This window comes from Parafilimonas terrae (assembly GCF_900115755.1).
GTDB lineage: Bacteria > Bacteroidota > Bacteroidia > Chitinophagales > Chitinophagaceae > Parafilimonas > Parafilimonas terrae.
In genome coordinates this window covers 1-57,671 of record NZ_FOXQ01000011.1, presented here as the reverse complement: position 1 = coordinate 57,671, position 57,671 = coordinate 1, and the positions used below count along the sequence as shown (strand labels likewise).

Sequence of the window (57,671 nt, the reverse complement as noted above, 5' to 3'; positions counted from 1 at the left end):
ATTGATTATTGATTATTTACAATTTTTAATTTGCCTTAAGTAAACGGCATTGAATGTAGTTAGTTTAAGATTTATAAAACAGGTTGGTCAGCTCAATCCCCGTCATTTTCGTTTCATTTCAAATAAAAAATATGTTTATACCCAGCGATACTTTATTAAAGAAATATGCACAGGTAATGGTTTTATATGCATTAAACAACGGTGAAGGCATTAAAAAAGGTGATACCGTTTTTTTGGTGGGGCAGGAGTGCAGTAAACCACTTTACCTTGCTATTGCCAAAGAAATATATGCAGCCGGTGGTAACATCATTACCCATTATCAGCCTGATAATACCCGCGATCAAAGCATGGCCCGCCTGCTGCTTGAAACGGGCAGCGATGATCAAATTGGATTCTTCGCAAAGCCTTACTGGCAGGGCATTGTGGACGCAGTGGACCATATTCTTTTTATAATTGCAGAGCCCGATATTCATGCATTTGAAGGGTTGCCTTCTTCAAAAATAAGCCGCATGAACAGTGCAAGGGCGCCATATATGGCCATGCGTGAAAAGAAAGAACAGGCCGGTAAATTATCGTGGACACTTTGTTTATATGGCACGCAATCTATGGCCAACGAAGCCGGGCTTTCGCTGGAAGATTATTGGGAACAGATAATCGAAGCCTGTTATTTAAGAGATGATAACCCGGTGCAAAAATGGAAACAGGTGCAGCAGGAAATTGAAACTATAAAAGACAAATTAGATGCGTTGCCAATTGAAAAACTGTTTATAAAAGGTGAGTCCGTTGATTTAACCATAAAGATTGGCGATAACCGTAAATGGTTAAGCGGCGGCGGCAAAAACATTCCAAGCTTTGAAATATTTACTTCGCCCGACTGGCGCGGAACGGAAGGCTTTATAAGGTTTAACCAGCCACTATATTATTCGGGAAAACGTATTGCAGGCGTATCATTAAAATTTAAAAATGGCGTTGTTGTTGAATCTTCGGCCACAGAAAATGAAGATGCCTTAAAAGAAATGATTGCGCAGGAAAATGCTGATAAGGTGGGTGAATTTTCATTGACAGATAAACGTCATTCCCGTATTACAAAATTTATGGCCACCACATTGTTTGATGAAAATATGGGTGGCGATTATGGTAATACGCATATTGCATTAGGTAATGCTTATAAAGACACTTATCCCGGCGATATGATGAAGGTTTCAGAAGAAGAGTGGGCAGCTATGGGTTATAATTCATGTCCTAAAGTGCATACGGATATTATAAGTACGGATAACAGGACAGTAATTGCTTTATTAAAAAACGGAACTGAAAAAGTAATTTATAAAGACGGGGAATTTATGATTTAGTTTGAAAATGACAAACGAATCAGAGACTGCTGTGTATATCGATTATAACTACATCATTTAAATCAAGATTTATTATACCGGTAATTGCTTTTATTATTTGTAAAAAGAATATGCATAATTGTTATAAATGAATTGAAAACCGGTTAAAATAGTATAGTACTTTGTTACAATGCATTGATTGTTTTTGAGCTACTGTGCCGGTTGTAATACGGCTGCGATTATCATATCAAATCATAAAAAGATTTTTAAAGAATCATCTAATTATTGCCGATGAAAAGAATTTGCCTGTTTGTTTTTTTACTTGCGAATATGCAGTTGTATGCGCAGCAGCAAATGCATCTGAATGATAAAAATTACCTGGAGTATGAAGGCGTGAATGTAATGCTGGCACAGGATTTTTATCCCGAAGGCCACCAGGGTGGCGTTGGTGTTATACAAAACGGTTTGCGTGTTGCCACCAATGGCGATTTAAGGTTGGATGCCACGCCGGGCCAATGGTCGCCTATACCAAAAGTTGGCGAGCATACAATTGATAAGGCCACGCAAACCATCAGCGTGCGCATGCAATATCCCAACGAAGCCATGAACCGTAAAGGCTTTAATCCTATCATTTATCCCGATCTGAATTTTGGTTATACGGTGCGTGTAATGCCTGCCGGTAAATCATTTAAAATTATTGTTGACCTTGACAGCGCTTTGCCGGATGAATGGTGGAATAAAGTGGGTTTCAATTTTGAATTGTTTCCCGGCGCTTTGTTTGGCAAATCGTATTATATGGATAATGCATTTGGCATTTTTCCGCGGCAGGCAAACACGCAGAATTATATAGATGCAGCAGGTGAAACACAGGTAGCGCCTATGGCGGTTGGTAATAAACTTGTTATCGCACCTGAAACAGCAATGCAAACCATGACGATTGAAAATATCAATGATAATAAAATTGAATTGATTGATGGAAGAGGTAAGTATAACAACGGCTGGTTTGTGGTGCGTTCATTAGTTGCAAAAGGTAAAACGAAAGGCGCGATTGAATGGCTGGTTACGCCCAATGCAATTAAGGGATGGATGAGCAAACCGGTGGTGCAGGTTTCGCAGGTGGGTTATCATCCGGATCAGAAAAAAATTGCAGTGATTGAATTGGATGCAAAAGATAAAACAAAAGCAGGCGCATCGCTGCTGCGTATAAATGAAAGCGGCGGCTACACAACTGTACTGCAATCAATCCCAAAAGACTGGGGCAATTTTCTTCGTTATCATTATTTGCAATTTGATTTTTCACAAATAAAAAAGCCTGGTATGTATGCGGTGAAATATGCGAATGATACCACGCATGTTTTCCAGATTGATGATAGTGTATATGCTGAAAATGTGTGGCAGCCAACACTTGAATATTTTCTTCCGGTACAAATGTGCCATGTGCGTGTTAACGATAAATACCGCGTTTGGCACGGCTGGTGCCACCTGGATGATGCACGCATGGCGCCCATCGATTCCAATCATTTTGATGGTTATATACAAGGCCCTTCAACACTTACAAAATATAAAAGCGGCGAAACAGTGCCGGGTTTGAATGTTGGCGGCTGGCACGATGCCGGTGATTTTGACCTGCGTGTGGAATCGCAGGCTGAAACAGTTTATGGATTGACTTTGGCGTATGAAGCGTTTGACGTAAAATATGATAACACCACCGTTAACCAGCAAACGCATGTGGTGGAAATACAGCAGCCGGATGGCAAGCCTGATGTGTTGCAGCAAATTGAACATGGCTTATTATCAATTGTTGGCGGTTATGAAAGTATGGGCAGGTTTTATCGTGGCATTATTGAGCCCACCTTGCAGCAATATGTAATTCTTGGCGATGCGGCCAATATTACCGATAACAAATTTTATAACGATGTAAAAACAAGTGGTACGCCGCCTGCTGTTGGTTTGCCAAACGCGCCTGATGACCGGTGGGTTTTTACAGAAGAAAATCCGGGCAGGAGTTTGCATGCGGCCGCTGCGCTGGCTGCTGCCAATCGTGTAATGAAAGGGTATAATGATACATTGGCCGGTGATTGTTTGCGTATAGCAGAACAGGTTTGGAATGATACAAAAGAAAAGTTCCCGGCGCAAAGAATTGCATTGGCAACTGAATTATACATTACCACAAAAGATAAAAAATATGCTGATTTTTTGGTAGCGAATAAAGATGTTATTGCAAAGCAAATCAATAATTATGGATGGGTTGTTGGCCGTGTGCTGCCTGTGATTAATGACGCCTCTTTTACAAGCACAGTTACTGATGCAGTAAAGGTTTTGTTTGATACGATACAGGCGCAGGCAAAACAAACACCTTATGAAGTGCCGTATAAGCCCAATATATGGGGCGCCGGCTGGGATATTCAGCATTTTGGTTACAAGCAATATTTTTTACATGAAGCATTTCCCGGAATTGTTACGAAGGAGTATATGCTGTCTGCATTAAACTTTGTTTTGGGTTGCCATCCCGGCAGTAATACGGCTTCTTTTGCTTCGGGCATAGGCGCCAATTCAACAACGGTTGCGTATGGTTTTAACCGCGCCGACTGGTCGTATATTCCGGGTGGTATTGCATCGGGAACTGCATTGATACGGCCTGATTTTCCTGAACTCGCCGTATGGCCTTATTTCTGGCAGCAGGGCGAATATGTTTTGGGTGGCGGAACAACGGATTATTTATTGCTGGTGCTGGCAGCAAACAAGGTGTTATCTGAACGTTGACTTGGCAGGAAATCTTATATCAGTTGGAGTTTGGCTACTTTGGGATCAACGATAACGGTATCATGTTCAAAATCTAATTTAATACGCCATTTTTGCAAAGTTGCAGCGCCAATTATGGCTTCCTCGCTTAAGTTGGGAACTAATAAAAATTCATCGCTCAATAAAATGTCATGAATATAAAAGTCAAGAATAACTCTTTCTTTAATCTCAATATAATGCCCTTCGCTTGCTGTAGCTATTCTTCTAACTCTTCCAAGGCTTATCGGGTTTTCAACGTCTTTTATAAAATCAGGGTTAATGCAGGATAGGTTGGCGCCGCTGTCAAATAACGTGTATAAATTTTTTTCGCCTTTGGAGCCAATGAAAAGCAAGGGTAATTTTATAACTGACATGGTTGTGTTTTTAGTAAAGTTAATTATTGTTACTTGATTTAAAACTGAAACAAATGCTATTACGCTTATCCTTTATTGTTTTATTGTTACCGGTGTTATCTTCTGCTCAAACCACTAACCCCGATAGCATTGCAGCGCAAATGCAGTATGCGGCAAAACAGGGCTTACTGGATGAATATTATCCCCGTAATATTGACACTTTATACGGCGGCTATCTCAGCAGTTTTACATACGATTTTAAGCCCTCGGGCACGCAGGATAAAATGATTGTAACACAGGCGAGGCATATATGGTCAACCGCAAAAGCAGCTATGTTTTATAAAGACACAGCTTACATTTCAATGTCGCGCCACGGCTTTTATTTTCTGCGCGATAAAATGTGGGATGCAACCTATGGCGGTTTTTATAACCTCGTTGCAAGGGATGGTACGCCTAAAAGCAAGGTTAAGGAAGCCTACGGCAACGCCTTTGCCGTTTATGGCTTAAGCGCTTATTACGAATGTTCGCACGATACCGCTGCTTTAAATCTTGCCAAAGCTGGTTTTATGTGGCTTGAAAAGAATAGCCACGACCCTGTTTATAAAGGCTACTACCAGCATTTAAACAGGGATGGTTCGCATATAATTAGAACGGCTGATATACAAAGCGCATCCGACATTGGTTATAAAGACCAGAACAGTTCTATTCATTTGCTGGAAGCGCTTACGGAATTGTATAAAGTGTGGCCTGATAGTTTGGTGAGAATAAGATTGGAAGAAATGTTGAAACTCATAAGAGATAAAATAGTAACTGACAGAGGCAACCTGCAATTGTTTTTTACCTACGACTGGAAGCCGGTTTCGTTTCGCGATTCATCAGAACAATCTATACTGAAACATAAATACCTCGACCATGTTTCTTTTGGCCACGATGTTGAAACTGCTTACCTGTTGCAGGAAGCTTCAGAAGCTTTATATGGTAAGGCTGATGATAAAACACTTGCAATTGGCAAGAAAATGGTTGATCATGCATTAAACAATGGCTGGGATAATTCGCTTGGCGGTTTTTATGATGAAGGTTATTATTTTAAAGATAAACCCGGCTGCACCATTATTAATAAAAGCAAGAACTGGTGGGCGCAGGCGGAAGCTTTAAATACCCTGCAAATGTTTTCTTATATGTACCCGGATGATGCCATGCAGTACAAACAAAAGTTTTTTAAGGAATGGCAGTATGCACAAACTTACCTGGTAGATCATGAGCATGGTGATTGGTATGAAGAAGGATTGGATAATGAGCCAAAGCGCAAAACAGCATTGAAAGCGCATATATGGAAAGGTACTTATCATGTTTTTCGTGCGCTGATGAATTGTATTAACAGGGTTGAAAATGATGCGCAATAAACTGTTTTGTTTGATTTTTTTTGAGCCACAAAGAACACAAAGAAGCACGAGGTTGAAAGCTGCTGAAAAAAATATTTGAAACATGGAAAAAGAAGGCTGAAGATGCCATGAAAATATGCAGTTGCAGTGTTGCGACGCAACCGTGATGCCATACATTCAACTGCCGGCAACCTAATAAATCCCTTCAATTTTTTGCATGCCCTGAATTATCACTAAGTTTATGGTTGCTTAGCATGCTTGTATTAAGTATAACTTCTAATATATAACAAATGAAATTTGCATCAGTTTCCCGTTTTCTGTGCATGGCTTTTACGCTTGCACTCATTGCCTCTTGTAATAATACCAAAGAAGAAGCGCCTGTATTAAACGATGGCGGCCTTTCATTGCCCGCCGGCTTTTCATCCAACATAGTTGCCGATTCGCTTGGCCGTGCACGGCACCTTATTGTAACGCCGCAAAACGATATTTACGTAAGGCTGGCACAACCGGTAAATGGTGTGGGCACCTTATTGCTGCATGAGCAGGATGGAAAAGGAAAATTATTATATGGCTTTGGCGATTTTGGCGGCACTGGTGTGCAAATACATAACGGTTATTTATATACAGCTTCCAATACAGAAATTTTCCGTTATAAACTTGACGGGGATAATCATGTTGAAGACACAGCGAAGCCGGAGCGCATTGTAACGGGTTTGATTGACAGGCATCAGCATAATACAAAGTCTATTATGTTTGATGATAAAGGCAATATGTTTATACCCGTTGGCTGCCCGTCCAATTCATGCCAGGAAAATGACAGAACGCCCGGATCAATGGGCATGGCGGGCTGCCCGTTATTGGATTCTGCAGGCGGCGTTTGGATGTTCAGCGCCGATAAAAAAGACCAGCAATACGGCGATGGCGTTCGTTATGCAACCGGCCTGCGCAATGTGGTTGCCATAGCATGGAATAACCAGGCCAACAAAATATTTGTGATGCAGCATGGCCGCGACCAGCTCAGTACTTTATTTCCCAAATATTTTAATGACAAACAAAGCGCACAGTTACCTGCTGAATGTATGTATGCTTTGAACAACGGCGATAATGCGGGCTGGCCTTATATTTATTATGACCCTTTTAAAAAGAAAAAAATATTAATGCCGGAATATGGCGGTGATGGCGAAAAAACATTAGACAGCAATTTTATTGACCCTGTTGCCGCATACCCTGCACATCTTGCACCCAACGATTTATTGTTTTATACCGGCGATATGTTTCCTGAAAAATATAAGAATGGCGCCTTCATTGCTTTTCATGGTTCATGGAACCGTTCGCCGGAACCACAGGCAGGTTTCTTTGTAGTATTTCAGCCATTTAAAAACGGTATGCCTGATGGCGACTGGGAAGTATTTGCAGATGGCTTTTCCGGTGGTGCAGATAGCACGGCAAGCGGCCATGCACTGCATCGTCCGTGCGGGTTGGCGCAAGGCCCGGATGGCGCTTTATATGTTTGTGATGATAACAAAGGAACCATCTTCAGGATAACGTATAATAAGAATGATCTTGAGCGTGATAAGGATAAACCATCGCCCAATAATTTCAGGGATACACCTGTTACAGCCATGCGTGAAAATAAATAATGGCTTCGATTATAATTTGTAAATGCTTGTTGTGCCGCACAGGGAGAAAGGGAGTGAAAAGAGCTATTATTGCCCGGTTAGCTTCTTAGCTCTGTGCGGCAAATTTTATTACTACAACCTGTAGCAATATTTCTATCTGCGATAACCTGCGTTATCTGTGAGCGTTGTTATCAGCTCCATGCTTTACGTAAAAACCTTAACCAGTTGCCATGCATGATGTTTTCAATATCAGTGTTGGTATAGCCGCGGTTTAGTAACAAAGAAGGAATCTTATTTAAATCCGTAATCGTTTCAAGATCATAAGGGCATTGCTCTTTGCCAAAAGCGCCATCTAAATCAGATCCGATACCAACATGCAATGTATTGCCTGCCAACTGGCAAATATGATCCATATTATCAATCACTTTTTCCATATTGCAATGGGTTGATTGAGGTGTTGATACGCCCCGTTTCCAATCCGGTACCAGCATCCATGCATCAAATGCGCCGCCAATAACCGCGCCGCGTTCAATCAAAACTTTTATCTGTTCATCGCTGTATTGACGGTTATGGTTCACCAGCTTCCTGCAATTATTATGACTCGCCCATACATGCCCGTTAAATACATCCATTGCATCCCAAAATGCATCATCGCATAAATGCGTTGCATCCAAAATAATATTTAATCGCTCCATTTCTTTCAATAAAGCTTTTCCGTTTTCGTTTAAACCGCCTGTTGCATCAGTGCCGTTTGCATAACGTCCGGGGCCATAATGTGCCGGGCCAATAGCACGCAGGCCATAATTATAAGCACGCTCAACATAACTTATATCCACCAGTGAATCTGCACCTTCCAGGCTTAAGATATAACCAATGGGTTTTAGTGGTGCATCATCATTCAGCCATACATCCACATGCTTATTTAGTGCATCGATAGTTGTTATCATTTTCATTTCACCACAAGCTTCCATTTCTTTATACCATGCAAGCTGGGCCTGCGTTTGCGCCCAGGCCTGCTGCGGCGAATGCCAGCCGGGCAAAGGGTTTCCGGGCGTTACATACCTTGCAATTTGTGTAGCTGTTACCAAACCAATATTGCCTTTGCGCAATTCAGGAAAAGAAACGGTCCCTTTTGACCTGTCGGGCTTATCGTTTAAGCCGGCTTCGCTTTTGCGCAGTTCAAAAACAGTTTTGCGCAGGTCGCGGTTCCATTCCATGGCATTCATACTAAGGTCTAAATGAGCATCAATTGTAAACATTGGTTCTATATTTTTGACAGGTGATTGCTTTAAAAAAGATATTGTTTAAACAGTGAAGATAAAGGAGCAATCATAATGAATGTAATGGAACACCTTCTTTCCCACATAAAAAATTATTACACGCTTAGTGATGAAGCACAACAGGCATTGTTTGATTGCTTCACCAAAGTAACTGCCTTCAAAAATGAATTGCTTATAACTGAAGGCAGCATTTGCCGTGAGTTATATTTTTTGGAGCAGGGTGCATTGCGTGGCTTTTATAATGTTGATGGAAAAGAAATAACGCATTGGTTTGGTTTTGAAAATGATTTTGTAACATCGTTCCACAGCTTTATTACAGGCAAGCCTGCTGTTGAAAATATTCAACTGATTGAAAACAGCACATTGTGGTCTATTTCAAAAAATGCATTGACTGCTTTATTTAATCAATACCACGAAGTGGAAAGGCTGGTAAGGATTGTTTATGAAAGATATTACATCAGGCTGGAAGAAAGATATGTGAATGCGCAGTTTAAAACGGCAAAAGAGTTGTACGAAAATTTATTGAAACAATCGCCGCACATATTGGAGCGTGTGCCGCTTGGTTATGTGGCTTCTTATCTTGGTATAAGCCAGGAAACATTAAGCCGCATTCGCGGCAGGCTTTAACAAGTTATTTTTTTGTTTTTGATCTTTGTCAAAAATTAAATATGGCGCTGCAAATAGGTTTGTTCTATAAATATTTTTTATGGAACAAAAACAACCATCACAACCTTCAGCCGCATTTATCGGCGCATCCTGGTTAGCTTTTTTTACCGGCAGTATTGCATTCCTCATTGGCTTATGGAATGCAGGCATGGAACTCAATGAAAAGGGATATTATTTTACTGTATTGCTATTCGGTTTGTTCTCTGCCATATCTGTGCAAAAAGCTGTACGCGACCAGTTGGAAGATATTCCTGTAACCAACCTGTATTATGGCATTGCATGGTGCTGCTTAATTTTATCTGTAGTGTTACTTACGGTAGGCTTATGGAATGCAACACTGGAAAGAAGCGAAAAGGGTTTTTATGCCATGTCGTTTGTGTTAAGCATTTTCTCAGCAATAGCCATACAAAAAAATACAAGAGATATAAAGGCTGCCAGGAAAGAAACCGCTAACCCTTTTTAAAAACAGTTATACAGATCAATGCCTGGCATCAGGCATTGATCTTCCTGTCTCTTGCAACCACTTTCCATTCACCAACGGCTTCATTATTTTCAACAATAACAGCTTTTTCATATAAGGCAACAGTTGGGCAAATATGATAAGGAACACCATACAATACATCGCCCACTTTATATAAAGCTGCATCTTCAACCCTCAACACCAAATGTTCTTCACTCTGACCAAGCGGCTGTATGTTTTCCGCATTCAAAAAATATACACGTTTCTCTATTACATTTTCCGCTGCTACAGATTTATGGCCAAGGTCAACACAAATTGTATGTTCGTCAACAACAGAAATAACCCTTGATATTACAAGCGCTGCATATTCAAAAGGCTCATCGGGAAACTGGGTTTTATAACCGTAATCCCAGAACACAAACGTGCCGGGGCTGCATTCAACATCTTTTCGTTGTGCATGTACAGGGAATGTTGGCGAACCGCCTGCAACTATTTTTAATTTTATGTTGAAGAATGATGTTATTTTTTCTGAGAGTTCAACAGCCTGTTGAAAAGCAACATCTGTTTTTTGCTTCCGCGCATCAACATCTGTATCGCGAATGTGGCCATCATAAACGTGCAGGCCAATTATAGTAATGCCTTTTAATTCTGTACAGGTTTCAAAAAGGTCAAAAGCATTAGATGGTTTTATGCCCGTTCTATTTTGACCAACATTCAGGTCAATAAAAACATCAACCGTAATGTTGTTGTTTGTAAAAATATGCGAGATGTTTTCGGCATTGTCAGCATCATCAATTAAACAGGAAAATTTTGTTGCGGGGTATTGTTTAATAAGCAAGGCCAAACGTTTTGCCTTTACAGGCGTTGGCTGGTAAGCCAGCAATACATCGGGCGCTTGAATCATGCCCAGCATTTCGGCTTCGGCAATGGTGGCGCATTTGAATTTTGTGATGCCTGCATCCAGCATCATGCTGCACACTTCAGCCATTTTGTTTGTTTTTACATGTGGCCTCAGCAAGGCTGCTTCCCGCATGTTTAATACAGACTGAATATTTTGCCGCACACGTTCTTTATAAACGATCAATGCAGGTGAATCAACTGTTTCAATATTTTTTATAGTAAACCAGTTCATCTTTCCATATTTTCTGCAAACATCATAAATAAAAAATGCAAATAGGATATTAAACAAAAATTATGTTTTTGTTTTTTTAAGGAATTTAATAATTGCTTCATTCATTATTAACGGGCAGGTAAACTGCAGGAAATAAAGCATGAATAGCTTTGCTGTAATCTTTTAAATATAGCTGTTGAAAAAATATTAAAGAGTGGTGTGATTTTTCTCATAAGACAATTGGCATTGCATGTCTATGCAATGCTTGTATTTTTTTAACGGCTGGCTTTACAGTTTATTGAATGGTTACCGATTTATTCAAGGCATTATAACCTGTTGCTTCTTCCCAGGAATTTGTATTCGCCATGCGGATGGAATAAGCAGGGTTTAATGACAATGAAGCGTATGCATCGGGCAGGTTTAAAAACAAATCATAATTGCCGTGCGGCATATCGTTTTGTGTTATGATTTTTATTGTAAGCGAAGTTAAACCGCTGTACCATTTGCGAATATCGGTATCAATCGTATAAACAAATTCCTGTTTGGTTGATTGATTGCGCATAACAAGTTGCACCGGCCTTGCATTATATGGCGAAGCATAACCAACATTGTTTATATCCAGTGTGAATGCAAGCTGCATGCCTGCTTTAACAGGGCCTTTGGGAAAAACTCCATCTCTTAAAATAAGCCTGTAACCTAAATTCTTTTTAATGGCATCCATGCAACCTTCAGCTTCCCAGTCGTTGTTTACGTCGTTGTTATAAGCGCAGTTTAAAAAGCTGTAATGCATGTTTGCCATTTCTGTTTGCGCTTTGCCGCTGTTCTCACAATTGTTTTCAGGACTGTAAGTATCATCGCAGGTTTCACCGCCAACAACCGTATATTTTCCATCTGCCGCTGCATACAAATGCAATATGGAATAGGCGTCTGCACGCGACGATGATGAATTGCCATAATCATCATAAGTTCCATAATCGTTGGGCGATGAAAGAAAACAATCGTTATGAAAACCTATGCGTGCCATATCGCTTTCATCAAAAGCCTGCGCATCGGTTAATGCGGCGGATGAGGTAGGTGCATTAACTCCATAAACATAACGTTGTTTCATTTGCGGCGTGCGCACCTGTACCATTCGGCTTTGCGGTAATGCATCTAATAAAGCTTTTAATACTTCGTTCTTATCGCTCCAGTTCTTATCCAATAATTTCCCTTTTCCATTTGATGAAGGGTCGCCAAAATAATCGCTGTAATAATTCTCGCCCCATGTGCCTATAAACCCCATTTGCATGCAGGCAATAATGTCTGCATTATCCTGCAGCAATGGTTTTAGCTGCGCTATATGTGCGAGCACAATATTCTTTGGCGCATCACCGTATTTAGGACAAATAAAGCCTTCGGGGCAGGCGCCGCTGTTGCTCGTGATGGTATAGCAAAAGCGAACAATTAGTTTTACGCCTGCTTCACGGGCTGCTTTAAAATCGTTGCTGATGTTATCCAATACATCCTGCGTTAGGTTTTTGTGTGTAAACCCATCTAAAATAATATTTCTAAATACTAATGTGCTATATACTTTATAGTTGCCATCATCGGCCTGCTGCAGGCTGCGCCAGTTTTTCATCTCTTCGGCATCAAGCGGTTCATAATGGCTTGCATAGGTTTCTGTGGCACGATAAAAGCCGCGTTCAGGATTGGCAAAATCATCGCTGCTTTCATCATAATAAATAGTATCTGTTGCAGGCGGTGCATAGGTGATAGGATTTCCAATTTTATTGCATTGAACGAATGCAATAGCTGATATGATAACAGTAATGAACAAAAGATATTTTTTCATGAAAGATGGGAACATGTTATTAAAATGATGCAGCTATTTTTCTTCCGGCTTTATTCGCTCATGTCAAGAAAAAATGCATCTGTACTTTGATCAGGCGAATAACCAATGATGGCGCTCCAGTCATTTGCAGCAACCTGCACACCAATCCTCAAACCCTTACCGGTTAAGCCTTTTATCTTGCTCCTGCTAAGCCCAAATTCAAATTTTTGCACGCTTCCGCTTTGCACAACTGTTCCAAGTTTATAAAACTCATTAAGGTTTTGGTAAGTATAGTTTCCAAAATTCTGCTGGTCTGTTCCAATAAAATAATAGGGGTCAAGCCAGTCATCAAATATGGTTCCTTCAAGCAACACTTCATAACCGCCGTTTGGAATTTCACCGGTTAGCAAACCAGTGTTTATATTATTGTCGGCATCTATATACAGGTCATAAATATTGCCATCAGATTTTTTAGTATTCTGTTCAAAATAAACATATACATAGTTAGCATCATAATCAAATTTGGCTTTAATAAAATTGCCCGAATGAGCGCCGGCTGTTATAACATTAGTGGCAACCGTATCCCAGTCTGACAATGAATTATCATCGAGTTTAATGCTTGAAACTTTTGCTATATGTATTACGGTTGATGCCTCGCCGGTAACACCTGCAGATGTTGTAGCGTATAATGTTGGCACATATTTTCCTTTGCCCGGGTAAGTGTGTGTGGGGCTTTCATCTGTTGAAGTGGTGCCATCGCCAAAATCCCATTTATAACTCACGGCATCTTCAGATTTGTTGGTAAAAGAAACGGTTGCGCCATCAATACTTAAGCTGTAAAACACGAATGGCTGCGGATTATCTGAATCTTTTTTGCAGGAAGAAAAATTAACAGCAGCAATTAATGCAGCAATTAAAATGGTGAGATTAGTTTTTTTCATTTGTAATGATTTTATAAACCTGCTTTACTAATATTTTTTAATGTGGCTATCGGCCTTACGCCATGAAGGCGCCTGACCGCGTTACGGGTTTTGTGTGCACAATGAATTACTTTGTATTTCATCAATCGGAATGTAATAGATGATCCTGTTATCTGTTGGCTCTACGGTCATATTGCTATAGCCTGTTGGCGTTTTTGACAGGTCAATATCTGTTTCCTTTAAACCCGGCAAATGATAACCCCAATAGGTCCTGTTCATTGTTTTATTGTTGCGATATACATCAAAAGTGCGCTGGCCTTCAAATGCAAGCTCTATGCGCCTTTCATTCAATACCACGTCCAGTAAAGTCGTGCCATTAGGCACTTTGCCGTTGTACAAGCTGTTTTGCAAACCACGATTCTTCCGTATGGCATCCACATCATCCAATGCAGCTTTTGTGTTGCCGGTTTTTGCTTCGGCTTCTGCACGGTTTAAATACATTTCTGCAAGCCGGAACATAATAGGAGAGCTTAGAGTGGGGCTGCCATCCTGGAAAGAAAATTTGCTGATATAATAAGTCTCAATGCCATTCTTTTTTGCAATACCACCGTTGCCATCTTCAAGCGGTACAATATAATCCCAGCGCACATCTTCAGGATGTGCACCCATTAAATCCCTGATGGAAGAGCTTGCAAATTCTTCGCCCCATCCGCTGTTCCCGTCGCTGTAGATCATGGAAGCAATAGAGCCGAATTTGCCATAGTCTTCTTTATCTGTAAAGGCAATGCAGAAAATGGTTTCAGAAGCGCCTACTGCATTTGCAAACAATTGTGGAAATGTGCTTGCTGTTGTTAATGCAAACCTTCCTGAGTTAATTACTTTGGTTGCATAAGTTGCTGCGTTGGCATTATCATCCATGTATAAATACACTCTCGAAAGCAATGCCTCTGCCGCTTCTTTACTTGCATACTGCACACCCCGCGATGCATCCATTAAGTCTGCTGCCTTTAATGCATCTGCAACAACCTGTGCATACACTTCTTCAACGGTTGATCTTGCTTTTTCTGAAGGATCGCTGGTGGATGTTCTCAGAATAATGCCGGGTGATGATTTATCCTGCGTGTATGGCCTTGCAAATAATCTTACAAGATTGAAATGCGCAAAGGCTCTCAGGAAGTAACATTCGCCCAGTAATTGTTTTCTTACAGGATCATCTGTTGGTTCTTTTTCTACCGCCTCAATTACGGTATTGCAATCGCTGATGATCTTATAAGATATGTACCAGAAATAACGTGTATTGGTTTGTGTGGGAGAGTGGTCTAAACTGAAACTGTAAAACAAAGGGTCTTCTGTTACCTGTGAACAAACAATATCGTCGCTGGCAAAATCTGATAACTGGAAAAACTGGCGCAAATACATATTGTTGTCATCCGCCGTGCCGTTAAACATTACATGATCTTTAAACAAAGCGTAAGCACCATTAACCGCGTTGGTTAAGCCTTCCGTTGTTGATGTAAGTGTTTCTGTTGTAATGGAATCGCTGGGCGCCACATCTTTTATACAACTGCTGAAGGTGATGATGCATAACAATATTGCAGTTGCATAGATGCGGAACGAAACTGGCATTGTTATATTGAATAAACAGGATGATGATTTAGGCGCCTGGCCGCGTTGCTGCCATGAAAAACTGCTGCACAAGGGAGTCCCGATTAAATCGGGATAAATGACACAACCGTGCTTAATCATCGTATCAGCTGCCGGTAACATAAAATTTCTTTTTATTGATTTCATATACTTCATGGCTTAAAATTTTATGTTGATGTTTAATAAATACTGGTGATTGTTTGGGTATTTGAAATCGCTTACGCCGGGCGTTGTATAGATGTCTGACTGAATGGTTGTTTGCGGATCCTGCCCAAGAAATTTGGTGAAGGTATAAACATTGTCTGCCGTAACCGTAACCGCGATGTTCTGCAGGCCAAGCCTTGTGGCAAAGCTTTGCGGCAGGTTATAACCAAGCGAAATATTGCGTATGGAAAGATAGCTGCCATCCTGCAAATATCTTGTTGATGTTTCTGTTGAATTGGCGGCGTTTTGCGGGCTTGGATTGGTGGCGATATCGCCGGGCTTTGCCCAAATGCTGTAACCCGATGGCAGTACAATTTGATTATAGTAAGGCTCGTTGCCGTCGTTCATTACAAAGCGCAGATCGTTGCTGTAAACCTTGTTGCCATAAAGGAAATACAGGTTGGCACTTAAAGAGAAGTTTTTATAGGTGAATGTGTTGGTGAAACCGCCCTGGTATTTTGGTAATGCAGAGCCCACTTCCTGTAAAGTGGCTTCGGCGTAGCTTGACGTGGTTTCTTTTGCCGTAACATTGCCATCGGCATCTTTTGTAATCTTTTCCCATAAAGGCGCACCTGTTTGCGGATCAACGCCTTTCCATACAGGCATATAAAATTCATATAGATTACCGCCGTTTCGATAGGTTTGAGAGATGGCCCATGAACCTGTTTTTACAAAACCTGCAGGTAATTTTTGCAGCGTATTTGTATTAAAGCTGATGTTGAAATCCGTTGTCCATGAAAAGTTTTTGCTTTGGATATTGATAGTTGATAAGGCAATTTCCAAACCTTTGTTTTCGATCTCCCCAGAATTTTCCCATCGCGTTTCAAAGCCAACAGACAATGGCTGCGATACCTGCAACAACAAATTCTTTGTCTGGTTTTTATATACATCAACTGATAAGGAAATGCGTTTGAAGAAATCTATATCAACACCAATATTTGTTTGGTATTTGCTTTCCCATGTTAAGTTGGGGCTTGGCAATTGTGATGGTGTTGCCGCCGATTCATTATTGTATTGGCTGGTTAATGAATACAACCCGAGATAGCGGGAAGCGCCAATATCCTGCGTGCCTGTTACGCCATAGCCGCCACGTATTTTCAGGAGATCAATTATGTGATTGTTTTTTAAGAAATCTTCATTGCTTACCAACCAGCCGGCTGATATGGCCGGGAATGAGCCATAACGGTTATTTTTTTGAAAAGCAGTGGAACCATCAACACGGTAAGAGCCGGTTAAGAAATATTTGTTTTTATAACTGTAGTTAACCTGCGAGATATAAGATATTAATGCTGACTGGTCATAATATCCGTTCACGCTTAAATTGCTTGATACAACATTCAAAACCCTTAAATTAAATGGCAGGCCGCGGCCGGAAGCGCCGATTGTTTCTGTTTTACCGCCTTCAAATGCAACACCGGCAAGGCCGTTTAGCTGGTGATCACCAAACTTAAAATTGAATTTTAAAAGATCGTTTGAAATGCCACTGTAACTCAGGATGCTGCTTTCATCTAAATAACCTGTTCCGTGATATTGCCCGGCAACATCGCCTGAATAATAATTAGTGCTCTTGCTGTAGCTTGCGCCAATGCGGTTAGTGCTTGAAAAAGCCAGCCAGTTGGTTATTTGATAATTAAAGTTAAGATCATAATTCACATCAAAACCTTTGTATGGATGATCTGAATGATCGATGGTGTGTAAGGGGTTTACTTTATCCCTGCTCCACCATTTGAAAGAAGAGTTGCCATCTACATAAACAGGCTTGCCTGCGCTGTCGTAAGGATTATCCCAGGGCAGGTTTAGGAATGCATAATAAATATCATTGTAATCATAGCTTGTGCCTGTAATGCCGCTTATATTAATGGTATTGGTTAAAGATATTTTTGGATTGAAATGCAAGGTTGAAGAGGCTCTTAAATTAGCACGTTGAAATTTTGTGTTCTTGAATGTGCCATCTTCATTATAATAAGATGCGCCGAGATAATAATCGCTTTTTTCTGTTCTGCCTGAAATAGAGATGTAATAATTCTGCATGAACGCAGGATTAAAGATTGTCGTCATCCAGTTATGGTTTTGATCCTGTAATTCTCTTGGCCTTTCAGCATAAAATTTCAACAGGTCAATCTTATAAGAGTTGCCGGTATCAGTTGGAATATAATCCCGGTAAAACTCTTTTTGATAATTGTATAACTGTTCGCCATTCATCATATCAAGCTTACCAAAATCCGGCGTGCGAAAACCTGTTGTGGCCTTAAACTCAAAAGCCGTTTTATTTGTCTTGGCCCTTTTGGTGGTAACCACAATTACGCCTGCATTGGCCTGTGAGCCATACATGGCGGTTGCTGCAGCATCTTTTAAAACCGTGATGCTTTCCACATCATTGGGATCGAAATTGCCGCCGATTATTCCATCCACCACATATAAAGGCGATTGCGATGCATTGATAGATGAAACGCCACGCAGCCTTATTTCTGCATTGGCGCCGGGCACGCCTGAACTGTTCACTACCTGCAGGCCCGCCACTTTTCCCTGCAGCATGCTTCCCACATCGTTGGTAGTTACATCTTTTAATTTGCCGGCATCAACAACAGCAACTGAGCTTGTTAACTCACCTCTTTTCTTATCGCTGTAACCAACAACAATCACTTCATTCAAATTCTTATCTGTTTCAATAAGCTGTATGATAATATTATTATCTGCAGCATTCACAGCAACATTCTGCGAGGCAAAGCCAATAGAACTGACAGTTAATGATAATGCGCCGGAGGGTACCTCAATTCTAAAACTGCCGCTGTCATCTGCAATGAATGATTTACCATTTTTAATTGTGATGGACGCTTTGCTTACTGCATGCTGATCGGTTGCCGAAACAACTTTACCTTCCAACGGCCTTGTTTGGGCAGATGCAAACAAGGCAGTAAATAATAATGGCAACAATAATATTTTTTTCATGTAGAGTTGGTTTGTTTTAATTATCACATATAATTCTCACCGGTTAATTTTTAAGATGTTTGGTTCACGACAACTTATCTTGAATCTGTTTTATAATTAACAGCAGGTATAAAATTTATAATTCAATGCTAAGTGCTGTATATAACGTTAATGGTTTTATGTACAATCTTGTCGTATTAAAAAGATCTTTTAATTCCCGTAAACCGGGCTTTATTCCCGAATAATTCAATTTTTTTGCAAACAATACATTCGAAAGATTTATAACGAAACCAAAGATAACGAAAGAAATAAAAATAAAATAAAAAATATTAAAAGTTTTTTATAGTTATTTTTATAAAACAAAAACTATTATAGCTGATGATAAGATCGTCGAAACTCTGGCTGTTTTATGCGATAATTACTACGGTATTCTGGGGCGTTTGGGGCGCTTTTATTGAAATACCTGAAAAAGCAGGTTTCCCTGCAACATTAGGTTATGTGGTATGGAGCTTAACTATGATACCATGCGCATTGGTGGCATTAAACATTATAAAGTGGAAACCTGAAACGGATAAGCGTTCTGTTTTTTTAGGATTAATAGTAGGCCTGCTTGGCGCCGGTGGCCAGCTAATTTTATTTGAAGCCCTGCGCGAAGGCCCTGCCTATATAGTATTTCCATTAATATCATTGTTTCCTGTGCTTACTATTATTTTATCTGTTGTATTCTTAAAAGAGCATACCAATAAAAAACACTGGACAGGCATATCGCTTGCATTAATTGCTGCAGTTTTCCTGGCCAACCCCAAATTAACGGGCAGTGAAACTTCGGGCAATAGCTGGCTGTGGCTTTCTGTAATTGTTTTTATTATGTGGGGGTTGCAGGCTTATGTAATGAAGTTTAGCAACAATACCATGAAAGCGGAAAGCATATTTATGTACATGGCCATTGGCGCTTTATTACTATCGCCTTTTGCAATATGGATGACCGATTTTTCGCAACCCATCAACTGGGGTTTTAAAGGGCCTTACCTCGCATTTATAATACAGATATTAAATGCTATCGGGGCGCTTACTTTAGTATATGCGTTACGCTATGGAAAAGCAATCATTGTGGTGCCGCTTACGGGATTATCGCCTGTAATAACGATCATTATTTCTTTAATTATTTATGCTGTTTTCCCAGGAACAATTTTATTGATCGGTTTGATATTGGCTGCAGTGGCAATTGTGCTGCTGAGCGAGTGAGTGTTTGTTCTGTAGCCGTTTTAATAAAGATTGACTGTCAATTTTTTATTTATGGTGTCAATCTTATACCAATAGCTTTCAGTTGCTGGAGGAATGCATTCTTCTATTTTTAAGTTTCTTGCATATTTGCTTAAAGCCTTTTTACCAAGGCTAATTGTCAATTGATATTTATCTTGCCCGCTTTCTCCAATGAATGCAGTTGTTACAATTTGTCTATTATCATTAATATGTTTTTTGGAGATTTCTTTTTCCGATTGAGGCAATAATACGCCGTCACACCACAAACGTTTTATTAAATTATCTTGTGAATTAGCAAAAGCTTTCGTTAATACAAATTCAAGAAATTCGCAAAAATTTTGGTCTATCATTTATTCGATAATTTATCCCGCTACCAGCACCTCAATTCCTGCTTCTTCCAAACGTTTTTTGTCATCACTGGCAATACCATTATCGGTAACTACTTTCTTTATTTTATCAAGCCCGCAAATAAACGCCAGGCTTTTTCTTTTAAACTTGCTGCTGTCGGTAACAAGGATCACTTCTTTGGCAATTTCAATCATGATCCCGTTTAAATGCGCTTCATCAATGTTGGGCGTAAAAATGCCCTGCTTGGTATCAAAGCCATCAGTGCTTAAAAAAACTTTGTCAACAAAAAAATTGCGCAGGTTTTTTTCTGCCAACGGCCCAACCAGGCTCATGGCATTCTGCCTTAAATAGCCGCCCGGAATTATTACATTTACTGCCGGGTGCGCCGCCAGCAAATTGGCAATATTCAATGCATTGGTAACAACGTTTAAATGTTTTATGCCATCCAGGTGTTTTACAATTTCTGCAGTAGTGGTGCCGCTGTCAATTATTATGGTTTCTCCGTCATTAATTAAAGAAGAAGCCAGTTTGCCTATAGCTGCTTTTTCTGCTGCATGAATTTTATGTTTTTCAGTAATCCGCTGGTCTATCCCCACATGATTTTCCGTATGAATAGCGCCACCCCTTGCGCGAACCAATAAATTCTTTCTTTCCAGGTGCTCAAGGTCATTGCGAATGGTTACTTCGCTCACATTAAATTCCCTGCTCAATTGCGTTACCATTACTTCGCCGGTCTCCTTTATATGTTCCAATATTTTCTTTCGTCTCGATACGGTAAATCTCTCTTTCCTTTCGGCCATGGATGTAAAATTTCAGCTAATATATCAGAATATTTATTGAAAAACAATCTTAAGCACAATTTTATTATTTAAATAGAAAGATTATGAAGAAAATAGAAAGATTTTGAAAGATAAATTTATAATCATTACTTTTGTTTATAAACCTTAATTCATGCAATTGCTTAGTCTGGATGAAAGTTACTTAAAAGGAAAAGGCGCACATTTAACGGCTGCAGAAATTGCCGGCCAGCCTGATTTATGGCATGCTGTTGAACATTTATTTTTTGAGCACAGTGAATCGGTTCATGCATTTCTTTCCCATGCTTATAAAGAAGCAGATAATATTATTTTTACGGGTGCAGGCACAAGCGCTTTTATCGGCCTTTCGCTTGAAGGCGCATTTTTCAGGAATACAAAAATTCAAAGCAGGGCCATTGCTACCACCAATATCGTTTCAAGCCCGCAGGATTATTTTAATGCCAGTCAAACATCATTGATTATATCATTTGCCAGGAGTGGCAACAGCCCTGAAAGCAATGCCGCGCTTAAACTGGCCGATACATTTTCAAAAAAATGTTTTCATCTTATTATTACCTGCGATGAAAATGGTTCGCTGGCGCAATATGAAACAACAAATCCAAAATATGTTTTCGTATTGCCTGAAACGGCTAATGATAAAAGCCTTGCCATGACAGGCAGTTATTCAGGCATGTTGTTAACGGGCCTGATGATGGCGTATATCAATCATCCATCCATTATAAAAAATCAGGTGCAGTTATTAATAAAAGCAGCCGGGCATATTTTATCAGATGCATTAACTACGTTGCAAAAGACTGCTGTCAAAGATTTCAGGCGTGCCATGTTCCTGGGCTCAGGAAATTTGCTTGGCACGGCAACTGAAGCGGCGCTTAAACTGCAGGAATTGACTGATGGAAAAATAATTTGTAAAGAAGACAGTTATCTCGGCCTGCGGCACGGCCCGAAAGCTGTGATTGATAAGCAAACATTGGTAGTATATTTTTTCAGCAATAATGATTATGTAAAGCAATACGAGCACGATCTCGTTGGCGCTATGAAAAGCGGTAATAATGCTTTATATGAATTGGCTGTAACTGAAAAAAATGAAAGCGGGATTGAAGTAGGTGCACAAATAAATTTTGGTAACAGGCAGGAACGTATTGAAGAAGATTTTCTTCCTGTTTGTGCAATAGTACCTGCGCAAATACTGGCTTTTTATAAAAGCCTGGATGTTGGTTTATCGCCTGATAACCCATCGGTAAATGGCGCTATATCAAGGGTGGTGCAAGGCGTAACTATTTATTCTTTCGAAACAGGTATAACAATATAAATTATGAATAACCGCTGTTAATAAAATTGAATTTTCATTTTTAAATTTTCACTTAAAAAGTGCAGGATAAAAAATTTGATGTACTGGTTGCCGGCGAATTAAACATCGACCTTATTTTAAGCGGGCTTGCGCAGTTTCCTGAAACAGGCAAAGAAATTCTTGCGGATAAAATGGTTTATACGCTTGGAAGCAGCTCCGCCATCTTCGCTTCAAACCTAAGCGCACTGGGCGTTTCCGTAAATTATTGCGGCTGCACAGGTGATGATGATTTCGGGAAAAAGATAATTAAAGACCTTGAAGTAAAAGGTGTTGCCACAGATAATATTATTCGCAGCAATACATTACAAACTGGCGTTACAGTTGCTTTCAACTTTGAACAAAACCGCGCCATGGTTACCTATCCCGGCGCCATGAATGCGTTGAGTGAAAACGATATAACAGATGCCATGCTCCACGATGTGAGGCATCTTCATGTAAGTTCGGTTTTTATCCAGCCGGCATTAAAGCCCGGTCTTGTAAAGTTATTTAAACGTGCAAAAAATATTGGCTTAACTACTTCTCTTGATCCGCAATGGGACAGTTATGAAAAATGGGATTGCGACTGGAAAAATTTACTGCCAAATGTTGATGTGTTCATGCCTAATGCGGAAGAATTAAAAAATATAACCGGCAAAGAAAATATACAGGATGCGGTTGCTTCAATAAAAAGTTTTGCCAACATTATTGTTGTAAAAAACAGCATTGAAGGCGCCACGGTTTTTTATAAAAATGAAGTGATAGAACAACCTGCATTCATAAACGATGATTTTGCTGATGCCATTGGCGCCGGCGACAGTTTTGATGCAGGGTTTATAAGGCAATTCATTCGCGATAAATCATTAAAGGATTGCACAGAAATGGGCGCTGCTTGCGGCGCATTGAATACAACTGCTTTTGGCGGTACAGCAGCGTTCACCGATTTGCAGTCTGTAAAAAAATCAGCATTCAAAAAATTTAATTATACCATAGAATGACGATGAAAGAAAAGCTGGCTGCCTGTACCAAAGAAGGCAAAGCGTTGCTGGCAGTTAATTTTTACAATTTTGAAACATTAAAGGGATTGTTGCTGGCGGCAAAGCAAACCAACAGCTGTCTTATTTTACAATTAAGTGAAAGCTCTTTACAATATCTCGGCATTCAACCTGCTGTTGCAATGGCAAGGGTTATGTTGAAAGAATTTGGTGTGGAAGGCTGGGTGCATCTCGATCATGGAAGCAGTATTAAAATTGTTACAAAATGTCTTGATGCCGGTTTTGACAGTGTGATGATTGATGCCAGTGAAAAACCATTTGATGAAAATGTGCGCATTACAAAAGAGGCTGTAAAAATTGCTGAGCATTATAATGCAAATGTTGAAGCTGAACTGGGTTACATAGCTAAGCTCAATCAGTCACATACATTTGAACCAACGGGCGCTGATGACGCGAAACGTTTTGTAGAAGCAACAGGTATTAATGCATTAGCAGTTGCCATTGGAAATGCGCATGGCTTTTATAAAGAAATACCAAAGCTGCGCATTGACCGCTTAAAGGAAATCAGAGCTGCAGTGAATTGTGCATTGGTCTTGCACGGCAGCAGCGGTATTCCCGGCGAGCAGTTGCAGGAAGCTATTCGCAATGGCATCAGCAAGATCAATCTTGCGACAGAAACAAAAAACACATTTATGAAAAAGTTGCAATCGTTATTGGCTGAAAGCGATGAGATTGACCTGCGTAAAGTGTTTCCAAAAGCGATTGATGCAGTGAAGGATTTGATTGTCAGGAAACTTGATGTGGTCAATGTTTAAGCATTGGCGGATCAATGACTAAAATCTCTAAAGCAGTTTGCATTATGAAAAAATTACTGGTTGTTTTCACATTCATTTTTGTGCATTACTCTTTCGCACAAACGAAGGCTGATAATTTATTATTGAATAATTACAGGCCTGTATCTATTTACAAAACACCAACTGCCAATATACAGAAAGCTGCTTTTCCAATTATCGATATGCATTCACATGATTATGTGCAAACACAAAATGATGTTGATGACTGGGTTAAGCTGATGGATAAAATGAATATTCAGAAAACAATGGTGTTCACTTATGCAACCGGCAAAGGTTTTGACAGCGCCGTTGAAAAATACAGTAAGCATCCGGACAGGTTTGAGCTATGGTGCGGGTTTGATTATACAGGTTATGGCACTACCGGCTGGCAAAAACATGCAGTGCAGGAATTGGAAAGATGCTATAAAAAAGGAGCTAAAGGTGTGGGTGAATTGGGTGATAAAGGTGAAGGCGAATTGTATTCAAAACCAACGCCGGGAAAGGGTTTGCATATTGATGATCCGCAGATGAAGCCATTGCTTGAAAAATGTGCAGCGCTGCATATACCCATAAGCATTCATGTGGCGGAAGATGAATGGATGTATGAAACACCCGACAGCACGAATGATGGTTTAATGAATGCAGCCAAATGGCATGTAGATACGAATAAGCCAGGAAAGCTTGGCCATGATGCATTGATTAAATCGTTGGAAAATGCTGTGCGTGATAATCCTTCAACAATTTTTATTGCCTGCCATTTGGCAAACTCCTGTTCTAATTTACAAGTCTTGGGTGATATGCTGGATAAGTATCCAAACTTATATGCTGATATCGCAGCACGTTATGCGGAGATTGCGCCGGTGCCAAGGTATGCGGCTGCTTTTATTACAAAATACCAGGACAGGTTATTGTATGGCACAGATAATAGCCCTGAAGAACACATGTATTTAACTACTTTCAGGATTTTGGAAAGCGCTGATGAGCATTTTTATGAAACGGAAATGTTCAATTACCATTGGGCTTTATATGGATTGGATTTGCCTGAAGAAGTACTGGAAAAGTTATACAGAAAGAATGCGGAAAAGATCATGAACGAATACAGATAAACCTATAAGGTTTATAAACCTTATAGGTTTTGCCCAACCTTTAGTCTTGACAGCTTTTGTTTTGAACCATGAAGACACAAAGACACAAATAAAACCATTCAGGAATGAATAAACTATTAGTAACATTTTTAAATTGCTGCATCATTTGCATCGCATCAGCGCAAACTATTATCACCAATCAGAATTTAAAAATTGAAGTGAATGATGTTTTGCAAACAAAAGTGAATGCAACGTTCAATAATGCGAAACCATTAATCAATAGCTTTTCTTCATCAGAATATATTCAAACAAAATATTTCACAGCAAAAGAATTTCATCTTATAAAAAAAGAAAGAAATACCATTAACGATGCTGCAGGTAATGGCGTTGAATGGAAATTTTTCGGATCAGATAACATCAATCATATTGATAAGATACTTTCTATAAAAGTTTATAATAATTTTCCCGATGCGGCTTATTTCAATGTGCAATACATCAATAAAAGCAATAAAGAATTGCCTGTTATACAATGGGTGAATAACGAATACAATGTATTGCCGTCAAGCGATACAACAGCATTCTGGAGTTTCCAGGGCAGTTCGCATGCAGACCGGCGCGACTGGGTTCAAAAAGTTAATCGCGGTTTTTATGAAAAAAATTTTATGGGCATGAATGCTTCAGATTATGGCGGCGGCATTCCTGTTATTGATTTATGGAGAAGAGATGCAGGGATTGCAATTGGCAATACGGAAGCTGTTGCCAAACTTGTTTCATTGCCGATAGATTTTGATCAATATGCAGATGCTGCAAACATGAGTGTGCGGTATGATTATCCCGAACCGGAAATTTTAAAACCAAATGATACGCTGAACACTTTTGAAACTTTTATAAGCGTGCATCAAAAGGATTGTTTTGCTGCGTTGCGCAACTTTTCAAACTTCATGCAAACAAAAGGCATACGGGCTGCAACTGCTGAACCTGCTGCGTTTGAGCCAATCTGGTGCGCATGGGGTTATGAAAGGGATTTTACTTTAAAGGAGATTTTAAATACGCTGCCCAAAGTAAAAGAACTCGGGTTTAAATGGGTTGGGCTGGATGATGGTTATCAGCAGGCGGAAGGCGACTGGCATACAAATAAAGAACATTTTCCTGGCGGTGATGCAGAGATGAAAGCCTTTGTCGACAGCATTCATGCACAGGGAATGAAAGCTGTATTATGGTGGGCGCCCATGGCTGCAGATCCTGGCAGTAAAGTCTTGAAAACACATCCTGATATTTTGTTGCAGCAGGAAAACGGGGCGCCGCAATATATAACGTGGTGGGATGCTTATTATATGTCGCCAACCGATAAAGCAGTAATTGAAGAAACAAGGAACACTGTAAAAATGTTTATGCAGGATTGGGGTTTTGATGCACTGAAATTAGATGGCCAGTATATGAATGCATGCGCGCCCGATTATGGCGATCATAATATTGACTATCCTGAACAAAGCTTTGAAAAGCTGCCATTGCTGTTTAAGGTAATTTATGAAACGGCAAAAAGTATAAAACCAGATGCGGTGATTGAATTTTGCCCGTGCGGCGATGTGATGAATTTTTATCACATGCCTTATGCCAACCAGTTTGTAGCAAGCGATCCAACCAGTAGCTGGCAGGTGCGGTTAAAGAATAAAATATATAAGGCGTTGATGCCGCAGACGGCTTATTTTGGTGATCATGTTGAGCTTACAGATACCAAAGAAGATTTTGCTTCGCAAATTGGTATTGGCGCGGTGCCGGGAACAAAATTTGTTTATCCTGCAACCGGCGTAAAAAGTAAGGATGAAAATTTATTAACACCGGAAAAGGAAAAGCTGTTTGAAAAGTGGCTGAATATTTATAATGAAAAGATGTTAAGCAAAGGCATCTTTCGCGGAGAATTATATGATATTGGTTACGATGATCCTGAAACATATTGCATACAAAAAGGCGACACTATGTATTACAGTTTTTACAACGCAGATTTTAATGGCGAAGTTGAATTAAGAGGGTTAGCTGCAGGTAAAAAATACAGCGTTTATGATTATGTAAATAATAATAACCTTGGAATAATTAACGGCGATAATCCTAAGCTAAAAATTAGCTTTAAAAAGAATCTTTTGATTGAAGTGAAGGAAGCGAAGTAGTTTGGCCTTTCTCAACCTGTTATAATAATACCTGCAATCAAATATTGCAGGTATTATTATTAAAACACCGTTGATGTGTTATGTGTCGTTATTTAAAATTAAAAGATGGCTGAATCTTTATCATCAGGTAAGCCCAGTTATTATTGCTTTGCGCATTCGTTATATTTTTTACACCAGGCGATGTCAGCGATGCCGTGGAAAAAAAATGGCTGTAACCTGCCTCGAAGCCTATTATTTTAGTAAGTGCATAGTTGGCGGTGATGTCTGCTTCGGTTCCAAGATTGAGGCTCATTTTATCACCGTTGTTGTTATATACAGAACTGCTGCTGTTAAACTGGTGAACGCCCGCTGTAAACGAGCATGATGAAGATGCTGCATACTTTGCTTTCAGATAATAATCCATCAAGCCTTTATTGCCAAAACCACTGCCTGCATAAAAATAATCCATCAATCCCCAGAATTTATGCGGCGTTCCATAGAGCGGGTCAAAAGCATTGCTTTTATTGCCGCTTGAACCACCTGTAGTATAATCAATGCCGGGGCCAACGCTAAACTTTTTATTCACTTTATAAAACGCGTTGGCAGATAACAAGGCTGCTGATAATTTTTCTCCTGATGCATTTTCTCCAAACTGGTAGTATGCCGAAGCAGAGACGTTTATTTTATTAAAATTATTTATCGTATAAAACCCTGTTGTAAACCTTGTCCATGTACCATTATCCCAAACTTTTGAAGGCACATCATTTGTAATGTCGTTATGATATTTACTGAACTGGTCGCTAAAGAATAAAAACGAAATATTTCCCTGTTCATACTTTCTGCCGGCATAGAGGTATTCAAAACTTTTATACATACTGCCGCCGTTTGTATTGGCTGCATAGTTACCGGCAGGCGTTGGGTTATATTTTGTATCGCTTGCATTTTCTTTATTCTGGTTAAATGCAAAACCAGCGTGTATCATCCATTGGTTTGAATTGAATTGCAGCAAAGCCGCATCATGACGGCGTGCCGGCTGCGGCCAGTCGAGATTACCCATCAATCGCTCGTCATCATAAATTATTTCCTGCCTGCCTAATTTAAGGGCTATGCTGTATCTTTTATTAGACGTATCTGTAAGGCCAATTTCCGCCCAGGCCTCATGCAACATTAACCCGTTATTATCCTGCGTTGTAGTGCGGTTAATGGTCGAACCATCCTGCCCCCAAACCCTCACGTCCTGTATTGTTATACCTAATTTCAACCGGTAAGTGCTGAAGCCAGCAGATAATCTTGTGCGTTGTGAAGTAAACAGTGCCGGGTTTTCATCTTTTGGCAAAGGCGCTCCCAGGCCGTCGCGGTATTCTGTTCTTGTACGTAGTTGTGCCGATACGGTTAATTGCGCCGATGCGGTACTATAAAAGCAGGAAGCTGTTAACCCGAAAATTATGGTTTTAAATATTGGTTTCATATTGAATAATTGACAATAAATATCATCTGCATTTTTAGATAGAAAATGCACACTTGTTTTAGAATAAATTCCTATAAAATGTAGCCAGGCTGCTTTTTAGTTATGCAGCTTTTTGCAGCATCAGTTCCTGGTCTTCTGTTTGTTTTCCGTGTGTATAATAAACGGCCATGCCTGTAAATACAAGCCCGCCAACTATATTGCCGGCAGTTACAATAAGCTGGTTATACAGCCACCAGTCACTAATGGAAACTTTGGCGCCAAACATTATTCCTGCTGGTATTACAAACATGTTTACAACAGCGTGTTCATAACCTAAAGCGAAGAAGATAAAAATAGGCATGCCCGCACAAAGTATTTTGCCAATGGTTGATTTTGATGTAAGCCCCATCACCACACCCATGCAAACCATCCAGTTACAGAGAATAGCTTTTACAAATGCAGTTGCCAAGCCTGCTGTACCAATTTGTGCATAAGCAATGGTTTTCTTTTCGGCAACGGTAACCATCATTTGTTCTACTGCACCTGGCGCAGTGCTTGTTCCCATCTGCGTTGAAGCAGCCCAGTAAAAAAAAGCAAACAACAGGCTGCCGATAAGATTACCTGTAAAAACCCAAAGCAGGTTTTTAAGCATAGTGCCGGCGCTTATCTTCTTTTCAAGAAAAGCAAGCGGTACCAGTGCAAAACTGCCAGTTACCAGTTCAAGGCCAAGTGCGATAATAATTACAAAGCCAACCGGGAAAACTATAGCGCCGATGAGCGGAATTTTTGTTTGCGTTACTGCTGCAAATGCCAGCACAACAGAGATTGCCAGTAATGCACCTGAAAGCATGCTGCGGATAAGCAGGTCTTTTACCGGTAACGATGATTTGGTAACGGCGGCATTCATCATGGCGCCGGCTACTTCTTTGGGAGATACATAGTCCATAAGTTTTAATTTTTAATTATTAGCAATTGGTTTGAAGAAATGTTGTTTGATGTTGATGTTAATTGAAGAATGATTTTTATAATGATGCTTTTAATGCTACCGGTCTAACGTTCTTGCGTCTGGCGGCGTATCTGCAAGCGGAAACCTTAGCTGCGCAAGTGTTGAAACTCCTGAAAATCGTAACCTGCCAACTGCGAATAGCCTGTTACAAAAATTAAATAATGCCCTGCATCATTCTATTGTTTCACCTACGCCGATAAACACAATGCCGTGCTCCACTTTTACCGGGTAAGTTTTAATAGCGCATTCATCGCCGCTTAAACATTCGCCCGTGGCCAGCGAAAATGTTTTTTTGTGAAACGGGCAGGCTACTTTCGGTTCATCGCTTTTAGTGCCGATCATGCCGCGGCTTAAAGCCATTTGCTTTTTATGCGGGCATTCGTTTTGCGTGGCGTACCATTCATTGCGGCGGGTAAAATAGAATAGCGCTATCTGCGTGTCTTCATATTTTACACAAACGCCGCCGTTCTCTGCCACGTCTTCCACGCGGCAGGCAGCGAACCAGTTACTTTTTTTTACATTGGCTTCATGTAGCATCATGGTTGTTGTTTTTTTGGTTGATGGCAGGCAAATCGTAGAGTCCTTTTTATTTCTAATCAAGAGAACTTTTTACCAGTTGGCAGCTTTCTTCTGCTCCCTTAGCTGGTTAAACTGCACGGTTGGATCTTTTTCTCCTGGCGCATTTATAAAGTGATTGAAACGCTTTCTTATTTCAGGGTTGTTTATAGCAGTTTTCCATTCGCACTGGTAAGCATTCACCAGTTGCTGCATTTCCTGTTCCCATTGTTCAGCCATCCCAAGGCTGTCGTTCACTACCACATTGCGCAGGTAATCTATGCCGCCTTCCATTTTGTTAAGCCAGGTGGCGGTGCGGGTGAGAGGGTCGGCAGTGCGTATGTAAAACATCAAAAAACGGTCAATGTATTTAATGCAGGTTTCACTGTTTATATCAGTTGCCAGCAGCAGGGCATGTTGTGGTTTGCTGCCGCCGTTGCCACATACATATAAATTCCATCCTTTTTCGGTTGCGATAATGCCGAAATCCTTGCTTTGCGCTTCGGCGCATTCTCTTATGCAACCTGAAACGGCAGACTTTATTTTATGCGGCGCCCTTAGCCCACGGTAACGTTCTTCTACCTGTATAGCAAAGCTCACACTGTCTTGCAAGCCGAAACGGCACCAGGTTGTGCCCACACAACTTTTCACGGTACGCAAAGCTTTACCATAAGCATGGCCGCTTTCAAAGCCCGCTTCAATTAATTCACCCCAGATGAAAGGCAAGTCGCTGAGATGTGCACCAAACATGTCTATACGTTGGCCGCCTGTTATTTTGGTATATAAACCATATTTCTGCGCTACCTGGCCAATGACAATTAATTTTTCGGGGGTGATTTCACCGCCGGGGATGCGGGGCACTACAGAGTAGGTACCACCTTTCTGGATATTGGCAAGAAAACGGTCGTTGCTGTCCTGGGCGGTGTCATTGCCTTTTGCAAGCACCATTTCATTCCACAAACTGGCAATGATAGAAGAAACAGCAGGTTTACATATTTCACAGCCATCACCATTGCCAAGCTGATCTAAAACATCATTATAGGTTTTAAGCTCATGTATTTTTATAAGGTCGAAAAGCTCCTGGCGGCTATATTGAAAATGTTCGCACAATACATTGCGCACATATTTTCCATGCTGCTTCATGGTATGCACCATCAGGTCTTTAATCATAGGCAGGCAACCACCGCAGCCCGTACCGGCCTTCGTACATTTTTTAATTGCATCCACTGTTTCACAGCCACCTTCTGAAACCGATTGGCAAATAGTTAATTTGGAAACACTTTCACAACTGCATATCAAAGCATCATCGGGCAAAGCAACAATGCCGGCGCCATTATCTTTTTTAGCTTCCCTTGCCGGAAGTATCAAATCTTCAGGATGCGGCGGCAGAAAAATTTTGTTTTTGAAGGTTTGCAGAAGTAGGTTGTATTGAGAGGCATCGCCCACGAGAATACCGCCTAATAAATATTTACCATCGGCTGATACATTTATCCTTTTATAAATACCTTTTACAGTGTCCTGTAAAACAATATTGCGCACGTCATCACCGCTGGCAAAAGGGTCTCCAAAACTGGCAACATCGGTGCCCACCAGTTTTAATTTGGTGCTCATATCAAAACCGGTAAATTGTTTCCTAGCGGATGATTGGGCTTTGTCAACCATTGCGCATATTTCCTGTGCTGCTACCTCTGCCATTTCATAGCCGGGGGCCACCAGGCCGTAGATCATTTCATTATATAAAGCACATTCACCAATAGCATATATAGATTCATCAGAAGTTTGCATGGAATTATTTACTACAATGCCTCCATTCATGCCGGTTTCCAGGCCACATTCAAGTGCCAGCTCGCCGCGGGGCTTAATACCTGCTGAAATAACCAGCATATCTGTTTTAAGAGAGGAGCCATCAGCAAACTGCATTTCTGTAATTGCTTTTTTGCCTATGATCTTGGTTGTATTGGTATCGGTATGAATAGTAAGGCCGAGGCTTGTTAGAGTAGTCATCAGCATTTGGGAGCCGGTTTCATCTAACTGGCGGGGCATTAGCCGCCGGGCAAATTCTATAACATGTGTATCTGCAATTCCCAGGTCGAGTAGCGCTTTGGCGGCTTCCAGGCCTAATAGCCCACCACCTATAACGGCCCCTGTTTTGGCTTTTGCTGCATAAGCCTGTATAAGATGAAGGTCTTCAATAGTACGGTAAAGGAAAACGCCTTCTTTTTCAACACCTTCAATGCGCGGCACGAAAGCGGAAGACCCTGTGGCCAGCACCAGGATATCATAGTGTATCACAAAACCTTTAAAGGTATGCACCAGTTTGGCCGTGCGGTTAATGGCCTGTACGGGGTCGCCGAGGTGCAGGTTGATGCCATTTTCTTTATACCATCCGGCAGGCGCCAGGGTAAGGTCATCAACGGTTTTGCCTTCAAAAAAACGGCTGAGGTGTACACGGTCATAAGCAGCATATTGCTCTTCACCAAAAACAGTTATTTCGAGGCCTGGCAGTTTTTTACTTATCAGCTTTTCACAGAATTTGTGGCCAACCATTCCATTACCAATTATAAGTATTCTCATACAGTATAATTTTTATTAATATTTATAATTGGCAAACAATCGTGTTATTTAAATAATAAAATTGAATTAATCAATCATATTATTATTTAAATAATATTGTGAAAGTAATATGTTTTTCAATATAATTTTTAATTTAGTGCTATAAAATATTATATATTTTTTAAAATAATATTAATATGAGTAAACTTATATTGATTGGTGCAGGTCCGGGCGATCCTGAACTTATCACTTTAAAAGCCATAAAAATTTTACAGCGGGCCGACGTGATATTGTATGATGCACTGGCTAATGAAGCACTGCTGGAATACGCACTTAATGCAGCTGAAAAAATATTTGTGGGCAAGCGATATGGTTGCCATGTATTGAGTCAGCAGGAGATAAACCATCTTATTATAGAGTATGGTACAAAATACAATAATATAGTACGGCTTAAGGGCGGTGACCCATTTGTATTTGGCCGGGCGCAGGAAGAAATTGACGCTGCTGTTGAAGCAGGTATGGAAGTGGAAATGGTGCCCGGCATATCCAGCGCACTGGCGGCGCCGGCCTCCGAAATGATACCGCTTACCTGCCGCGGTATAAGTGAAAGCTTTTGGGTGGTTACCGGCACTACGCGCAGCGGTGAATTATCAAACGATATAAAACTTGCAGCGCAGTCAACGGCCACAGTTATTATATTAATGGCGATGAGCAAACTGGAAGCCATAATGGAAATATTTACCGGGTATGGTAAAGGTGAAACCGCTGTTGCCATTATTCAAAATGGCACTACACCTCAATCAAAAATGGTTACGGGAAAAGTGAGGGATATTTATTTCAGGGCACAACATGCAGCGCTCGAAAACCCGGCTGTAATTATAATTGGAGAAGTGGTGAATTTAAAATCAAAATTATTTTCTGCAATTCCTGATTTGATAAATATAAGTGCGCCCATGTAAGCGATGTTAGAAACGTAAGAAAACATTACTACAAATTGCTGACATCCGCTTACATGCCTTACATGGTTAGAAGAAGGGCCAGGTAATTTCCCAAAAACTCATTTAACTGCAATTTTATATTGGATCTACATCCTGCCCACAAAAACATACTTCCTGTTTATCTTTATCCGCATGAAAAAACATAAAGGTAATTTTGATGCAGCCGATTCTTTTCTTTATCAAAAATGCCTTAAAGAATGGCGGCCTGCATTAGATGCTAACCGTGAAATTATTCATTATAAAAAAGGAGAAATCTTATTTAAAGAAGGCGATAAAGTTGAAGGTGTTTATTTTATGCTGGAAGGTGTGATAAAAGTGCATAAACATTGGGGCAAAGATAAAGAGCTTATACTGCGGTTTGCGCATAATTATGATATCGTTGGCCACCGCGGGCTTTCAACAAATAATATTTCTTATCCCATTACGGCAACTGCTTTAACGAATTGCACCATCTGCTTTTTGAGCCTCGATTTTTTTGTCGCAACGCTTAAAGTGAACACACAATTTATGTATGATTTTATGATGTTTATGGCAGATGAATTACAGCTTTCAGAACAGCGCATGCGCGACCTGGCACACTTGTCCGTAAAAGGCCGTGCAGCCAAAGCTTTATTAGAGCTTCAGGATAAGTTTGGTGTAAACACTGAAGGTTATATTGCTTTTACTATTTCCCGCCAGGATATTTCAGCATTTATAGGCACCGCTTACGAATCGGTGTATAAATTAATGACAGAGTTTACAGAAACCGGGTTGATTAAAACAAATGGTAAAGACATTGCAATAATTAATGAAGAAGGTTTAAAGACGCTCACCCGTTAATTTAAGCACAAAGAATTACCTCTTTACAAGTTTGCCATTTACGGCCTGCATCAGTTTTTCTTTTGTATTGCGGCTTAAAGGCAATGTATGTATACGAATAATTATTTTGTTGCCCGATATGGAATCTATTTTATGCAGCGCTGCTATATAAGATTTATGTATGCGCATAAAAAGATTGGCAGGCAACCGTTTTTCCATGTTTGAAATTGTGATATAACTGATCAGCTTTTTGTTATTGAGATGAACTGCAACATAATTCTGCATGGCTTCAACAAACAAGACATCTTTAAAAAATATTTTTTCAACCTGTTGGTTAACTTTTAAAAAGAAATAATCATTTTCATCTGCTGCTTGTGAAGCATCTTTTATTTTATCAGCCAAAAAGTATTTGGCTTTGGTAACTGCTTTTAAAAACCGCTGGAATGATATGGGTTTTACGAGATAATCAATTATATCCAGGTCATAGCCCTGCAAAGCATATTGCGGATATGCAGTTGTAAATATAACAGCCGGCATATAGTGCAATGATTTTAAAAAATCAATGCCCGATAATCCAGGCATTTCTATATCAAGCAAAATAAGATCGGCTTCGCCTTTGTTTATAAAAGGATATGCCTGCATAGCAGTATCGCACACACCAATAAGTTCTAAGAAATCCACTTCTTCAATGTATTCTTTTAGTCCCTTTTGGGCAAGCGGTTCATCATCAACTATTATGCATTTTATCATAACAATTGCAATTTTAAATGAACAGTATAAGTTGATGACTCATCATTTATTTTAAGCTCATATCTGCTTGCATATAATAATTCCAATCTTCGTTTCACATTTTTTAACCCTATGCCTTCTTTTGCTGTTAATTGATTATTGCTTTTTGAATTTACAACATTAAAAAGCAATAAATTGTCCCGCCTGCATAAACAAATCTTTATACTGTTAGGCTTATCTGTATGGCGGGAAACATGCTTGAAAGCATTTTCAACAAAAGGCATAAGTAATAATGGCGCGATGGAAAAATTGCGTACACCTTCATCAACTTCAAAACAAATGTGATAATTATTTTGCCTGCGCAAACGCTGCAGATCGATATAGCTTTTTAAATATTCAATTTCTTTTTCAATAGCAACCTGCTCTTCATTGCATTCATACAACTGGTAGCGCAGCAGTTCAGAAAATTTTTGCAGTGATGAACGCGCCGCTGCATTATGCTTGTCAATCTGGAAATAAATAGTGTTGATGGAATTAAAAAGAAAGTGCGGGTTTATTTGCGCCTTGAGATAACGTAACTCCGTTTCAAGATTTTCCACTTGTATCTTCTGTAATAACAAATGTTGCTTATACCAGTTCTTGCTTAATATAAGCGCCATGGTAAAACACATATAGAAAAAGGCGACGGAAAAATTATAAAAGGTATTGTAAAAGAAATTTTGCTTCTGAACATTACCTGCTATATAACCATGCAACCATGTGTCGTGTAAATTTTTAAACACGGTAAAAAAGACCAGGCAGCATAAAACGAGCACGCCATATAAAATGTATTTGCCTTTTTTAAAAAAGGAAGGAAACAGGTAATAAATATTTGTATAACAAATAAGCATTAGCAGTGCATTGCGGATAAAAATATTCAGCCAGTAATGCCATGCGCCTGCCTTTTGCAAAACATCTGTGGTTACATAAGCGTAAAATACCGTTGTAATAGTCCAGAATATAATATGATCAATCTTATATCTGCTGAAAAGATGCATTCTTAAAATTATAAACAATTTGCAGCATGCCGCCGTCCTTTATTCAAAATGCAGGTTTTGCATGATGAAATGCAATAATGCATCGCAGCGTTTTCATGATAAAGCAATACATCAAGATTATGATGCAGTTAATCAAACAAATTATTTCCAGGCAATACCACGCATTTACTTTGATAAACAATTTATTGTTCATCGTAAAATATCTGATCATGAAAAATTTGTTCTTCAAAAAAGCAGCGCTGAAAGCAGGTTTGTTTACAGCCATCTGCCTCACTGCATTTATGGTACAGGCCAATGCAGGGCTTGATTATTATGAAATTTATATTGGCAAAAAACTCGTTTTAAAACGGGCATTAAACCAGCCTTTAAGTATTAATAATTTGCCGGTAAGCCAGGCAAACAGTAATGAGCAACTTGTTATTTATTATTATCAATGCAACGCACCTGAAAGGCTGGCCAGCAACAGGGTTATAACCTTAAAAGATGCAAGTGGCAATAAAATAAAAGAATGGAAATTTGCCAATGCCAAAGGCGCTGATAAAGGAATGGCAATACCTGTAAAAGAACTTTTACAATTGCAGAAAGCAGGCAATAATTCGCTTGCACTTTTTTATTCTGCAGAAGGCCGGGAGCAGGGAGAAAAAATTGCCATGGTTGCAGGAAAAAGTAAGACAGTGGGCTTTTGGAAAGAAAACAAAAATGACAGCAGGACAGGCTCGCTGGTATTGCTGGCATTTGCAAGATGGCGTTTTGCAAATGCAGTTTAATTAACCAGGCAAAGCGAATAAAAAATGCTGCCTTCAATTTGAAGGCAGCATTTTTTATCAATTTAATTCCGTGCTGCAATTACTGCTTTAATAATTTAAAATAGCTGGCGGCATTTGTGTTCCTGTGCAATACTTTTAAAATATAAGTGCCTGGTTTTATGCTAACATCAGGATTGATTTTAAAGCTATGTTTTCCTTCCGGAAGGTTTCCAATGTTTTTATTTAAAATAAGCAAACCATTGATAGAATACAATTCAATCCTGATATTATCCGGTTTGCTTAAAGATAAATTCACTGTAAAATCATTTACAAAAGGATTTGGATAAGCAACAACTTTATTCTCTGTAATTATATCAGCCGCCTGCAAAGAAGATGTTCCGGCAGCTTTGCTTACAGCAGCAATAGGCGTTGCTGCTGCTGATGTATGATCTGTTGAAGGCGCATTGCCGGAAGCTTCATGTTCTTTAATTAAAAGCGCACCAAGCAAGCCAAACTGCGAGGTAAGCGTATTAGGTGCAATGGTAATAATTGCTTCACCATTTTCATCCGGCTGAACATTATAAACCGTTATAGTGCCTTTGGTGTTTAGCGAAGCATTCAGTACTGCTTTTTTACCATTAACCGTATAACCTGAATTCACATCTCCTCCAGCCTGCGAACTTGCAAAGAATGTAAAATCATATTTGAGATTAACATTCAGGCCTGTTACTTTCATGGTTGCGCTTTGCCCTGTAAATAATCCATAACTATCTGCCAAAACTTTATCAGGGAACACACCGGAATTGTTACCTGTGTTCATGCCCGGTGCATATATGCCTGCAAAAACACCTTTTTGCTGCAAATTGATGGATGATGGAATGCCTGCATCATCTAAAAGATTATTCCATGTTAAGCCATCTTCGGGCAATGCTGATGTATTATTCCACGGAACATTTGCCTGGTTCTGAAAGGTGAAATTCACATAAATAACCTGTGTGTAAGTGGTGGCGGCAACTACATTGCAAAAGCCTGATTGCGCTCCTGATTTTACAGCTTTTACTGAATAATAATAGGTTTTGCCGGAAAGCAAATTTGAATCTGTAAACTCCGTAATATTTGCAGCCACTGTTTTCTGCAAAGTATATACTGCATTGCTGTCTGATGCACGCCATATTTCAAAGCCTGTTTCATCAAAACTTCTGTCTGCCCATTGAAGCTTCACGGTATTTTTGGTAACATCTTTAATGAATAGATCAGCAGGGGCGAGAAGCTGAAGCGAGCTGCTGTAACTTTGAATAACCAGTGAATTTATATAAGCATAATCTGCGCCTGCAGCTTTCGATACTTTTATAGTTACTTCACCAGCGCTGTTGGGCGTAATGCCGTTTAGCTGCACCGTTTTATTAATATTATAAGCAGCATCCAGCGTTACAGCCCGCCCGTTTATTTCAAATCTTGTGTTTCCGTTTAATCCATCATCGTGGCTGTTGAAGAAAACAAAATTGTATTTTTTAGTTTGATCAAGCCCTGAAATTTTCATGGAGTCAATTCTTGAACTGCCCTCATATTCGCCTGTGCGCACTACTTCCTGCGGATATAAATTGTAATCAGTGCCGGGCTGCATGCCGCCTGCAATATTACCCTGGAAGCCATTTAAAAGCTTTAAAGAAATACCGGTAGTATTGTTTTCATCATCTTTTAATGCTGATATTCCCGCATTGGCCGAAGGCCATGCTGTAAAATTATTCCATGGTGAAGGCGCTGTTGCACCGTTTGAAAAATTAATATAAACAGACTGAATATTCTGATCTGTTACCGTTATGCTGAATGATACAGAGCCCGATGTATTATTATTATCCGTTGCCGTTACTGTAACATTATCGAACCTTCCTGTTATGCCGTTTGCAGGATTTAAGGAGATGCGGCCTGTGCCATTTCCATTATCGGTAAACGTTGCAAACGAAGGCAGGTTTTCAACGCTGAGTTCAATGTTATCAGCGCTATCATCTGTTGCCACTATATCAATGTTTTTCTGCTGGTTATTTTTAATTGAAACATTGGCTATGGGTGTTATTGATGGTACTTTATTGGCTGTAACTATACTTGCTGTATCGGAGGGAACAGAAGCTCCAGAATTGTTTACGGCTTGTACAAAATAAAAATAGCCGGTATTGCCCGATACAGAATTATCAGTATAACTTTCTGTATTTATGGCAAGGTTATCTGCTATTAAAGTAAAGCCACCGCCTGAACCAAGTGAACGATATACCTGGTATTTTGTTTCATTATAAGCCACATCATTCCATATTAGCTTAACGCCCTGGTCTGCAACATAGGATGCCTGTAAAGATGCAGGCTTAACCGGCCTGGTAGAATCTGTATAGAAAGATTTTATAGTAATGGCATTGACGTAGCCAACAGGTGTGTTAGCGCCTTTTGACATGGTAAAAGTAATGGTGCCATTTGCTGCAGGTTTAATGTCATTAAAATCTGCAGTGTTGGTTGTGTTGCCCTGAACATATAAAGATTTGGATTGCGACCCGATTGTATAAACCGTAGTGCCATTATCTGAAGCACCTATCCAAACACTGCCGGCATAAAAACTAATGCTGTATTTTCTTGAAGTATCCAGCCCGGTAATCTGGCTTGTAACAGTTTCAGGGCCACCGAAAACTCCGAAATAATAATAGTCTTTTAAAACATTGTCAGGATAAATACCGGAGTTATTGCCTGTTGAAGGGCCTTCATGCCATACCGACCACCAGCTTGTTTGCATATTCAACCCGATATTAGTTGTTCTGCCAAGATTATCTTTTAAAGCCGGAGTGTTTACCGAGGTTATATTGTTCCATGGCGTGCCCATATCATTCAGGTCCTTGAATCTTATATAAACTTCAAGATTGGGATCGTAGTCGGACACGGTTAATGTAAAACTGCGTTTTACTATTCCGCCTGCGCCATCATTCGCAGTAACTTCTGCATTGTATATACCGGATGCACCGTAGCCCGGTTTTACCGTTAATGTTGCAGACCTGTTGTTGATTGGTGAAATTGAATACCCGGAAGGCAATCCTTTAACCGACCATTGAAGTGTTTGTTCAGTGTTGGGGTCGGTTGCATTTAAAGTTATATTCAAATGGCCACCTTCGTTTATTGTATAATCTGCTATGGAATCTATAACCGGGCTGGTATTCGTATTTACAACCAGTTTAAATACGAGGCTGTCTTTTCCCCCATGTGTATCTGTAACACGAATTTTTAAACCATTGTATGTGCCGATATTGGAACTTAACGGATTGAAGACAAGTGTTGCTGTTCCGTTTCCATTATCTGTTAGGTTTGCAAAAGATGGAATATTGGAATACGAGTAAGTAAGCTGGTCGCCATCTGCATCGCTTGCATTAACCTGTACAATTGTTTGTGCGCCGGCCTTAACTGTTAATTGCTGGCTATTTAAAAAGCCGTTGTCTATTAAAGGCTTGCTGTTTAACGTAGTGCCTTTTACTGCAACCGTGGCCGGAGAAGCTGCCAAATCGTTTATGGCTTCCACTTTATAGTAGTAAACCATGTTTCCGTAAAGATTGCTATCCGTATAAGCATTGCTGTTTTGCGGTAATACTGCTGCAAGCTTAAAGTGCAGGCTGTCTGACACAGACCTTAATACCCGGTAGTTTGCTTCTGTTGTATTATTATCCTTCCAGGTTAATTTAATTGATGATGATGACAGTGTTGAAACCTTAAAAAATGTGGGTGTTTTTATAGCAGGCAATGCCTTGGTTATGGCGTTTACCAGTGGCGTTTTTGCAGAAGTGCCAAACCCGTTCACAGCATTTATGCGGTAAATGTATTTTGTGCGTGGGTTTAAACCTGAATCGATGAAGCTTGAAACGCCGGCGCCTGTTGTATAAATGATGGTTTGCGTTCCATTCACTACTTTCCTGTAAACCTGGAAACCGGTTTCATTGTTACTGTTATCTGTCCAGGTAAGTTTTATTTTATCGAACGATGTTGCCGTTGCTGTAAGGTTTAATGGTTTATTAGGCGCTGTTCCTTCAGGCACATAATTGCTTTTGAAATATGCATTCGCAATTATGCGTTTGGTTGTATTCCCAAAAAGCTCTTTGCATGCCCAGGCTAATTGCATTGTCCTGGGGCCTTTATTCTGGAAGTATGCAAGGCTTATGGGATAGAGGCCTTTTTTAAGTTGGATGGTATTGGATTTTGATTTAGCAGATCTTCTTACTCCGTCATCATTATTTATAAATGGCTTAATACCGGGGTCGTATTCATTAAGCCAAAATTTGCTGCCGTCATCTGAATTAGTGGTAAAAGTGTATGTGCCATCAACCGGGATATTTATATAGCCTTGCCAAAGAAATGCAAGCTGGGGCTGCCGCCGCGCAGGTTTCAGGTTTATATTTGGAGTGATGCCTGTTTCCAAAGGCATAAGCGTATTAAAGTCCGGAACATTTCTCCAATAGCCTTCATAATATTTATAAACCAGGCCATTTAAAACGGCCGCTGCGCTTTTGATTTCACTCTGTGAAGAAACATTGCCGCTTGAGTCTGCTGCCTTTATATAAATGGTGTAGCGTTTCCCTGTTTTAAGCCCGCTTATTAAAAAAGTTGTGTCAGTTGTTGTATAACTTTTTTGATTATTTACATATACCTGGTAATTGGCTACGCCAATGTTATCAGTTGAACTGTTCCAGGAAATTTTTATGGAAGAATTGGTTGTATAAACAATTTGTAGATTGCCCGGCGCTGTTGGTGCAATGTTGTCTGCAGTGGTAGCTGTATTGGCGATATTAGACATTTCTGCAGCGCCATTATTATTTATCGCCCTTACTCTATAATAATAATTCACACCAGGTGAAGCAGTTGCATCGGTATATTCCAAACTGCCGGCTGAAGTTTTGCCTATGTAATTATATTGTCCTTCTGCCGACTGGCTCCTGTAAATTTCAAAAGCTGTTTCATTATATTGAGGATGGGGGTTGTCTAACCACGTAAGCAAAACTTCTGTGCCGGAATTAGCATTGGCAACCAGGTTAGTGGCAGGAGAGGGGGCGTGTTGCCCGCTGGCATTCACCACTAAAAAAGGATCAGACGGAACGCTGGAGCAACTATATTCTTTTGTTACGGCAACCGTGTAATTGCCTGGTTCTGTTGCTTTAAATATTCTTTCCGTTCCAAGCACGGTACCGCTTCCCACTTTCTTCCATGCATAGCTGGTATAACCGCTGTCGGGTATTTCGAGGTTTACATAATCTTTGCCATCGCCGGAAACAATTACATTGCTCATTAAGCCTGAAACCTTTATTGGCGGCGCCTTTGTGGGTGGTGTTATGTGTATATTCACCGGTATGTGCGACCAGTCGGACCATAGCGTGCCTCTTAAAACCCTTGCCTCATAAACGCCAAATGAAGTTGCCGTAATTGTGTTGCCGGTGGCGTTGTTAATGAGGTTTCCATCTTTTCTCCATTCATATTTATCAAACCCCGGCGCAACGCCAATGGTAACGTTTATAGCATCGCTGGTACAAAACCCGGTCCTTCCATATAAAACCCAGGGATTGGAACTGTACCCCCTTAACATAAACGGAAAAAAATCGGGCTCGGCAAATGCCCTGTCCCAGGTGCTGTGCGCTGTATTGGCATATTCGGAGTAACGATAATTGGCGCCGGCAGCAACCATGGCATCACGCACCTGTTGTGCAGTGGAAGGTGATGGCGAGCCATCAAGCTCGCCCTGGAAATTCCATATAGGAGTAAACTTTAGTTTATTTACTACCGAAGGTTCTTTATACCCGATAGATACATTAGACATGGGCAATGATGCGCCTATGTAATCCGGGTAATTAAGGATCATCTCCCATGATGCCTGGCCTCCGGAAGACAAACCATTTACACTCATGCAAAAAGGATCAAGCTTATTGTATTGAACCATATAATCAATAATGTCGATTATCCTTTGATAAGAAGTAACTCCCCAAAAACCCTGGCTTTGCATAAACAAAACATATCCATCAAAAGTTCCGTTGTCAACCGCATCCATATATGGCTTGCCGCCATGATATAGTTGTGTTTCATTATCGGTAATAGGGCCGCTTTCGCCGCCGCCATGAAACACAATTGCCATTGGATATTTTTTGCCGTCATTGGCTGTGGGATTATAGGATTTAGGAAATTTTAATCGAAAACAGGAACCTTCATAAATGTAGGCTTTATAAGAATCTGAATTCCACGATACATTCTTTGTTCTAACCCATTTGCCTATCTGGCCGTAAGGCGGCTCTGCGGGTGGGTTTTGCGGATCGTAATTAATGACCGGGTCATTGGGATTTAAGACAGATTGTGCTTTTACATTTTTATGGAAACCTGCAAGAAATAATACCAATAAAAGAAAAACAAGTGTAAAATTTTGTTTCATCAGATACAGATTTAATTAAAGAAGGTCTTACAAGGTTACAGCAATTAACTTTTTTATCCCTGTTTACTAAAATCATTAGGTTGTAATTAAATTCCTGAATAAAATAATAGATTAGGTATAAAAGCCTAACATTTTTTAAATATTTATATTAAACTATAAATATATGTGCATATGTATATAGCCAGTTTGAACGCAGGTTAGCGGTTTACAAAATATGCGGCAAGGGTTGTGTTTGTTTATCAGTTCTTAAACACTTTGCAGGGTTCGCCGCAAACTATTGATTAAATTTTGTAGTTACATAACAAAGCAAAAGCTGTTCAATATTGAACAGCTTTGCCCGGTCCGCTGCTGGGCGATATTTGAATTCTGCCCGCTGCAGACAGACGTCCGATAACAGTTTATTATGCAGGATTTCCGCCATAGTCATTCATAACATTTAAAATGGTAAATGTTTTATGGCCTGATGGTACTTTCCATTTTACTTTTTGTCCCTCGCGGAAACCAATTAAAGCTGTTCCTATTGGCGCCATGATGGAAATTTTTTTCTCTTTGATATTTGCTTTATCAGGCGTAACAATCATCAATTCCATTTCCTCATTTTTATCGTCTGTTTTTATCCGGACTTTAGAATTTAACCCAACCACATCGGGTGGAAAGTCAGCATTGTCCACAAGGGTTGCTTTCTTTAACTCAGCGGTAAGCTCATCTGCATTCTGCCTGTCAATACTTGAATTTCTGCGGGCATGGTTCAGATAGGAAATCAATAATGCATAATCATCTTGTCTTAAAACAAGCGTGTCTTTTATCTTCTTCATTTTGTTTTAATTTAATTGTGGCTCAAAATTTTGTTGTTGTTTAAACTCGTTTATTTTGTTGAAATATATTTCTTCGAAGCTCCTGGTTGTTTGAGCGTCTGTTCTTCTAAAAAACTTTGCAGCATGAACGCTTTCAATGCGTGCAAATCCGCAGGCACCCATCAGTTCTTTAGTTGCTTTAATGGTATTTAAGTGATAATTGAAAACCCGCACGCCTTTATCAGCAGGATCGAGGCCTTTATATAAAGCCGGGTTTTGTGTGGCTACGCCAACAGGACATTTACCCGAATCGCATATTAATGCCTGTATGCAGCCCAACGCAAACATCATTCCCCTTGCACTGTAACAGGCAGAAGCGCCAAGCCCTATTGCCTTAAGTATATCGAATGCCGTAATTATTTTTCCCGCGGCAATTATTTTAATGCTGCCTGACAAGCCGTATTCATCCAATGCCCGCTTTACAAAAGCGAGGGCTTCGTATAACGGCATACCCAGGTGATCGGTAAATTCTAACGGTGCAGCGCCGGTGCCGCCCTCACCGCCATCAACTGAAATAAAATCAGGAATACAACCGGAGTTTTTTATGGCCTGGCAGATATCAATAAATTCCTGCTTATCGCCAATACATATTTTGAAGCCAACCGGTTTGCCACCTGATAATTCCCTGAGTAATTGAAGAAACTGCACCATTCCTTCCGGCGTATTAAATGCCGAATGCGCTGCGGGTGAATGCACCACGGTATGAGGCTGCACCTGCCTTATGGCAGCTATTTCTTCTGTATTTTTTGATGCAGGCAGAATGCCGCCATGCCCGGGCTTGGCACCCTGCGATAATTTTAGCTCAATCATTTTTACCTGCGGGCGCAATGCATTTTTACGGAATGCAAGTGGATGGAATTCTCCCTTTTCATCGCGGCACCCAAAATAACCTGTACCGATTTGCCAAATGAGATCGCCACCACCAAGATGATATTCGCTTATGCCGCCTTCTCCTGTATTATGGGCAAAGCCACCCAGTTTTGCGCCCTTATTCAGGGCCATAATGGCTGTTTTGCTGAGGGCGCCATAACTCATTGCACCAATATTATAAATGCTTGCCCTGTAAGGTTGCAGACAGTATTGGTTGCCAATCAATACCGTCAAATCTTTTTCATGCAAAGTTTTTGGATACGCCGAATGTGCAGCCCACTCAAAACCAGGCGCATTAGGGTCTGCCTGCATACCAAAAGCTACCGTTTCTTTTTCATTTTTTGCTCTCTGGTAAACGATGGACCGCTGCCGGCGGCTAAAAGGTTTTCCGTCCAGCTCCGATTCAAAAAAGTATTGTCTTATCTCCGGCCGTATTGATTCAAGAAGATAACGCAAATAACCTATTACGGGAAAGTTGCGTAAAATCGCATGTTTTTTTTGACGGATATTTAAAATAGCCAATACTAACAATGGCAGGCTGATGGCAAGCGCCCAATACCATTTTTCATTTTCGATAAAGGCGGCCTGTAAGATGATAACATTGACAAATACAAGTAAGACTATAATAATATTGCTTGCCGAAACAATTTTTCGTTTGCTGGACATAATAATAAGTTTTTATGATTAAAAAAATACAAAACCCACCCCCGGGTCTGTATTTAAACCAGAGCGGGGATTACTTATTAAAGTCCTTAAAATTTGGGTAATAAGGCAATCGTTGATTGCCAGTGTAAGAGATACAGGTATAGCATGACAGCACCCCGGGCAAGAATTGCCGGCAGAAGATATATTGAAAATATTTTTTAATGCTTGTCATGGCTTGAACGCTTCGTATATAGTTTTATAGATGAAAAATCCGGCACCTGTAATAAAAAACTGCCGGCTTTACATACCTGTTACATTCATTCAAAATTAGGTACCGGGTATTAACCCGGCATTAAGGAAACATTAGAATAAGATTAGAAATTTATTCTTCTAATCTTATTCTATAATCATTTGGAAGAAGGATATAATTTGTTTAAGTGATTAGCTTGTCTTTTTTAAAAACTGCCTTAATACATATTGTAATATTCCACCGTTTCTGTAATACTCTATTTCTATTTTTGAATCTACCCGGGCAATTGCTTCAAATTTAATTTCGCTGCCATCTTCTTTTTTAGCAATCACCTGCACTTTTTTTAGCGGCTTTATGTCTTCAGCAATGCCCGATATAGTAAATACTTCATTGCCGGTAAGGCCTAAACTTTCTGCCGTATCGCCTGGTTTATATTGAAGTGGTAAAACGCCCATTCCTACCAGGTTGCTCCTGTGTATACGTTCATAACTTTCTGCAAGTACGGCTTTAATACCCAGCAGGAATGCGCCTTTTGCCGCCCAGTCCCTTGATGAACCGCTGCCATATTCTTTACCAGCCAGCACCACTAACGGCGTTTGTGTTTGTTTATATTTTATGGAAGCATCATATACAGAAAGTTCCTCGCCGGTGGGAAAATATTTTGTAAAGCCGCCTTCTTTCTTTACCAGTTTATTTTTTATGCGCACATTGGCAAAAGTGCCCCGTACCATTACCTCATCATTTCCCCGTCTTGAACCATACGAATTGAAATTCTCTCTTTTTACACCGCGGCTTATTAAGTATTTGCCTGCAGAAGAAGATTCATTAAACTGCCCGGCGGGGGAAATATGATCTGTTGTAATGCTATCGCCCAGCACCAGTAAAGCCCTTGCATCATGAATATCGTTTAAAGGCGGCGCATCATTAGAAATATTGTAGAAAAACGACACCTCCTTAATGTAAGTGGAACTTTCATCCCACTTGTATAACCTTTCATCCGGCACATCAAGATTTCTCCATATATCATTGCCTTCAAAGATTTCTGAATAATTTTTTGCAAAGTCATTTGGCGAAAGCACTTTGTGCAGCACATCATTTATTTCATCATCAGAAGGCCATATATCTTTTAGATAAACAGGCTGCTGGTTGGGATCAAAACTTATGGGTTCATTTATCAAATCCACATCTACCCGGCCGGCAATGGCATACGCTACCACCAGCATTGGCGACATTAAAAAATTCATTTTTACCTGGGGATGAATTCTTGCCTCAAAATTCCTGTTGCCCGAAAGAACAGAAGCAACTACAACATCATGCTCTTCCACGGCTTTGGCAACAAAACTGGGCAATGGGCCGGAATTGCCAATGCAGGAAGTACATCCGTAACCTACCGTATGAAACTGCATAGCTTCCAGGTCGTCTAATAAATCTGCCTTTTCAAGATAATCTGTTACCACTTTGGAGCCCGGGGCCAATGAAGTTTTTACCCAGGGTTTTGTTTTCAATCCATGTTCCCTTGCCTTTCTTGCCACCAAACCTGCACCTACCATTACAAAAGGATTGGAAGTATTGGTGCACGATGTAATGGCAGCAATGGCTACGGCGCCATCCGAAAGCATGAAGCTTTCTTCGCCAATGGTTACCCACACATTCTTCATTCCGTTTACAACGGTTTCTTCAATTTCCGGTTCGGGTGTTAGTTCGGTTTTTGACTGCATTACGGGCTGGCTGCCACCTTCAGCCATCCACCGGCTTAATTGTTTGTCTTCTGTGTATTTACGGCCATAGGTTTCATCTAACAGGCTTATAAATTTTGATTTGAAATTCTTTAATAAAATTTTATCCTGCGGGCGTTTTGGCCCGGCAACGGAAGGTTCTATTGTTGAAATATCCAGCTCTATAATATCTGTGTAATGGATGTCTTCACTGCCGGTACGCCACAGCATATTCGTTTTGCAGTAATCTTCTACCAGTTTCACCTGCTCTTCCGAACGGTTACTTCTGCGCATATATTCCAGGGTTTTATCATCAACCGGAAAATAGGTGATGGTGCAGCCAAATTCAGGCGACATATTTCCAATTGTAGCCCTGTCGGGAACAGAAAGATTGTCGAGCCCGGGGCCAAACACTTCCACAAATTTTCCAACCACGCCATACTTTCTTAAAAGTTCAGCTATGGAAAGCACCAGGTCTGTTGCGGTAGAACCCAGCGGTAACTTGCCGGTTAATTTCAACCCTATTACCCGTGGCGTTATAAAATAAATAGGTTGGCCTAAAATAGCAGCTTCCGCTTCAATGCCGCCCACGCCCCAGGCTACTACGCCAATACCGTTTACCATAGGCGTGTGGCTATCGGTGCCAACTAATGTATCAGGAAAAATTTTACCGTTGCGTTCTATTACACCTTTTGACAGGTATTCAAGATTCACCTGGTGGCAAATGCCCATTCCCGGCGGCACCACGCTAAAATTGGTAAATGATTTTTGTGCCCATTTAAGAAACTGGTAGCGTTCTTTATTACGCTTATATTCTTCATCCATGTTACGGTTGTAAGCGTATTCAGTTCCAAAATAATCTACCTGCACCGAATGGTCAATTACAAGGTCAACAGGAATTAACGGATTTATTTCATCAGGGTTTTTCCCTTTTCGCGCTATTTCTGCACGCAGCGAAGCAATATCCACCACGGCGGGAACACCGGTAAAATCCTGCATCAAAACACGGGCAGGTTTAAAGGGAATATCTTTATCTGAGCCTTCCGGCTGCCAGTGAAGAATAGTTTCTATATTTTCTTTTGTTACTGCAAAATCATCAAAATTTCGCAGGGCATTTTCTAAGAGTATGCGAATGGAAAAAGGAAGCCTGCTGATATTATGCCCCTGCTTTTCCAATTCCGCAAGGCTATAGTAAGTAAACGTTCCGTTTTTAGTGGTAAGTAATTTTTTTGCTTGATAAAGATCTTTTGACATGGCATTCAGTTTATATTACCGCTGCCTGTTAAATTAAATAAAGCCAGTATGCCGAAACTGTTATACTGCTTCGGCAGGCTTTACAGGAATAATGAACAACGGTATGTTTGTATGATGTAAAACATTTTCAGCTACGCTTCCCAGCAGTACTTTATCCAGCCCTTTGCGGCTGTGCGTTCCCATCACTATCATATCTGCCTTTATTTCTTCTGCTGTTTCAAGTATGCTTGCTGTATAATCCCCTTCCTTTACAACTGTTTCAATTGTTTTGTCCCCGAGGCTCCACTTTACATTATCCAGGTAATCTTCTGCAGCTACTTTCAATTTTTCACTGGTATCTGTTTGAACAGCTTCTGCATTATTAAAATTATTATATCCCAATATAGGTGAATAATTAGGAGAAGCGTAATAGGTTGCATCAGAAGTTACATGCAGCAAAACAGTATGTGCATGCAATGCCTCCGCTAATTTATAACCGGCTTCAGCAATATGTTGAGCGCCGGTATTATTGTCAAGTGCGATTAATAATTTCATTTTATACAAATTTAATATTTAAGAAATCCAATCTCAATAGCAGGCGATTTTCATGCATGTTATTTAAAATATTTACATCATGCCTGCTAATTATACAGGCGTTGAGGGCGGTGTGGTTTTGCTTTTTCCATTTTCATTTTTTGTTGTGTTAATGGGTAATACACCCGCCATATCGCCGATAATATTTACCAGTTCAGAACCCGCCGGTACCACAATTTTTGCATTCGACTTAAGTGAGGCTTCAACGGTTTCCAGCTTTTTTAATAACTGGGCATTGCCTGTAAAATATTTATCAGCTGCTTCATTTACCAGCATAATGGCTTCAGCTTCGCCTTCGGCATGCAGTATTTTGGCACGTTTGTGCCCTTCCGCTTCTTTAATCTTTGCGCGTTTTACGCCATCTGCTGCCGTTTCCGTTGCAGTGGCATAATCAATAGCCGCTATTTTTTCATTTTCTGCTTTCACTACTTTGTTCATTGTATCCTGCACATCCCGCGGCGGGTCTATTTCTTTTAATTCTGTTCGTACAATTACAATGCCCCAGTTTGATGTTTCGTTTCTAAGCGTGTTGTGCAGCTCTGCGTTTATCTTTCCTCTTTCACTGTTGGCAGACCTTAGCGTAAGTGTTCCGATAATATTCCTTAGCGTGGTGCGGGCAAGGTTTACAATCTGCCTTCTGTAATCATTTACATTGTACTGCGAATTTTTTACGCTTTCCTCTGTTTCTATAACCTTGAAATATACCTGTGCATCCACACTTGCATTCAGGTTATCGTTGGTAATAATTTCCTGTGGCTGTGCATCCACCATTTGTTCCGTTACGTTTACTGCATACATTTTATCAATGAAAGGAATAATCCAGTGAAAGCCTGGCGTGGCAAACTTGTGATACCTGCCCAATCTTTCAATTAAGCCCCTGTGTGTGGGGCGTACTATTTTTATACCAAGGAAAAAGAAAAATATTATTCCTGCTATGATAACAGATAAAGCTTGTGTTGTCATTTAATCGTGTTTAAATTATTAATAGTGGCAGGGTTTATAATGGTTAAATTTATTGCATTTATGTTTAATCCTTTTTTAGCTCCTGTTACATAAACCGAAAAGAATATCGGCTTCCAAATGGAAATGTATAACGAGGTCGCTTTCAAGTTCTTTCATCTTGTCAAATAAAGATGTGTAATAGCTGCATGCATCCGGCGGTAGTTTGTAATCGTTTGTTATTTCCCTGAAGGTTTTCAGGTAATCAAAAGATTTTTGAAGTTCAGCCTGCTGCAATTGCAGCTTTTCTTTTAAAGGTTGTATAATAGTATTATTGTTTTTGCCTTGATATTTTAGTTCACTCATTGTTTGCCTTACATGGGGAAATAAGGACTGCTCTTCTTTCAACATTTGATTTAACAAATGGTGAAAGAAAAGAAAGGCGATTTCGTTAAACTTTTTTAATTCGATATGTTTTTCACTGTGACGATACGCAACTTTTTGCGTAAGGTTATAAATGGCAATTGTACTTTTTTTCGCAAAAGCATGATGCGTTTTAATAATGTAATCAATAAGAACTTCCGCATTAAGCTTATTGTTATTTCTACGGTTAGTTGCATCGTTTATTTCATGGCGGCTAATATCAGCATCGTTTAAATTTTTTGTGGTAAAATAATTTTCAGCGCTAATAGTGTTTTTTAGATTGATTAGCTGTATTGTATTCATATCAAACTTTTTAATTGTTTTGCAATGCAGGCCTAACGGTGAATACTTCACCAGGATAATAACTTTCAAAACTACGTACGGGCCATTAACCTGGCATTAACGGCGCATTAGAATATGATTAGAACCGGGTTGATTTTTTCCGCCTAAATTGAGAAGAAGTAAATTGCTTAAAATAATGGCTGTTTTTATATATGGAAAGAAAAATATTAATTGTTGAAGACGAAAAAAAAATTGCCGATACTTTAAAGTTCGGCCTTGATGAAATTGGCTTTAACGTTGAAGTTGCTTATGATGGAAAACTGGGTTATCACTTATTCTGCGCAAAAGAGTTTGACCTTATTATTCTCGATATAAACCTTCCCGGCATGAATGGCTATGATTTGTGCAAGGCCATTCGCGCTAAAAATCAGCAGGTGCCTGTGCTTATGCTTACCTCCATGAGTGCGCTGAACGATAAGATTGAAGGTTATGAATCCGGCGCTGATGATTATATGGTAAAGCCTTTTGAATTTAAAGAGCTCCTGTTAAAAATAAAGGTATTGCTTAAACGCACGGTGAACCAAAGTTTGCCGATAGGGAACATTTTAAAAGCTGCCGACCTTGAAATGAACCTCGATAGCAAAGAGGTAAAAAGAGATGGCAAAGCAATAAATCTTACTGCAAAAGAATTTCAATTGCTTGAATACCTGCTTCGAAATAAAAACAGGGTTGTCTCAAGAGTGGATATAGCAATTAATGTATGGGATGTGGATTTTGAAACGAATACAAATGTTATTGATGTTTACATAAGTTACCTGCGCAATAAAGTGGATAAACAGTTTGAACATAAATTAATTCAAACCCATGTGGGCATGGGCTATATTTTAAAAGACCATTGATGCATGTAAGAATAAAAATAACTTTATTGTTTACACTTATACTATGTGTATTGCTTGGGCTGTTTTGCGGCTGCATCTATTATTTTTTTTACGACATAAGGCTGGAAAACATGAAGGCGCATTTAACAAACCAGGCTGTAACCACGGCTAACATGCTGAATGATACCGCCGCCTTTAACCCGGCGCTGATGAAAAAGATAGATTCACTTACGGTGATACCAATGCAGGATAAAACCATACAGGCATACAATTCTTTTAATGAAAGAATATATACTGACAGTGATATGCCAAAGGATAGTTTGCAGGTTACAGCCGATATACTGAACAATGCAAGAACTAATAAAGAATATTTTTTTACCGATGGAAACCGCGAAGTCGTTGCGTGGTATGATGCCGGTATAAATAATCATCCTGTTATTATAGCTGCTGCGTTTGATGAAGAAGGCAAGCGTAACCTGCACCATCTCAAAATTATTTTACTTATAATCTTTGCATGCGGCAACCTGGCAGCATTTACATTGGGATATATGTTTTCGAAAATATTGCTGAAGCCAATCAGGAAGATTGCAGATGATGTAAAAGATATTTCAGCACAAAACCTTGAGCACAGAATAAAATCGGGAAATGCAAGAGATGAATGGAATTATCTTACAGAAACCTTGAATGAGCTATTAGATCGTTTGCAGCAAAGCTTTGAAATGCAGCGCAGGTTTATTTCTTCTGTATCTCATGAATTAACCACGCCACTCACTTCAGTTTCAAGCCAGCTGGAAGTATCGCTGCAGCGAAACAGGGAGGCCAAAGAATACCGCGGCATTATGCAATCTGTTTACCAGGATGTGCGCAACCTGGCCAAGCTTACACAAACATTATTGGAGTTTGCAACGGTGTCTGGCATTAAAGGCGGTATTGAAATCAATTCAATAAGAATTGATGAAATACTGATGCAGTTGCCGGGCGAGATTACAAAAGTGGATAAAGAATACTCCGTGAAGCTTGAGTTTGAAAGATTACCGGAAAATGAAGACAGGTTATTGGTGTTTGGCAATGCCGAACTTTTGCTTTCCGCTATAAAAAATGTTGTTTCCAACTCCTGTAAATATTCGCCGGACCATCATGCAGTAGTAAAATTACTTGTTCAGCCAAAAGAAATTTATATTGTTATTGAAGATGATGGAAAAGGTATTGCTGAAAGCGACCTGAAAAATATTTTTCAGCCTTTTTACAGAAGTGAAGACAGTAAATCAACTAAAGGTTTTGGCGTAGGCCTGCCGCTTGTATATCGCATTATTAAATTGCATAAAGGACAGATAAAAGTTAACTCCATTGTAAACAAAGGCACTACTTTTTTAATTCAGCTTCCAATCGCCGAAAATGTGCGTCAAAAATAATTTAATCCCTTTCTAATTTCTTCTTAATCTCTTTCTAATAACTGCAATTTAGCTTTGAATAAAAGCTGAAAAAGTTGTGACGCTATTTGAGTTGCGGCGGTTAGCTATTGCTCTTAAAATATTTCTTCACTATAAAATGATCTTTATGAACATCATTATTAAATCAGTAGATTTTAAAGCAGGTAAAAACCTCGAAGCATTCATAAAAGAAAAAGTAAAAAAGTTGTTTGACCAGTGTGATAATATTATTCGTGCGAACGTAATTCTTAGAAAAGGCGCAAGCAAAAAGCATGAAAACAGGTTATGTGAAATAAGATTGGTGGTGCCGGGCTACGATCATTATGTGAAAAAAAGCAGCATAGGTTATCGCAGGGCCGTTTCACAATCAGTAGATGTGCTGCAGGAAATTTTAAGAAGAAATAAAAGCAGGTCGCTTGCCGAAAGAGTAGCATCTGCATAGTTAACCGAATCGTATTATAATGTCTCAAAATAAAAAATACACTCTGTTATTTCTGGCCGTTCTTTTAATTGTTGTGCTTATAAACAGCGTGATAATAAGGTCGGAATATTTTGGTGGTTCAGGCCTGCATTGGTTGTTGGTTCTGGCAATTCCTTTTTTATTTATTATAATGCATTATGCGAGAAAAAAGTACAAAATGTTTCTTTTTAAAAATGCAGATGAAAGCCGGCAATTAAAACCTGGAAATAATAACCCGGATAGTAATAAAAGTTTATTTTTTTCAGGCAATAATAATTATGAAGAACCTACGGTATTGTTTGGCAACAGCTTTTGCACCCAGCCTTATTTGTCAGGTATAGTTTGCAACGAAACTATTCATGCAAAACAAAGTCCTGTTCATGCGCATGAGAAAGCGGAAGTATTGAACCGGCATTATTCTTCACATCAACTTAACGCCGGTTTTGCAAAGGATATAATATGGCAGATTGTGCCGGGCTATCCCGGCTGCAGCAACAGTAATTCTAACTTCAACCCGGAGATGTTCAGCGCAAATGCCATGCAACCATTTGTGAAAATGATAGAGCTGAAACTTGCTTCATTTTCTTCCGCAAAAAATAATTTTACAAACCAGGCTGCAGGTTCATCAGTTGCCATGCATACAGCTTTCAGCACCGCAGAAGGCATGGCAATGTTCATAGATTCGTTGCGACAGCTTTCCGGTGGAAAACCTGTTGGCGTAAGGCTTTTCGTGACAAGTAAAAAAGTAGTTCATGAAATATGCTATGCATTTCGCAAAACAGGTATTATTCCTGATTATATAGTTATAGAAGGTTGTGATAATGAAGATAATTCATCACCAGATTCTTCAAAAAGCGCCAGCATGCCTTTATACGAAGCATTGTTGTTTGTGTCAAAAACTTTGGAGATGTACGGATTGGAAAAAGAAATTAAAATTATTGCAGCAGCCTATATTAATACAGCATTTGATGTATTAAAGCTATATGCATTGGGAGCGGATGCGCTTAGGGTGAAAAGCCCGGCAGATAGCAGGCAGGCAGGCGCTGCGCCACTTGTGCGCATGCAAAATGCAGATAGCAAAATAATAAGAAGCACGATGGAGATAATGAGAACCTTCGGTTATGTAAACATGAAACAAATAACGCTGCCATCTTTACTGCGCAAACTTGATTCTTTGCAATTAAAAACGATTAATAAAAAGCAGCATGGAATTTATCCCAGGCTTAAAATATCACATTTGTTCATGAGTTTTTTAGTGTTTAATATATTGGCCTGCGTGTGCTGTTTTTCCTGATTTTGTAAATTCATTTGAATATTTGCGAACTTGTTCGTAGCTTAGCTTTTTAAGGGTTTAGGGTTGAAAATTTCCTGCCATTCCTGGCGGGAAATTTTTTTTATAAATGCGGTTAAAAAATTTCAATTAAATAAAATGAATATAGAATAGAGCCAGTTTTATTCCTGCCCGTTTCACTTTTTCATTTTACCCTTTTTCGATAGCCATTATTCCATCAATCTGGTATCAATATTGATTGTACAAAAGACAATAACGGCTTGTTTAAAAGTGTGTTGACATCTTCAGGATTGTTTTATAAAATTTGATAGAATATTCGCAGGAGCGGAGGTTTAGCAAAATAAAAACCGGAAAGCAGACATTAGTATGCTTTCCGGTGAAGTAAGTAGCCCCAAAAGTACTATTATCGAACCAACTACAGCAGAGATTCAAGAGGATATATGAACTGCGAGCATTTGTGCCGGTTGTAGAACTGTTTCCCGGCAAAGTGAAGAGCTATGAATTGCAAGCAGTTTAAGTATTTTATATCCCCGCCCAACATCTAACTATGATAACACATGATTGACTGTCAAAAAGTCGGTTATGTGTTTTAGTATTTCAGCTTCTCTTTAACCTGCTGAGAAGAAAGTCCGGTGTAGTTGCAAAACTCCTCAATAGTAACTAAGTGATGGTCTTTCTTACTGAAAGTCACTTTAATTTTCTTGATAAGATCCCGACCGTATCTTTCACTTCTCCCGGTTACAAGCTGAATGTCCTTGGGATATATACAAATCCGCTCCATCGCTTTTAAATATTTAATACTTTATCTGACTTCAGCTATACTTGATGCATAACTGAGCAGTACAAATTTACTTAAAGTAATAACAGGAATAAAGAGTTATAGTTGGAAAAATCGGCACAGATGACAGCTGTTTGGAAGGCTTGTGAATAAGGAATTACATCGATTTCTAATTTTGTTTTTGAATGTTGATTTTATCATTCGTAATCCATTAAATTTTTTACAATGGCTAAGTTAAAAGGCATAATTAAAATAGAAGGTACTCTGGATGAACTTACCTTTTATAAAACACAGGATGGGCATCTTGTGAAAACAAAAAGTGGTGTATCTGGTGACCGCATTGCAAATGATCCTACATTTCAAAGAACAAGGGAGAACGGTTCTGAATTTGGTGCTGCTGCATCTGCGGGGAAATTGCTTCGTGACACAGTACGCACATTGATGCTTTCTGCATCTGATAACCGTATTACTGCCAGGGTAACGCAGTTAATGACCATCATCAAAAATTACGATACTACTTCTGCCAGGGGTGAACGTACAGTTGGTGTCGGAATAGCTGCTGCTGGTGCAACTGATGAATTGAAAAATTTTGATTTCAATATCAATGCAATCATTTCATCCATTTTTTACAAACCTTACAGTGTTGACACTGCAACTGGTGTTATAAGTATTACCGGCTTAGTGCCGATCAATGATATTGCTGCTCCTACTGGTGCTACTCATGTAACCCTTCGTGGAGCATGGGCAAAAGTGGATTTTGCCGGAGGTACTTCAAGTGTTGAATATACCAATGCTGTAAACCTTCCAATTGATGGGACATCAGGAAACGTCACTCTTACTCCTGCTGCCGTACCTGCCGGGACTGGTACAAGTGTGTTTCTGTTTGCTGTGGAGTTCTTCCAGGAAGTGAACGGAGTTCAATACACTTTGAAGAATGGTGCATATAATGCACTGTCAATTGTGGAAGTAGCTTAAAATAGTTTTAGCATCGTTATTTGCTCACGCCTTCTCAGTCCTGAGAGGGCTTTTTTATTCAGACATCTTGCATCTCATCATAATAATTTTCCAAAAGAAAAAAGGAAAAAAAGAAAGCCCTGCCATCAGCCGCCGATGTTACAAGCCAAAAGGAAACGGAATAAATGAAGGCTTTGTGCGTTGGGGCTGTGTTTATGCCGTAGTCTTTTGGCAGCCCGGCTTTACAACTGCTGGGCTTTATTCTGAAGCCGAAACCGGCGGCTAACTTTGCTGCATTTTTTTTAATTAATTATCATCTTTATCATAAGCCCAGGCATATTCATCAAAATGTAATGGAATATTGCTGCCAGCTTCGTCACGGTGGGTACGCCGTTTAAATTGACCACCTCAGGCCGAGGCAAATTGACCAACGGATTTGCTGGCGAAGATTTTCAGTTTGTATGTATTCAGGCGGTT

42 protein-coding genes are annotated in these 57,671 nt (G+C 39.8%); 20 read left to right on the top strand and 22 right to left on the bottom strand.

Annotated elements, in window-relative coordinates:
- The first annotated feature begins 131 nt into the window (after nucleotides 1-131).
- On the top strand, nucleotides 132-1,349 hold the full coding sequence (locus BM015_RS16215; RefSeq protein WP_090660912.1) for an aminopeptidase: 1,218 nt from the start codon (nucleotides 132-134) through the stop codon (nucleotides 1,347-1,349).
- A gap of 270 nt (nucleotides 1,350-1,619) precedes the next feature.
- Complete coding sequence (locus BM015_RS16210; RefSeq protein WP_090660909.1) at nucleotides 1,620-4,091, top strand: glycoside hydrolase family 9 protein; 2,472 nt, start codon at nucleotides 1,620-1,622, stop codon at nucleotides 4,089-4,091.
- Between the two features lie 14 nt (nucleotides 4,092-4,105).
- Here BM015_RS16210 and BM015_RS16205 read toward each other — a convergent pair whose 3' ends face one another.
- The gene (locus BM015_RS16205) at nucleotides 4,106-4,483 is read right to left on the bottom strand and encodes a pepsin/retropepsin-like aspartic protease family protein (protein ID WP_090660906.1); all 378 of its coding nucleotides are present in this window, start codon (nucleotides 4,481-4,483) and stop codon (nucleotides 4,106-4,108) included.
- Between the two features lie 53 nt (nucleotides 4,484-4,536).
- Between BM015_RS16205 and BM015_RS16200 the strand changes: the two genes are divergently transcribed.
- Nucleotides 4,537-5,865 (top strand): AGE family epimerase/isomerase, encoded by a 1,329-nt coding sequence (locus BM015_RS16200; protein WP_090661189.1) that lies wholly within the window; start codon nucleotides 4,537-4,539, stop codon nucleotides 5,863-5,865.
- A gap of 269 nt (nucleotides 5,866-6,134) precedes the next feature.
- Nucleotides 6,135-7,484: a PQQ-dependent sugar dehydrogenase gene (locus BM015_RS16195; protein ID WP_090660903.1), complete on the top strand. Its 1,350-nt coding sequence runs from the start codon at nucleotides 6,135-6,137 to the stop codon at nucleotides 7,482-7,484.
- Nucleotides 7,485-7,654: 170 nt separating this feature from the next.
- Here BM015_RS16195 and BM015_RS16190 read toward each other — a convergent pair whose 3' ends face one another.
- A complete protein-coding gene (locus tag BM015_RS16190) occupies nucleotides 7,655-8,722 on the bottom strand; it encodes a dipeptidase (RefSeq protein ID WP_090660900.1) in 1,068 nt (355 codons plus the stop codon).
- Nucleotides 8,723-8,806: 84 nt separating this feature from the next.
- Between BM015_RS16190 and BM015_RS16185 the strand changes: the two genes are divergently transcribed.
- On the top strand, nucleotides 8,807-9,370 hold the full coding sequence (locus BM015_RS16185; RefSeq protein WP_090661187.1) for a Crp/Fnr family transcriptional regulator: 564 nt from the start codon (nucleotides 8,807-8,809) through the stop codon (nucleotides 9,368-9,370).
- Between the two features lie 79 nt (nucleotides 9,371-9,449).
- Nucleotides 9,450-9,872, top strand: coding sequence for an inner membrane protein YiaA (gene yiaA / locus BM015_RS16180; protein WP_090660897.1), 423 nt, complete (start codon nucleotides 9,450-9,452; stop codon nucleotides 9,870-9,872).
- A 28-nt stretch (nucleotides 9,873-9,900) separates the two neighbouring features.
- Here yiaA and BM015_RS16175 read toward each other — a convergent pair whose 3' ends face one another.
- The 5 genes from BM015_RS16175 to BM015_RS16155 all read right to left on the bottom strand — a co-directional run bounded on the left by BM015_RS16175 (nucleotide 9,901) and on the right by BM015_RS16155 (nucleotide 18,507).
- A complete protein-coding gene (locus BM015_RS16175; protein ID WP_245751462.1) occupies nucleotides 9,901-11,058 on the bottom strand; it encodes a D-TA family PLP-dependent enzyme in 1,158 nt (385 codons plus the stop codon).
- Nucleotides 11,059-11,275: 217 nt separating this feature from the next.
- Nucleotides 11,276-12,811: a DUF4832 domain-containing protein gene (locus tag BM015_RS16170; RefSeq protein WP_177191938.1), complete on the bottom strand. Its 1,536-nt coding sequence runs from the start codon at nucleotides 12,809-12,811 to the stop codon at nucleotides 11,276-11,278.
- Nucleotides 12,812-12,861: 50 nt separating this feature from the next.
- Entirely contained in the window at nucleotides 12,862-13,731 is an 870-nt protein-coding gene (locus tag BM015_RS21980; RefSeq protein ID WP_090660888.1) for a PKD domain-containing protein, read from the bottom strand.
- A gap of 81 nt (nucleotides 13,732-13,812) precedes the next feature.
- Nucleotides 13,813-15,510, bottom strand: coding sequence for a RagB/SusD family nutrient uptake outer membrane protein (locus tag BM015_RS16160; RefSeq protein WP_245751461.1), 1,698 nt, complete (start codon nucleotides 15,508-15,510; stop codon nucleotides 13,813-13,815).
- A 3-nt stretch (nucleotides 15,511-15,513) separates the two neighbouring features.
- Nucleotides 15,514-18,507 (bottom strand): SusC/RagA family TonB-linked outer membrane protein, encoded by a 2,994-nt coding sequence (locus BM015_RS16155; protein ID WP_090661181.1) that lies wholly within the window; start codon nucleotides 18,505-18,507, stop codon nucleotides 15,514-15,516.
- 357 nt (nucleotides 18,508-18,864) lie between these two features.
- On the opposite strand from BM015_RS16155, the gene BM015_RS16150 reads away from it, so the two are divergent.
- Nucleotides 18,865-19,731 carry an EamA family transporter gene (locus BM015_RS16150; protein ID WP_090660885.1) on the top strand — a complete coding sequence of 289 codons (867 nt, stop codon included), beginning with the start codon at nucleotides 18,865-18,867 and terminating at the stop codon, nucleotides 19,729-19,731.
- A 20-nt stretch (nucleotides 19,732-19,751) separates the two neighbouring features.
- Here the strand turns inward: BM015_RS16150 and BM015_RS16145 are convergent, their stop codons facing one another.
- Together BM015_RS16145 and agaR are read right to left on the bottom strand one after the other, a co-directional pair.
- Nucleotides 19,752-20,099, bottom strand: a complete 348-nt coding sequence (locus BM015_RS16145; protein ID WP_090660883.1) for a hypothetical protein — start codon at nucleotides 20,097-20,099, stop codon at nucleotides 19,752-19,754.
- 12 nt (nucleotides 20,100-20,111) lie between these two features.
- Nucleotides 20,112-20,897: a transcriptional repressor AgaR gene (agaR, locus tag BM015_RS16140; protein WP_090660880.1), complete on the bottom strand. Its 786-nt coding sequence runs from the start codon at nucleotides 20,895-20,897 to the stop codon at nucleotides 20,112-20,114.
- Nucleotides 20,898-21,048: 151 nt separating this feature from the next.
- On the opposite strand from agaR, the gene BM015_RS16135 reads away from it, so the two are divergent.
- The 5 genes from BM015_RS16135 (at nucleotide 21,049) to BM015_RS16115 (ending at nucleotide 27,317) form a co-directional block, all read left to right on the top strand.
- Entirely contained in the window at nucleotides 21,049-22,224 is a 1,176-nt protein-coding gene (locus BM015_RS16135) for an SIS domain-containing protein (protein ID WP_090660877.1), read from the top strand.
- 59 nt (nucleotides 22,225-22,283) lie between these two features.
- The gene (locus BM015_RS16130) at nucleotides 22,284-23,237 is read left to right on the top strand and encodes a carbohydrate kinase family protein (protein ID WP_090660875.1); all 954 of its coding nucleotides are present in this window, start codon (nucleotides 22,284-22,286) and stop codon (nucleotides 23,235-23,237) included.
- The gene (locus BM015_RS16125) at nucleotides 23,234-24,049 is read left to right on the top strand and encodes a class II fructose-bisphosphate aldolase (protein ID WP_090660873.1); all 816 of its coding nucleotides are present in this window, start codon (nucleotides 23,234-23,236) and stop codon (nucleotides 24,047-24,049) included. The genes BM015_RS16130 and BM015_RS16125 overlap by 4 nt, the downstream gene beginning before the upstream one ends.
- Nucleotides 24,050-24,093: 44 nt before the next feature.
- Nucleotides 24,094-25,173, top strand: a complete 1,080-nt coding sequence (locus tag BM015_RS16120) for an amidohydrolase family protein (RefSeq protein ID WP_090660870.1) — start codon at nucleotides 24,094-24,096, stop codon at nucleotides 25,171-25,173.
- 104 nt (nucleotides 25,174-25,277) lie between these two features.
- Nucleotides 25,278-27,317, top strand: a complete 2,040-nt coding sequence (locus tag BM015_RS16115; RefSeq protein WP_090660867.1) for a glycoside hydrolase family 36 protein — start codon at nucleotides 25,278-25,280, stop codon at nucleotides 27,315-27,317.
- An 88-nt stretch (nucleotides 27,318-27,405) separates the two neighbouring features.
- Here BM015_RS16115 and BM015_RS16110 read toward each other — a convergent pair whose 3' ends face one another.
- The 4 genes from BM015_RS16110 to nirB form a co-directional block, all read right to left on the bottom strand.
- Nucleotides 27,406-28,764, bottom strand: a complete 1,359-nt coding sequence (locus BM015_RS16110; protein WP_090660864.1) for an alginate export family protein — start codon at nucleotides 28,762-28,764, stop codon at nucleotides 27,406-27,408.
- A gap of 100 nt (nucleotides 28,765-28,864) precedes the next feature.
- Nucleotides 28,865-29,689, bottom strand: a complete 825-nt coding sequence (locus tag BM015_RS16105; RefSeq protein WP_090660861.1) for a formate/nitrite transporter family protein — start codon at nucleotides 29,687-29,689, stop codon at nucleotides 28,865-28,867.
- Nucleotides 29,690-29,920: 231 nt separating this feature from the next.
- A complete protein-coding gene (gene nirD, locus BM015_RS16100; RefSeq protein WP_245751460.1) occupies nucleotides 29,921-30,289 on the bottom strand; it encodes a nitrite reductase small subunit NirD in 369 nt (122 codons plus the stop codon).
- A 69-nt stretch (nucleotides 30,290-30,358) separates the two neighbouring features.
- On the bottom strand, nucleotides 30,359-32,878 hold the full coding sequence (nirB, locus tag BM015_RS16095) for a nitrite reductase large subunit NirB (protein WP_090660858.1): 2,520 nt from the start codon (nucleotides 32,876-32,878) through the stop codon (nucleotides 30,359-30,361).
- Between the two features lie 176 nt (nucleotides 32,879-33,054).
- On the opposite strand from nirB, the gene cobA reads away from it, so the two are divergent.
- Nucleotides 33,055-33,816: a uroporphyrinogen-III C-methyltransferase gene (gene cobA, locus BM015_RS16090; RefSeq protein WP_090660855.1), complete on the top strand. Its 762-nt coding sequence runs from the start codon at nucleotides 33,055-33,057 to the stop codon at nucleotides 33,814-33,816.
- Nucleotides 33,817-33,987: 171 nt separating this feature from the next.
- Nucleotides 33,988-34,674, top strand: a complete 687-nt coding sequence (locus BM015_RS16085) for a Crp/Fnr family transcriptional regulator (protein ID WP_090660851.1) — start codon at nucleotides 33,988-33,990, stop codon at nucleotides 34,672-34,674.
- A gap of 15 nt (nucleotides 34,675-34,689) precedes the next feature.
- Here the strand turns inward: BM015_RS16085 and BM015_RS16080 are convergent, their stop codons facing one another.
- The gene (locus tag BM015_RS16080) at nucleotides 34,690-35,403 is read right to left on the bottom strand and encodes a LytR/AlgR family response regulator transcription factor (protein ID WP_090660848.1); all 714 of its coding nucleotides are present in this window, start codon (nucleotides 35,401-35,403) and stop codon (nucleotides 34,690-34,692) included.
- Nucleotides 35,400-36,419 (bottom strand): sensor histidine kinase, encoded by a 1,020-nt coding sequence (locus tag BM015_RS16075; RefSeq protein WP_090660845.1) that lies wholly within the window; start codon nucleotides 36,417-36,419, stop codon nucleotides 35,400-35,402. The genes BM015_RS16080 and BM015_RS16075 overlap by 4 nt, the downstream gene beginning before the upstream one ends.
- Before the next feature lie 209 nt (nucleotides 36,420-36,628).
- Here BM015_RS16075 and BM015_RS16065 point away from each other — a divergent pair, with 209 nt between their 5' ends.
- Nucleotides 36,629-37,186 (top strand): hypothetical protein, encoded by a 558-nt coding sequence (locus BM015_RS16065; RefSeq protein ID WP_143075901.1) that lies wholly within the window; start codon nucleotides 36,629-36,631, stop codon nucleotides 37,184-37,186.
- Between the two features lie 79 nt (nucleotides 37,187-37,265).
- Here the strand turns inward: BM015_RS16065 and BM015_RS16060 are convergent, their stop codons facing one another.
- The 7 genes from BM015_RS16060 to BM015_RS16030 form a co-directional block, all read right to left on the bottom strand.
- Entirely contained in the window at nucleotides 37,266-43,598 is a 6,333-nt protein-coding gene (locus BM015_RS16060; RefSeq protein WP_090660834.1) for a fibronectin type III domain-containing protein, read from the bottom strand.
- A gap of 401 nt (nucleotides 43,599-43,999) precedes the next feature.
- Complete coding sequence (locus tag BM015_RS16055) at nucleotides 44,000-44,413, bottom strand: GreA/GreB family elongation factor (RefSeq protein ID WP_090660831.1); 414 nt, start codon at nucleotides 44,411-44,413, stop codon at nucleotides 44,000-44,002.
- A 6-nt stretch (nucleotides 44,414-44,419) separates the two neighbouring features.
- On the bottom strand, nucleotides 44,420-45,988 hold the full coding sequence (locus tag BM015_RS16050; protein ID WP_090660829.1) for an FMN-binding glutamate synthase family protein: 1,569 nt from the start codon (nucleotides 45,986-45,988) through the stop codon (nucleotides 44,420-44,422).
- A gap of 420 nt (nucleotides 45,989-46,408) precedes the next feature.
- Nucleotides 46,409-49,186, bottom strand: a complete 2,778-nt coding sequence (gene acnA, locus BM015_RS16045) for an aconitate hydratase AcnA (RefSeq protein WP_090660826.1) — start codon at nucleotides 49,184-49,186, stop codon at nucleotides 46,409-46,411.
- Between the two features lie 60 nt (nucleotides 49,187-49,246).
- Nucleotides 49,247-49,720: a universal stress protein gene (locus tag BM015_RS16040; protein ID WP_090661176.1), complete on the bottom strand. Its 474-nt coding sequence runs from the start codon at nucleotides 49,718-49,720 to the stop codon at nucleotides 49,247-49,249.
- 90 nt (nucleotides 49,721-49,810) lie between these two features.
- Complete coding sequence (locus tag BM015_RS16035) at nucleotides 49,811-50,722, bottom strand: SPFH domain-containing protein (protein ID WP_090660823.1); 912 nt, start codon at nucleotides 50,720-50,722, stop codon at nucleotides 49,811-49,813.
- Nucleotides 50,723-50,797: 75 nt separating this feature from the next.
- Nucleotides 50,798-51,424, bottom strand: a complete 627-nt coding sequence (locus tag BM015_RS16030; protein WP_143075900.1) for a hemerythrin domain-containing protein — start codon at nucleotides 51,422-51,424, stop codon at nucleotides 50,798-50,800.
- A gap of 191 nt (nucleotides 51,425-51,615) precedes the next feature.
- On the opposite strand from BM015_RS16030, the gene BM015_RS16025 reads away from it, so the two are divergent.
- From BM015_RS16025 to BM015_RS16000, 5 genes are all read left to right on the top strand, one after another.
- Nucleotides 51,616-52,302, top strand: coding sequence for a response regulator transcription factor (locus tag BM015_RS16025; protein WP_090660816.1), 687 nt, complete (start codon nucleotides 51,616-51,618; stop codon nucleotides 52,300-52,302).
- The gene (locus BM015_RS16020; protein ID WP_090660813.1) at nucleotides 52,302-53,693 is read left to right on the top strand and encodes a sensor histidine kinase; all 1,392 of its coding nucleotides are present in this window, start codon (nucleotides 52,302-52,304) and stop codon (nucleotides 53,691-53,693) included. The genes BM015_RS16025 and BM015_RS16020 overlap by 1 nt, the downstream gene beginning before the upstream one ends.
- 145 nt (nucleotides 53,694-53,838) lie before the next feature.
- Nucleotides 53,839-54,153: an HPF/RaiA family ribosome-associated protein gene (locus BM015_RS16015; RefSeq protein ID WP_177191937.1), complete on the top strand. Its 315-nt coding sequence runs from the start codon at nucleotides 53,839-53,841 to the stop codon at nucleotides 54,151-54,153.
- Between the two features lie 196 nt (nucleotides 54,154-54,349).
- A complete protein-coding gene (locus tag BM015_RS16010) occupies nucleotides 54,350-55,465 on the top strand; it encodes a glutamate synthase-related protein (protein WP_177191936.1) in 1,116 nt (371 codons plus the stop codon).
- 1,000 nt (nucleotides 55,466-56,465) lie between these two features.
- The gene (locus tag BM015_RS16000; RefSeq protein WP_090660800.1) at nucleotides 56,466-57,215 is read left to right on the top strand and encodes a hypothetical protein; all 750 of its coding nucleotides are present in this window, start codon (nucleotides 56,466-56,468) and stop codon (nucleotides 57,213-57,215) included.
- Nucleotides 57,216-57,671 lie beyond the last annotated feature (456 nt).

Excerpts from the sequence above, each read along its gene's own strand:
- BM015_RS21980 (WP_090660888.1), bottom strand. The coding sequence starts at position 13,731 with ATGAAAAAAACTAATCTCACCATTTTAATTGCTGCATTAATTGCTGCT.
- BM015_RS16135 (WP_090660877.1), top strand. The coding sequence starts at position 21,049 with ATGCAATTGCTTAGTCTGGATGAAAGTTACTTAAAAGGAAAAGGCGCA.
- BM015_RS16080 (WP_090660848.1), bottom strand. The coding sequence starts at position 35,403 with ATGATAAAATGCATAATAGTTGATGATGAACCGCTTGCCCAAAAGGGA.
- BM015_RS16200 (WP_090661189.1), top strand. The coding sequence starts at position 4,537 with ATGCTATTACGCTTATCCTTTATTGTTTTATTGTTACCGGTGTTATCT.
- BM015_RS16150 (WP_090660885.1), top strand. The coding sequence starts at position 18,865 with ATGATAAGATCGTCGAAACTCTGGCTGTTTTATGCGATAATTACTACG.
- BM015_RS16035 (WP_090660823.1), bottom strand. The coding sequence starts at position 50,722 with ATGACAACACAAGCTTTATCTGTTATCATAGCAGGAATAATATTTTTC.
- BM015_RS16125 (WP_090660873.1), top strand. The coding sequence starts at position 23,234 with ATGACGATGAAAGAAAAGCTGGCTGCCTGTACCAAAGAAGGCAAAGCG.
- nirB (WP_090660858.1), bottom strand. The coding sequence starts at position 32,878 with ATGAGAATACTTATAATTGGTAATGGAATGGTTGGCCACAAATTCTGT.
- BM015_RS16010 (WP_177191936.1), top strand. The coding sequence starts at position 54,350 with ATGTTTCTTTTTAAAAATGCAGATGAAAGCCGGCAATTAAAACCTGGA.
- BM015_RS16120 (WP_090660870.1), top strand. The coding sequence starts at position 24,094 with ATGAAAAAATTACTGGTTGTTTTCACATTCATTTTTGTGCATTACTCT.
- nirD (WP_245751460.1), bottom strand. The coding sequence starts at position 30,289 with ATGATGCTACATGAAGCCAATGTAAAAAAAAGTAACTGGTTCGCTGCC.
- BM015_RS16050 (WP_090660829.1), bottom strand. The coding sequence starts at position 45,988 with ATGTCCAGCAAACGAAAAATTGTTTCGGCAAGCAATATTATTATAGTC.
- BM015_RS16085 (WP_090660851.1), top strand. The coding sequence starts at position 33,988 with ATGAAAAAACATAAAGGTAATTTTGATGCAGCCGATTCTTTTCTTTAT.
- BM015_RS16000 (WP_090660800.1), top strand. The coding sequence starts at position 56,466 with ATGGCTAAGTTAAAAGGCATAATTAAAATAGAAGGTACTCTGGATGAA.
- BM015_RS16155 (WP_090661181.1), bottom strand. The coding sequence starts at position 18,507 with ATGAAAAAAATATTATTGTTGCCATTATTATTTACTGCCTTGTTTGCA.
- BM015_RS16105 (WP_090660861.1), bottom strand. The coding sequence starts at position 29,689 with ATGGACTATGTATCTCCCAAAGAAGTAGCCGGCGCCATGATGAATGCC.
- BM015_RS16205 (WP_090660906.1), bottom strand. The coding sequence starts at position 4,483 with ATGTCAGTTATAAAATTACCCTTGCTTTTCATTGGCTCCAAAGGCGAA.
- acnA (WP_090660826.1), bottom strand. The coding sequence starts at position 49,186 with ATGTCAAAAGATCTTTATCAAGCAAAAAAATTACTTACCACTAAAAAC.
- BM015_RS16195 (WP_090660903.1), top strand. The coding sequence starts at position 6,135 with ATGAAATTTGCATCAGTTTCCCGTTTTCTGTGCATGGCTTTTACGCTT.
- BM015_RS16145 (WP_090660883.1), bottom strand. The coding sequence starts at position 20,099 with ATGATAGACCAAAATTTTTGCGAATTTCTTGAATTTGTATTAACGAAA.
- BM015_RS16025 (WP_090660816.1), top strand. The coding sequence starts at position 51,616 with ATGGAAAGAAAAATATTAATTGTTGAAGACGAAAAAAAAATTGCCGAT.
- BM015_RS16065 (WP_143075901.1), top strand. The coding sequence starts at position 36,629 with ATGAAAAATTTGTTCTTCAAAAAAGCAGCGCTGAAAGCAGGTTTGTTT.
- BM015_RS16210 (WP_090660909.1), top strand. The coding sequence starts at position 1,620 with ATGAAAAGAATTTGCCTGTTTGTTTTTTTACTTGCGAATATGCAGTTG.
- BM015_RS16055 (WP_090660831.1), bottom strand. The coding sequence starts at position 44,413 with ATGAAGAAGATAAAAGACACGCTTGTTTTAAGACAAGATGATTATGCA.
- BM015_RS16170 (WP_177191938.1), bottom strand. The coding sequence starts at position 12,811 with ATGAAAAAATATCTTTTGTTCATTACTGTTATCATATCAGCTATTGCA.
- BM015_RS16040 (WP_090661176.1), bottom strand. The coding sequence starts at position 49,720 with ATGAAATTATTAATCGCACTTGACAATAATACCGGCGCTCAACATATT.
- BM015_RS16215 (WP_090660912.1), top strand. The coding sequence starts at position 132 with ATGTTTATACCCAGCGATACTTTATTAAAGAAATATGCACAGGTAATG.
- cobA (WP_090660855.1), top strand. The coding sequence starts at position 33,055 with ATGAGTAAACTTATATTGATTGGTGCAGGTCCGGGCGATCCTGAACTT.
- BM015_RS16060 (WP_090660834.1), bottom strand. The coding sequence starts at position 43,598 with ATGAAACAAAATTTTACACTTGTTTTTCTTTTATTGGTATTATTTCTT.
- BM015_RS16075 (WP_090660845.1), bottom strand. The coding sequence starts at position 36,419 with ATGCATCTTTTCAGCAGATATAAGATTGATCATATTATATTCTGGACT.
- BM015_RS16190 (WP_090660900.1), bottom strand. The coding sequence starts at position 8,722 with ATGTTTACAATTGATGCTCATTTAGACCTTAGTATGAATGCCATGGAA.
- BM015_RS16115 (WP_090660867.1), top strand. The coding sequence starts at position 25,278 with ATGAATAAACTATTAGTAACATTTTTAAATTGCTGCATCATTTGCATC.
- agaR (WP_090660880.1), bottom strand. The coding sequence starts at position 20,897 with ATGGCCGAAAGGAAAGAGAGATTTACCGTATCGAGACGAAAGAAAATA.
- BM015_RS16160 (WP_245751461.1), bottom strand. The coding sequence starts at position 15,510 with ATGAAGTATATGAAATCAATAAAAAGAAATTTTATGTTACCGGCAGCT.
- BM015_RS16020 (WP_090660813.1), top strand. The coding sequence starts at position 52,302 with ATGCATGTAAGAATAAAAATAACTTTATTGTTTACACTTATACTATGT.
- BM015_RS16110 (WP_090660864.1), bottom strand. The coding sequence starts at position 28,764 with ATGAAACCAATATTTAAAACCATAATTTTCGGGTTAACAGCTTCCTGC.
- yiaA (WP_090660897.1), top strand. The coding sequence starts at position 9,450 with ATGGAACAAAAACAACCATCACAACCTTCAGCCGCATTTATCGGCGCA.
- BM015_RS16015 (WP_177191937.1), top strand. The coding sequence starts at position 53,839 with ATGAACATCATTATTAAATCAGTAGATTTTAAAGCAGGTAAAAACCTC.
- BM015_RS16185 (WP_090661187.1), top strand. The coding sequence starts at position 8,807 with ATGGAACACCTTCTTTCCCACATAAAAAATTATTACACGCTTAGTGAT.
- BM015_RS16030 (WP_143075900.1), bottom strand. The coding sequence starts at position 51,424 with ATGAATACAATACAGCTAATCAATCTAAAAAACACTATTAGCGCTGAA.